Origin of the sequence: Parafrankia discariae, from assembly GCF_000373365.1 — a bacterium.
Taxonomy (GTDB): Bacteria; Actinomycetota; Actinomycetes; order Frankiales; family Frankiaceae; genus Parafrankia; species Parafrankia discariae.
This window is the reverse complement of sequence record NZ_KB891217.1, coordinates 1-53,197: the sequence shown is the minus strand read 5'-3', so window position 1 is coordinate 53,197 and position 53,197 is coordinate 1. Positions and strand designations below refer to the sequence as shown.

General features: G+C 69.9%; 76 protein-coding genes and 1 pseudogene (1 of these 77 cut by a window edge). 62 read left to right on the top strand and 15 right to left on the bottom strand.

The genetic code is table 11. The annotated features are described in order from the left end of the window. From B056_RS0116590 to B056_RS42800, 13 genes are all read left to right on the top strand, one after another. Positions 1-1,510 carry the 3' portion of an SGNH/GDSL hydrolase family protein gene (locus tag B056_RS0116590; protein WP_230203031.1) on the top strand. Its footprint begins 20 nt before the window's first position, so only the last 1,510 of its 1,530 coding nucleotides appear in the window; the start codon falls outside the window, past its left edge; it ends in the stop codon at positions 1,508-1,510. 137 nt (positions 1,511-1,647) lie between these two features. Then, positions 1,648-1,965, top strand: a complete 318-nt coding sequence (locus tag B056_RS0116585) for a phage virion morphogenesis protein (protein ID WP_018502987.1) — start codon at positions 1,648-1,650, stop codon at positions 1,963-1,965. Beyond that, positions 1,962-2,414, top strand: coding sequence for a hypothetical protein (locus B056_RS42810; protein WP_018502986.1), 453 nt, complete (start codon positions 1,962-1,964; stop codon positions 2,412-2,414). The genes B056_RS0116585 and B056_RS42810 overlap by 4 nt, the downstream gene beginning before the upstream one ends. Then, entirely contained in the window at positions 2,411-2,632 is a 222-nt protein-coding gene (locus tag B056_RS42805) for a hypothetical protein (RefSeq protein ID WP_018502985.1), read from the top strand. The genes B056_RS42810 and B056_RS42805 overlap by 4 nt, the downstream gene beginning before the upstream one ends. Then, entirely contained in the window at positions 2,629-2,922 is a 294-nt protein-coding gene (locus B056_RS0116570; RefSeq protein ID WP_026239780.1) for a hypothetical protein, read from the top strand. The genes B056_RS42805 and B056_RS0116570 overlap by 4 nt, the downstream gene beginning before the upstream one ends. Before the next feature lie 3 nt (positions 2,923-2,925). Further along, positions 2,926-3,486 (top strand): phage tail tube protein, encoded by a 561-nt coding sequence (locus B056_RS0116565; RefSeq protein WP_018502983.1) that lies wholly within the window; start codon positions 2,926-2,928, stop codon positions 3,484-3,486. Next, positions 3,483-3,866, top strand: a complete 384-nt coding sequence (locus B056_RS0116560; RefSeq protein WP_018502982.1) for a hypothetical protein — start codon at positions 3,483-3,485, stop codon at positions 3,864-3,866. The genes B056_RS0116565 and B056_RS0116560 overlap by 4 nt, the downstream gene beginning before the upstream one ends. Before the next feature lie 313 nt (positions 3,867-4,179). Then, complete coding sequence (locus B056_RS39510; RefSeq protein ID WP_018502980.1) at positions 4,180-9,222, top strand: transglycosylase SLT domain-containing protein; 5,043 nt, start codon at positions 4,180-4,182, stop codon at positions 9,220-9,222. Between the two features lie 26 nt (positions 9,223-9,248). Beyond that, positions 9,249-10,502 carry a glycosyl hydrolase family 28-related protein gene (locus tag B056_RS0116545; RefSeq protein WP_018502979.1) on the top strand — a complete coding sequence of 418 codons (1,254 nt, stop codon included), beginning with the start codon at positions 9,249-9,251 and terminating at the stop codon, positions 10,500-10,502. 10 nt (positions 10,503-10,512) lie between these two features. Beyond that, positions 10,513-11,616 (top strand): phage distal tail protein, encoded by a 1,104-nt coding sequence (locus B056_RS0116540; protein ID WP_018502978.1) that lies wholly within the window; start codon positions 10,513-10,515, stop codon positions 11,614-11,616. Positions 11,617-11,628: 12 nt separating this feature from the next. After that, positions 11,629-12,714: a hypothetical protein gene (locus B056_RS39505; protein ID WP_154677074.1), complete on the top strand. Its 1,086-nt coding sequence runs from the start codon at positions 11,629-11,631 to the stop codon at positions 12,712-12,714. 5 nt (positions 12,715-12,719) lie between these two features. Beyond that, on the top strand, positions 12,720-13,862 hold the full coding sequence (locus B056_RS0116530) for a hypothetical protein (protein ID WP_018502976.1): 1,143 nt from the start codon (positions 12,720-12,722) through the stop codon (positions 13,860-13,862). Then, on the top strand, positions 13,859-15,322 hold the full coding sequence (locus B056_RS42800) for a glycosyl hydrolase (protein WP_154677073.1): 1,464 nt from the start codon (positions 13,859-13,861) through the stop codon (positions 15,320-15,322). The genes B056_RS0116530 and B056_RS42800 overlap by 4 nt, the downstream gene beginning before the upstream one ends. A 41-nt stretch (positions 15,323-15,363) precedes the next feature. On the opposite strand, the gene B056_RS0116520 is transcribed toward B056_RS42800, so the two are convergent. The 12 genes from B056_RS0116520 to B056_RS36840 all read right to left on the bottom strand — a co-directional run bounded on the left by B056_RS0116520 (position 15,364) and on the right by B056_RS36840 (position 23,294). Next, positions 15,364-15,705, bottom strand: a complete 342-nt coding sequence (locus B056_RS0116520; RefSeq protein WP_154677072.1) for a hypothetical protein — start codon at positions 15,703-15,705, stop codon at positions 15,364-15,366. A gap of 156 nt (positions 15,706-15,861) precedes the next feature. After that, a complete protein-coding gene (locus B056_RS0116515) occupies positions 15,862-16,107 on the bottom strand; it encodes a hypothetical protein (protein ID WP_018502973.1) in 246 nt (81 codons plus the stop codon). Between the two features lie 10 nt (positions 16,108-16,117). After that, positions 16,118-16,684, bottom strand: a complete 567-nt coding sequence (locus B056_RS0116510; RefSeq protein WP_018502972.1) for a glycosyltransferase family 2 protein — start codon at positions 16,682-16,684, stop codon at positions 16,118-16,120. Continuing rightward, the gene (locus B056_RS0116505) at positions 16,681-17,256 is read right to left on the bottom strand and encodes a glycosyltransferase family 2 protein (protein ID WP_018502971.1); all 576 of its coding nucleotides are present in this window, start codon (positions 17,254-17,256) and stop codon (positions 16,681-16,683) included. The genes B056_RS0116510 and B056_RS0116505 overlap by 4 nt, the downstream gene beginning before the upstream one ends. A gap of 85 nt (positions 17,257-17,341) precedes the next feature. After that, positions 17,342-17,998, bottom strand: a complete 657-nt coding sequence (locus B056_RS0116500) for a glycosyltransferase family 2 protein (RefSeq protein WP_018502970.1) — start codon at positions 17,996-17,998, stop codon at positions 17,342-17,344. Continuing rightward, positions 17,995-18,948 carry an NAD-dependent epimerase/dehydratase family protein gene (locus B056_RS36845; protein ID WP_018502969.1) on the bottom strand — a complete coding sequence of 318 codons (954 nt, stop codon included), beginning with the start codon at positions 18,946-18,948 and terminating at the stop codon, positions 17,995-17,997. Before B056_RS36845 ends, B056_RS0116500 begins: the two co-directional genes overlap by 4 nt. After that, positions 18,945-19,190, bottom strand: coding sequence for a hypothetical protein (locus tag B056_RS0116490; RefSeq protein WP_026239776.1), 246 nt, complete (start codon positions 19,188-19,190; stop codon positions 18,945-18,947). The genes B056_RS36845 and B056_RS0116490 overlap by 4 nt, the downstream gene beginning before the upstream one ends. Further along, positions 19,187-20,185 carry a glycosyltransferase gene (locus B056_RS0116485; protein ID WP_018502967.1) on the bottom strand — a complete coding sequence of 333 codons (999 nt, stop codon included), beginning with the start codon at positions 20,183-20,185 and terminating at the stop codon, positions 19,187-19,189. Before B056_RS0116485 ends, B056_RS0116490 begins: the two co-directional genes overlap by 4 nt. After that, positions 20,182-20,757, bottom strand: coding sequence for a hypothetical protein (locus B056_RS0116480; protein WP_018502966.1), 576 nt, complete (start codon positions 20,755-20,757; stop codon positions 20,182-20,184). The genes B056_RS0116485 and B056_RS0116480 overlap by 4 nt, the downstream gene beginning before the upstream one ends. Positions 20,758-20,759: 2 nt before the next feature. Continuing rightward, the gene (locus B056_RS0116475; RefSeq protein ID WP_018502965.1) at positions 20,760-21,545 is read right to left on the bottom strand and encodes a peptidoglycan recognition protein family protein; all 786 of its coding nucleotides are present in this window, start codon (positions 21,543-21,545) and stop codon (positions 20,760-20,762) included. Next, the gene (locus B056_RS0116470) at positions 21,542-21,835 is read right to left on the bottom strand and encodes a hypothetical protein (protein ID WP_018502964.1); all 294 of its coding nucleotides are present in this window, start codon (positions 21,833-21,835) and stop codon (positions 21,542-21,544) included. Before B056_RS0116470 ends, B056_RS0116475 begins: the two co-directional genes overlap by 4 nt. A gap of 418 nt (positions 21,836-22,253) precedes the next feature. Then, on the bottom strand, positions 22,254-23,294 hold the full coding sequence (locus tag B056_RS36840) for a glycoside hydrolase family 26 protein (RefSeq protein WP_018502963.1): 1,041 nt from the start codon (positions 23,292-23,294) through the stop codon (positions 22,254-22,256). Positions 23,295-23,533: 239 nt separating this feature from the next. Between B056_RS36840 and B056_RS36835 the strand changes: the two genes are divergently transcribed. The 6 genes from B056_RS36835 to B056_RS0116435 all read left to right on the top strand — a co-directional run bounded on the left by B056_RS36835 (position 23,534) and on the right by B056_RS0116435 (position 26,793). Next, positions 23,534-23,893 (top strand): hypothetical protein, encoded by a 360-nt coding sequence (locus B056_RS36835; RefSeq protein ID WP_018502962.1) that lies wholly within the window; start codon positions 23,534-23,536, stop codon positions 23,891-23,893. Then, on the top strand, positions 23,890-24,300 hold the full coding sequence (locus tag B056_RS0116455) for a hypothetical protein (RefSeq protein ID WP_018502961.1): 411 nt from the start codon (positions 23,890-23,892) through the stop codon (positions 24,298-24,300). Before B056_RS36835 ends, B056_RS0116455 begins: the two co-directional genes overlap by 4 nt. Next, positions 24,297-24,731, top strand: coding sequence for a hypothetical protein (locus B056_RS39500; protein WP_018502960.1), 435 nt, complete (start codon positions 24,297-24,299; stop codon positions 24,729-24,731). The genes B056_RS0116455 and B056_RS39500 overlap by 4 nt, the downstream gene beginning before the upstream one ends. Before the next feature lie 87 nt (positions 24,732-24,818). Further along, complete coding sequence (locus B056_RS0116445) at positions 24,819-25,178, top strand: WhiB family transcriptional regulator (protein WP_018502959.1); 360 nt, start codon at positions 24,819-24,821, stop codon at positions 25,176-25,178. Further along, positions 25,178-26,320 carry a hypothetical protein gene (locus tag B056_RS0116440; protein WP_154677070.1) on the top strand — a complete coding sequence of 381 codons (1,143 nt, stop codon included), beginning with the start codon at positions 25,178-25,180 and terminating at the stop codon, positions 26,318-26,320. The genes B056_RS0116445 and B056_RS0116440 overlap by 1 nt, the downstream gene beginning before the upstream one ends. Positions 26,321-26,526: 206 nt before the next feature. Then, positions 26,527-26,793, top strand: a complete 267-nt coding sequence (locus B056_RS0116435; protein WP_035751712.1) for a hypothetical protein — start codon at positions 26,527-26,529, stop codon at positions 26,791-26,793. A gap of 239 nt (positions 26,794-27,032) precedes the next feature. Here the strand turns inward: B056_RS0116435 and B056_RS0116430 are convergent, their stop codons facing one another. Continuing rightward, positions 27,033-27,605 (bottom strand): hypothetical protein, encoded by a 573-nt coding sequence (locus B056_RS0116430; RefSeq protein ID WP_018502956.1) that lies wholly within the window; start codon positions 27,603-27,605, stop codon positions 27,033-27,035. Positions 27,606-27,930: 325 nt separating this feature from the next. On the opposite strand from B056_RS0116430, the gene B056_RS36825 reads away from it, so the two are divergent. The 9 genes from B056_RS36825 (at position 27,931) to B056_RS0116385 (ending at position 32,985) form a co-directional block, all read left to right on the top strand. After that, on the top strand, positions 27,931-28,332 hold the full coding sequence (locus B056_RS36825) for a helix-turn-helix domain-containing protein (RefSeq protein ID WP_154677069.1): 402 nt from the start codon (positions 27,931-27,933) through the stop codon (positions 28,330-28,332). Between the two features lie 83 nt (positions 28,333-28,415). Beyond that, on the top strand, positions 28,416-29,543 hold the full coding sequence (locus B056_RS42795; RefSeq protein WP_154677068.1) for a hypothetical protein: 1,128 nt from the start codon (positions 28,416-28,418) through the stop codon (positions 29,541-29,543). Beyond that, positions 29,540-30,427 carry a serine/threonine-protein kinase gene (locus tag B056_RS0116415; RefSeq protein ID WP_018502953.1) on the top strand — a complete coding sequence of 296 codons (888 nt, stop codon included), beginning with the start codon at positions 29,540-29,542 and terminating at the stop codon, positions 30,425-30,427. Before B056_RS42795 ends, B056_RS0116415 begins: the two co-directional genes overlap by 4 nt. Positions 30,428-30,664: 237 nt before the next feature. Then, positions 30,665-30,982, top strand: coding sequence for a hypothetical protein (locus B056_RS0116410; protein ID WP_018502952.1), 318 nt, complete (start codon positions 30,665-30,667; stop codon positions 30,980-30,982). A gap of 35 nt (positions 30,983-31,017) precedes the next feature. Continuing rightward, positions 31,018-31,287, top strand: a complete 270-nt coding sequence (locus B056_RS0116405) for a hypothetical protein (RefSeq protein ID WP_018502951.1) — start codon at positions 31,018-31,020, stop codon at positions 31,285-31,287. A 78-nt stretch (positions 31,288-31,365) separates the two neighbouring features. Beyond that, the gene (locus B056_RS0116400; RefSeq protein ID WP_018502950.1) at positions 31,366-31,578 is read left to right on the top strand and encodes a hypothetical protein; all 213 of its coding nucleotides are present in this window, start codon (positions 31,366-31,368) and stop codon (positions 31,576-31,578) included. 36 nt (positions 31,579-31,614) lie between these two features. Then, on the top strand, positions 31,615-32,298 hold the full coding sequence (locus tag B056_RS39490; protein ID WP_018502949.1) for a hypothetical protein: 684 nt from the start codon (positions 31,615-31,617) through the stop codon (positions 32,296-32,298). Next, positions 32,295-32,702 carry a zinc-binding metallopeptidase family protein gene (locus tag B056_RS0116390; protein WP_035751709.1) on the top strand — a complete coding sequence of 136 codons (408 nt, stop codon included), beginning with the start codon at positions 32,295-32,297 and terminating at the stop codon, positions 32,700-32,702. The genes B056_RS39490 and B056_RS0116390 overlap by 4 nt, the downstream gene beginning before the upstream one ends. A gap of 37 nt (positions 32,703-32,739) precedes the next feature. Next, positions 32,740-32,985, top strand: a complete 246-nt coding sequence (locus B056_RS0116385; RefSeq protein ID WP_020572534.1) for a hypothetical protein — start codon at positions 32,740-32,742, stop codon at positions 32,983-32,985. Positions 32,986-33,043: 58 nt separating this feature from the next. Here B056_RS0116385 and B056_RS39485 read toward each other — a convergent pair whose 3' ends face one another. After that, on the bottom strand, positions 33,044-33,490 hold the full coding sequence (locus B056_RS39485; RefSeq protein WP_018502946.1) for a winged helix-turn-helix domain-containing protein: 447 nt from the start codon (positions 33,488-33,490) through the stop codon (positions 33,044-33,046). A 162-nt stretch (positions 33,491-33,652) separates the two neighbouring features. On the opposite strand from B056_RS39485, the gene B056_RS0116375 reads away from it, so the two are divergent. From B056_RS0116375 to B056_RS36800, 7 genes are all read left to right on the top strand, one after another. Beyond that, a complete protein-coding gene (locus B056_RS0116375; protein WP_018502945.1) occupies positions 33,653-34,021 on the top strand; it encodes a hypothetical protein in 369 nt (122 codons plus the stop codon). Continuing rightward, complete coding sequence (locus B056_RS0116370; RefSeq protein ID WP_018502944.1) at positions 34,018-34,470, top strand: hypothetical protein; 453 nt, start codon at positions 34,018-34,020, stop codon at positions 34,468-34,470. The genes B056_RS0116375 and B056_RS0116370 overlap by 4 nt, the downstream gene beginning before the upstream one ends. A 249-nt stretch (positions 34,471-34,719) precedes the next feature. Beyond that, positions 34,720-35,373 (top strand): RusA family crossover junction endodeoxyribonuclease, encoded by a 654-nt coding sequence (locus tag B056_RS36805; RefSeq protein ID WP_018502943.1) that lies wholly within the window; start codon positions 34,720-34,722, stop codon positions 35,371-35,373. A gap of 294 nt (positions 35,374-35,667) precedes the next feature. After that, complete coding sequence (locus tag B056_RS0116355) at positions 35,668-36,228, top strand: hypothetical protein (protein ID WP_018502941.1); 561 nt, start codon at positions 35,668-35,670, stop codon at positions 36,226-36,228. A 56-nt stretch (positions 36,229-36,284) separates the two neighbouring features. After that, positions 36,285-36,482 (top strand): hypothetical protein, encoded by a 198-nt coding sequence (locus tag B056_RS0116350; RefSeq protein WP_018502940.1) that lies wholly within the window; start codon positions 36,285-36,287, stop codon positions 36,480-36,482. A gap of 39 nt (positions 36,483-36,521) precedes the next feature. Then, positions 36,522-36,848 (top strand): hypothetical protein, encoded by a 327-nt coding sequence (locus B056_RS0116345; RefSeq protein WP_018502939.1) that lies wholly within the window; start codon positions 36,522-36,524, stop codon positions 36,846-36,848. 120 nt (positions 36,849-36,968) lie between these two features. Next, the gene (locus B056_RS36800) at positions 36,969-37,619 is read left to right on the top strand and encodes a polysaccharide lyase family 7 protein (protein ID WP_018502938.1); all 651 of its coding nucleotides are present in this window, start codon (positions 36,969-36,971) and stop codon (positions 37,617-37,619) included. A 197-nt stretch (positions 37,620-37,816) separates the two neighbouring features. Here the strand turns inward: B056_RS36800 and B056_RS0116335 are convergent, their stop codons facing one another. Then, on the bottom strand, positions 37,817-38,527 hold the full coding sequence (locus B056_RS0116335; RefSeq protein ID WP_018502937.1) for a GntR family transcriptional regulator: 711 nt from the start codon (positions 38,525-38,527) through the stop codon (positions 37,817-37,819). 215 nt (positions 38,528-38,742) lie between these two features. On the opposite strand from B056_RS0116335, the gene B056_RS0116330 reads away from it, so the two are divergent. The 27 genes and pseudogenes from B056_RS0116330 to B056_RS36770 form a co-directional block, all read left to right on the top strand. Next, the gene (locus B056_RS0116330; RefSeq protein WP_018502936.1) at positions 38,743-38,931 is read left to right on the top strand and encodes a helix-turn-helix domain-containing protein; all 189 of its coding nucleotides are present in this window, start codon (positions 38,743-38,745) and stop codon (positions 38,929-38,931) included. A gap of 34 nt (positions 38,932-38,965) precedes the next feature. Continuing rightward, positions 38,966-39,763 (top strand): hypothetical protein, encoded by a 798-nt coding sequence (locus B056_RS36795; protein ID WP_018502935.1) that lies wholly within the window; start codon positions 38,966-38,968, stop codon positions 39,761-39,763. Next, a complete protein-coding gene (locus B056_RS0116320; RefSeq protein ID WP_018502934.1) occupies positions 39,763-40,086 on the top strand; it encodes a hypothetical protein in 324 nt (107 codons plus the stop codon). Before B056_RS36795 ends, B056_RS0116320 begins: the two co-directional genes overlap by 1 nt. A gap of 17 nt (positions 40,087-40,103) precedes the next feature. Then, complete coding sequence (locus B056_RS0116315; protein ID WP_035751705.1) at positions 40,104-40,457, top strand: hypothetical protein; 354 nt, start codon at positions 40,104-40,106, stop codon at positions 40,455-40,457. A gap of 45 nt (positions 40,458-40,502) precedes the next feature. Continuing rightward, entirely contained in the window at positions 40,503-42,587 is a 2,085-nt protein-coding gene (locus B056_RS0116310) for a hypothetical protein (protein ID WP_018502932.1), read from the top strand. Positions 42,588-42,757: 170 nt separating this feature from the next. Then, positions 42,758-43,069, top strand: a complete 312-nt coding sequence (locus tag B056_RS0116305) for a hypothetical protein (RefSeq protein ID WP_018502931.1) — start codon at positions 42,758-42,760, stop codon at positions 43,067-43,069. Between the two features lie 319 nt (positions 43,070-43,388). After that, entirely contained in the window at positions 43,389-43,712 is a 324-nt protein-coding gene (locus B056_RS0116300; protein ID WP_018502930.1) for a hypothetical protein, read from the top strand. Positions 43,713-43,788: 76 nt separating this feature from the next. Then, on the top strand, positions 43,789-44,406 hold the full coding sequence (locus B056_RS45400) for a hypothetical protein (RefSeq protein ID WP_018502929.1): 618 nt from the start codon (positions 43,789-43,791) through the stop codon (positions 44,404-44,406). After that, complete coding sequence (locus tag B056_RS36790; protein ID WP_018502928.1) at positions 44,403-44,882, top strand: DUF3307 domain-containing protein; 480 nt, start codon at positions 44,403-44,405, stop codon at positions 44,880-44,882. Before B056_RS45400 ends, B056_RS36790 begins: the two co-directional genes overlap by 4 nt. Continuing rightward, positions 44,879-45,331, top strand: a complete 453-nt coding sequence (locus tag B056_RS0116285; protein ID WP_018502927.1) for a hypothetical protein — start codon at positions 44,879-44,881, stop codon at positions 45,329-45,331. Before B056_RS36790 ends, B056_RS0116285 begins: the two co-directional genes overlap by 4 nt. Next, on the top strand, positions 45,322-45,693 hold the full coding sequence (locus tag B056_RS0116280) for a hypothetical protein (RefSeq protein ID WP_018502926.1): 372 nt from the start codon (positions 45,322-45,324) through the stop codon (positions 45,691-45,693). The genes B056_RS0116285 and B056_RS0116280 overlap by 10 nt, the downstream gene beginning before the upstream one ends. Continuing rightward, entirely contained in the window at positions 45,690-47,594 is a 1,905-nt protein-coding gene (locus B056_RS0116275) for a hypothetical protein (protein ID WP_035751702.1), read from the top strand. The genes B056_RS0116280 and B056_RS0116275 overlap by 4 nt, the downstream gene beginning before the upstream one ends. Beyond that, entirely contained in the window at positions 47,587-48,162 is a 576-nt protein-coding gene (locus B056_RS36785; RefSeq protein WP_018502924.1) for a DUF222 domain-containing protein, read from the top strand. Before B056_RS0116275 ends, B056_RS36785 begins: the two co-directional genes overlap by 8 nt. Then, complete coding sequence (locus B056_RS0116265) at positions 48,155-48,445, top strand: hypothetical protein (RefSeq protein WP_018502923.1); 291 nt, start codon at positions 48,155-48,157, stop codon at positions 48,443-48,445. Before B056_RS36785 ends, B056_RS0116265 begins: the two co-directional genes overlap by 8 nt. Continuing rightward, positions 48,438-49,172, top strand: a complete 735-nt coding sequence (locus B056_RS36780) for a hypothetical protein (protein ID WP_018502922.1) — start codon at positions 48,438-48,440, stop codon at positions 49,170-49,172. The genes B056_RS0116265 and B056_RS36780 overlap by 8 nt, the downstream gene beginning before the upstream one ends. Next, a complete protein-coding gene (locus B056_RS0116255; protein WP_018502921.1) occupies positions 49,165-49,536 on the top strand; it encodes a DUF6283 family protein in 372 nt (123 codons plus the stop codon). Before B056_RS36780 ends, B056_RS0116255 begins: the two co-directional genes overlap by 8 nt. Beyond that, positions 49,533-49,964 carry a hypothetical protein gene (locus B056_RS0116250; RefSeq protein WP_018502920.1) on the top strand — a complete coding sequence of 144 codons (432 nt, stop codon included), beginning with the start codon at positions 49,533-49,535 and terminating at the stop codon, positions 49,962-49,964. The genes B056_RS0116255 and B056_RS0116250 overlap by 4 nt, the downstream gene beginning before the upstream one ends. Next, positions 49,961-50,353, top strand: coding sequence for a YkgJ family cysteine cluster protein (locus B056_RS36775; RefSeq protein WP_076784707.1), 393 nt, complete (start codon positions 49,961-49,963; stop codon positions 50,351-50,353). Before B056_RS0116250 ends, B056_RS36775 begins: the two co-directional genes overlap by 4 nt. Further along, positions 50,350-50,664: a hypothetical protein gene (locus tag B056_RS0116240; protein WP_018502918.1), complete on the top strand. Its 315-nt coding sequence runs from the start codon at positions 50,350-50,352 to the stop codon at positions 50,662-50,664. Before B056_RS36775 ends, B056_RS0116240 begins: the two co-directional genes overlap by 4 nt. Then, positions 50,657-51,073 carry a hypothetical protein gene (locus B056_RS0116235; RefSeq protein ID WP_018502917.1) on the top strand — a complete coding sequence of 139 codons (417 nt, stop codon included), beginning with the start codon at positions 50,657-50,659 and terminating at the stop codon, positions 51,071-51,073. Before B056_RS0116240 ends, B056_RS0116235 begins: the two co-directional genes overlap by 8 nt. Further along, a complete protein-coding gene (locus B056_RS0116230) occupies positions 51,066-51,632 on the top strand; it encodes an HNH endonuclease (RefSeq protein WP_154677066.1) in 567 nt (188 codons plus the stop codon). Before B056_RS0116235 ends, B056_RS0116230 begins: the two co-directional genes overlap by 8 nt. Further along, positions 51,629-51,841: a hypothetical protein gene (locus tag B056_RS0116225; RefSeq protein ID WP_154677065.1), complete on the top strand. Its 213-nt coding sequence runs from the start codon at positions 51,629-51,631 to the stop codon at positions 51,839-51,841. Before B056_RS0116230 ends, B056_RS0116225 begins: the two co-directional genes overlap by 4 nt. Then, positions 51,834-52,103: a hypothetical protein gene (locus B056_RS0116220; protein ID WP_018502915.1), complete on the top strand. Its 270-nt coding sequence runs from the start codon at positions 51,834-51,836 to the stop codon at positions 52,101-52,103. Before B056_RS0116225 ends, B056_RS0116220 begins: the two co-directional genes overlap by 8 nt. Continuing rightward, the gene (locus B056_RS0116215) at positions 52,100-52,432 is read left to right on the top strand and encodes a hypothetical protein (RefSeq protein ID WP_018502914.1); all 333 of its coding nucleotides are present in this window, start codon (positions 52,100-52,102) and stop codon (positions 52,430-52,432) included. Before B056_RS0116220 ends, B056_RS0116215 begins: the two co-directional genes overlap by 4 nt. Before the next feature lie 2 nt (positions 52,433-52,434). Beyond that, a complete protein-coding gene (locus B056_RS0116210) occupies positions 52,435-52,629 on the top strand; it encodes a hypothetical protein (RefSeq protein WP_230203030.1) in 195 nt (64 codons plus the stop codon). Then, complete coding sequence (locus B056_RS0116205; RefSeq protein WP_018502912.1) at positions 52,626-52,889, top strand: hypothetical protein; 264 nt, start codon at positions 52,626-52,628, stop codon at positions 52,887-52,889. Before B056_RS0116210 ends, B056_RS0116205 begins: the two co-directional genes overlap by 4 nt. Positions 52,890-52,939: 50 nt before the next feature. Next, positions 52,940-53,197: pseudogene (locus B056_RS36770) on the top strand (IS701 family transposase); the annotation flags it as partial.

The following is a 53,197-nucleotide window of genomic DNA, read 5'->3' as shown; positions in this document are numbered from 1 at the left end:
CTTCGTCGACGAGGCTGAGTACCGCGACCTGCTACGTCAGGGCCTCGTCGCGGAAGTTCAGGGGGGCGGCGGCCCGGGGCCTGGGCCGGGCTCTGGGTCGGTCCCGGCCGGTACAGGCCGTGGCGGGATCTACGGCACGGGGATGGTCCCGGTCGGGTCAGGCACCTACACCTACCCGGGTGGGTCGTCGCAGTGGCTGGCGTACGGGGCCGGGGCGTCGCGCACGAAGGCGCTCGCGCTGACGGACATCGCGACCCTTCGGGTGGTCTTCGGGAACTTCCACGATCAGGGGACGGTTGCTCCGTCCGAACTCGCTGGCCCGAACCCGATCGTGGTCCGGGCCAGCGTGGAGTACCCAGCCGGCGTGCCGAAGCTCAACGCCAACAGCAACGTCACGTGGGCGTCGTCGGGTTCCTACGTGGCAGGTGACCAGGTCACCAGCGGGGGCTTCTCGTGGGTCGCGATCGCGTCGAGTACGAACCAGACGCCCGCGCTCGACTCGGCGTACTGGGCGCAGGTCCAGTTCTACCCGGCCTTTTTCCGGGGGGCCTCGAGCGCTGATGTGACGATCGCGCCTGGGCACGTCGTCGTTTCCGAACCGATCGGGATCAGCCCGTCGATCCCGAAGGGCTCCGCGTTCTACATCAACAACATCGTGCAGCCCATGTCCGGGTCCACGATGAACCAGGGCTCGTTCCCGCGCGGCGGTCACACCCACAAGGTCGCGGCCGGCGAGTACGAGGCCCACGTCGCGCTAGGCAGTGCGAGCGTGACCGACGTGACGACGACAACACCGAACACGATCAGCGGTGACGGGTCGCCCGGGTACGCGCCGATGGCCATCGTCGGCCAGCCATCAGCGGCAACAGCGGTCGTGTATCTCTGCGGCGACAGCATCATGAACGGGACCGGGGACGATTTCGTCCTCGGGAGCGAGCTCGGCGGGTGGGGGGTGCGACTCCTCGCTGACGACCCGGCCACGCCGACGAAGTATCTGTACCCGCACCTGCGTTCGGCGCGGGGCAGCTCGCGCGGTCACTACCAGTACGGGCCCGGCTGGCAGCGGCGTCTGGCGCTCGCCGCCGGCTGCACCCACGTCATCGACGAGTGGGCCACCAACGACATCGCGGCACCGCGGACGTTCGCGCAGGTGCAGGCCGCCGCGCTCGACCGGTGGCGGGCGTTCGCGCGGATGGGTCTGATCGTCTACGCCTCGACGTGCGTCCCACGCACCACCTCGACCGACTCGTGGGCGACGGAAGCGAACCAGACCCCGGCCGCGAACTTCGGGTCCGGGTCCGCGTGGGCGCAGTACAACACCTGGGTTCGTACGGTCCCTTCCCCGCTGGCCGGGGTGATCGACGCCGCCGCAGCCACGGTCGACACGGCCACCGGGCTCGTCTGGCGCAACGGGTTCACCATCGACGGCATCCACCCCACCGCAGCAGCGCACATCGCGATCGCCCAGTCGGTGCAGGCGATCCAGCTCTTCGGCACTCCGGTCGGGTAGCCGCAGCGCGCCGGCTTGCTGTCGCAAAGGCCCGCCCTCACCGAACTAACAGGTGAGGGCGGGCCTTTTTCTGTCGGGTCAACCGGCCGGGCCTTCCCCGATCCGCACCCGTCAAGGGGAGGGAGGGCCGGCGCGGCATGCCCCGAGTCACCCTCAGCCCCTCGGCCGGTGCCTGGCTGACTGACCAGCTCGACGACTGGATGGGCCGCGAGCTGGGCCCGGCGATCCTCGACGACGCCCGCCGGATGGTGCCCGTCCTCACCGGCGCGCTGCGGACGTCGCTGCGGATCGAGACGTACCGGGCCGTCCTGCGGATCGGCTCGGACCTGCCGTACGCCGCGGTGGTCGAGCTGGGGATCTCGCGGATGGTCGGTCACTCCGGCCGGGTGTGGTTCATGCACCGCGCTCCGCAGCCGTTCCTGCGTCCGGCGCTGTACCGGCCGAGGTCGGGATGACGAGCCCGCCGCCGGTCGTCACCCCGACCACAGATCTCGTCGCCGTCGCCTGGCTGCGTGGCGTCCCGGGTCTGCCCGCAGATCGGATCGCGACGAAGGTCCCCGCCGACGTGTCGGTGTGGGCGGGGACCGGGTTCGTGCAGGTCACCGCGGTAGGCGGCGAGCCGGACATCGACGTCCCGATGCGCCGGCCGGTGGTCTCCGTAGACCTGTGGGCGGTGAACCCGACGTCGGGCCGGCCGCCGTGGGGGAAGGCGGCGTCGCTCGCCGAGCACGCGCGGATGGGCTGCTACGGGAACGTCGGCCGGGTCGTCGCGCTGCCGGCGGTGGGCCTGGCCGCCCGGGTCCTGTCCGTGTACCCGATGGCGGAACCGCGGCGGGTGCCGGACGACGAGGGGTCGTACGCCCGGTACCAGTTCGATCTCGCTCTGCACTGGACGCACCTGTGACCGGCCTTTACGCGCTGGCCGGCGCCCGGTCCGGAGAGCTGCTGTCGCTGGGCGGCCGTGTGCTCGTGCACTCCGACCGGGCCGAGCTGGAGTTCCTGTTCCCCGGCGCGCGGGTCGTGGCCTGCCCGGTAGCCGACGCGGTGGGCGGCATGCCGATCGCCGATCACCCGGACATGGCGCATGTCCGCTTCCCGCTACGGAGGTCCGATTTCCGATGACACGACGTGTCCGCACCACGCTCCGGCCCGATGACGTGGTCGAGGTCGAGGCCGCCGAGTACCTCGACCTGCACCGGCAGGGCCTGGTCCTCGAAGAGGTCCAGGACGAAGGCCCGCCGCCCGCCGGGCCGGCTGGCGCCTGGCCGTTCACGCCCGAACCGGCATCGCCTTCCCCGGCCACGGACCGGGTCGAGGACACCCAGACCCCCGCGCGGGACGAGCCGGCGCCGACGGCGGGCGGCAGCAACCACGCGGAACCGAAGACCAGCAGCGGCAGAAGGAGGAGCTGAGCTATGGGGGTCAGCGCGAGCAACCTGACCATGGGTCCGGGAACGCTCTATCACGCGCCGTTCGGCACAGCAGAGCCGGCGGACGCGGACATCAACACCACCCCGGCATCGTCGGGGTGGACCGACGTCGGTGGCACGACGGACGGTATCCAGCTCAAGGTCGACCAGACCTACAAAGAGCTGGAAGTCGATCAGATCGTGGACATTCCCGGTCGGCGTCTCACGAAGCGTGAGGCGACGATCGAGACGAAGCTGGCCGAGCCGACGCTCGCCAACCTCTCGCTCGTACTCAACGCCGGCACGCCGATGTCCGGGGCGAACTATTCGACGTACACCCCGGGCAATGACACGTCCGCGTCGCAGCCCCGGTACGCCGCGCTGTGTTTCGACGGAATCGCACCGGGCGGGTTCCGGCGCCGCGTGATTCTCCGGAAGACACTTTCCGTAGAGGGGATCTCCCTGGCGTACAGCAAGGACAACCAATCTGTGTTCACGGCGAGTTTCTCCGCGCACTATGTGTCGCCGAGCATCCCGCCGTTCCGAGTGATCGACCAGACCGCATGAGCGAGTTGATCGATCTCGACGCCGTACTCGACAACACCACCTCCATCGGCGACGACACCGAGCCGGCCCGGGTCGAGATCTTCCGCCTCGGTGGGGTCGTCTACTCCGTGCCTGCGCTGGTCAGGGTCAACGTGCTGCTCCGCGCTGCCTACCTCGCCCAGGCCCAGGGCGACGGGCCGGCGGAGGCGTGGATGATGCGCGAGCTCCTCGGCGAGGAGGCCCACGAGGCGCTGCTCGGATACGCGAGCCTGACCGCCGATCAGTACACCGATATCTGCGTTCGGGTGCAGAACATCGCGGCTGGCAGGGCGGAACCCGACGAGGGAAAAGCGAAGCCGGGTTCTACCCCGGGTGCGAAAAGGAAGGCCCTGGCCGCCTGACTCGGATCGGCTGGGTCCTGAACCACCTAGCCGATATCGAATCTGACCTTTCAGTTTTTCACCGGATCGACGACATGCGGACCTTGAGCGGGCCCAGGTTCATGCGACTCGTCAACCGGCTGCCGGCCTACAAGGGGGTGATGAGGTTGCGCTTCGAAGCCGAACAAGCGGAGAAGGAAAGGGCGGAGAGCGGACCTTCATCGCCGCCGCAGTATGACCGTGCTGGTAGCTCCGGGGCGCCCCGCCGGGTGGAGGCGGTCGAACTTCGGCACTCTTCGGAGTTCGCTGGGCTCGCGGACTGGAGCAGCGGCTGATGTCCGCCGGCGGCTTCACGATCGCGAAGGCATGGGTTGAGGTCGAACCGGATACGTCCGGGTTCGATCGGGAGTTGCGCACGTCGCTGTCCCGGCTACGGCCCTACTCGGTGCAGGTCGACGGGGACCTGTCCCCGCTGCGCCGGTCTCTCGCGTCGCTCCCATCCGTTCGGGTCAAGGTCGACGGGGATCTGTCTCCGCTGCGGCGCTCGATGTCGACGATGCCGCCTGTACGGGTCCGGGTCGACGGTGACACCACTGCGTTGCGCCGGTCCCTGGCCCAGGTCGGTCCGGTCCGTCTCGACGTGCAGGTCAACACCACGGCTGCCCGCCGGGAGCTGGGCCGGCTGTCCCCCTACCGGGTGGAGATCCAGCCGTTCATTGACCCGAGCCGGCAGGGCTTGGGCCTGGGCAGCCGGCCCATCAAGGTCCGGGTGGTTGCCGACCCGAACCCGCTGCGGGTCCGGGTCATCGCGGCAAACCCGGTGCGGGTGTACGCCGAGCCTGACCCGCTGCGCGTCCGGGTGGAAGGCGACATGTCGCCGCTGCGCGCGTCGATGTCGAGGCTGGGCGGCGACGGGAGCGGACACGGCCTCCAGTGGAGCCGCGCATTCCTCTATGCCGCGGCTGGGGTGCTGGGGTCTGGCGGTGCCATGGTCGGCGCCCAGTTCGCGGCCGGGCTCGTCGCGTCGATCGCAACCGCGTCCGGGGCGCTCGGCACCCTGCCCGCGATGCTGTCGGCTGCCGGCCAGGGGCTTGGGGCGATCAAGCTCGGCTTCTCTGGTGTCAGCGACGCCATCAAGGCGTACGGCACGGCCCAGGACCAGGCCGGGGCGAAGTCCGCCGCGTCCGCCGCATCGCAGCGGGTGTCGGCCGCGTCGATCCGCTCAGCGAACGACGCGGTGGCAGATGCCCGGCGCCGGGTGGCGGACGCCTACGAGGACGCCGACCGCCAGGTCACCCAGGCAAACCAGCGCCTCCAGAGCGCGGAGCGGACCCTACTCCGCTCACATGAGGACCTGACCCGCGCGCAGGAGGACCTGACAGAGGCCCGCCGCGACGCCCGCCGCGACCTCGAGGAACTCGGCCGAGAGACCGAACGCCACGGCCTGACCATGCGCAAGGCGCAGCTCGACGTCGCGGAGGCGAAGCAGCGCCTCGACGAGGTCATGGCGGACACCTCGGCGACGGAGCTGCAACGCGAGGCCGCGCGGATCAGCTACGAGGAGTCGAAGAACAACCTCCAAGACACCACGATCCGCATTCAGGAGCAGAAAGACGAATACGCGGAGCTGGCTGCGAAGGGGGTTGACGGTAGCTCGCAGGTCGTTGCCGCACAGCGTGGGGTGCGGGATGCAACGGTCGGTGTGGGCGACGCGCAGCGTGGTGTTGCCGAGGCGCAGGCCGGTGTTACCCAAGCTCAGCGTGACGGCGCGCAGAGGATCGAGGACGCCCAGCGGTCGCTGACTCGGGCGGTTGAGGCCCAGGCTGACGCGCAGGCCGCAGCCGCGGCGCAGGGCGTTGCCGGCGCCGATGCCTACGCGCAGGCGCTTGCGAAGTTGCCGCCGCTGACGCGCGAGTTCGTCGGCTACCTGACGTCGATCATGCCGGAGTTTGATCGGCTGAAGGTCGCCAGCTCGAACATGTTCCCGGGGATCGAGACCGGTCTCCGCGCTCTGATGACCAACCTGGGCATTGTCGAGGGCGGCCTGGAGCGGACCGCGCTCGGTTTCGGGCGGGTCGCAGAGACAGCCGGTAGGGCGTTCTCCGGGCCAGCGTTCCGGGCCGATCTCGGGAACGTCATGCAGTCGAATGCTGTGACGATGGAGAACGCCGGCATGGCCGGGGTTTCTTTCGCTCGCGCCCTGTGGGATGTGGTCGCTGTAGGGGCGCCCATTGTGGAGGTGCTTTCTTATTCGGCGCGCGCCGCAGCGGAGAACACGGCAGCATGGGTTTCCGCGAAGCGTGAATCGGGTGAGCTTCGCCGGTGGATGATCGAAGGGATTTCCGAACTACGTTCCTGGTGGAACTCTATCCGGGATATTACGCTCGGTGTCGCGTCCCTATTCAGTGCGGTGAACGACGGGGCTACGCCTTTCGTCGACGTGTTGGAGCGCGGGTCCGCCTCGTTCCGGAGGTGGGCGGAGTCTGAGCCTGTTATCAATGGCGTGTCGTCGGCGTTCCGCACGATGCGAATGGCGGCCGGCGAGGCTGGGGGCGCTGTCGTCTCTGCGGCCGGGGACATCGCTGCCGGCTATCAGACGGGAACAATCTCGGGAAACGGGCTGTCCGCGATCTTTGAGGGTCTCGGCATTAAGGCCCGAGGGTTCGCAAACCTCGCCAGAACAGAGGTCGCTCCCACCCTTGTTTCGCTGTACGACCTGTTCGATCACATGGGTAGGCCAGTTGCCGAACTTGGCACCGAGGTCACTCTGCTGACCCAGTCGGCGCTGTCGACGCTGCTCCGTCTCATTCGGAATGATCTCGTCCCGATCGCACGGGACGGGCTGGTGCCGATCCTTCGGGACGATGTCGTTCCAGTATTCCGGTCACTCTCCGGCTGGATTCAGGATCATGTTCTCCCAGCGGTCGAGCGGGTCGGGGACAGCTTCCGCGACAAGATGATCCCGCAGTTGCGGGAGATCTGGCAGAAGGTCGAGGATAACAAGCCTGGCCTTCAGTCTCTCGCAGCAGCTCTCGACAAGATCGGCCAGGTGGCGATTCGGGTCGCCGAGTTCGGTCTGAATCAGTATTTCCGTGGGGCGATCCAGCTAGCCGGCGAGTCGGTCGAGGTGCTGATCAGCATTCTCGCGGGCCTGGGTACCGGATTTCGGCTTCTTTCCGATGGCGCCCGGGACGTCGGCAGCAAGGTGTCTACTGCGTTTTCTGGCATCAGTAGCGCAGCGGCCTCCGTCCGAGATGGCGTTTCCACCGCGTGGGATTCGACCTGGCAGAAGACGCAGACCGTCTGGTCGGGTATCACGTCGACCGTTTCCGCGAGTGCGCGGTCGATCTCCAGCGGCGTCCAGACGAGCGCCTCGGCCGCCGGCAGCGCCCTGGCGTCTGCCTGGGATAGCGCGTTCCTGAAGACGCAGTCGGTCTGGTCCGGCGTCGAGTCCTTTGTCTCGACTCGGGCGCAGGGCGTCGCGACCGCGGTGCAGCGCGGGACGTCGGCTGCCGGAACCGCTTTGTCTTCCGCCTGGGATTCGGCGCTCGCGAAGAGCCAGAGCGCCTGGTCGACGGTCGAGTCATTCGTGTCGGCGCGGGCGCAGGGCGTCGCGACTGCCGTGCAAATGAAGGCGTCGGCGGCCGGTAGTGCGCTCTCCGGGGCGTGGGATTCGATCTTCCTGAAGAGCCAGACTATCTGGTCTGGCGTCGAGTCCTTTGTGTCGGCGCGGGCGCAGGGAGTTGCCACCGCCGTACAGACGAAGGCGTCAGCCGCCGGCAGCGCCCTGGCCAGCGCGTGGGACGCGGTCTCCGCGAAGAGCCAGGCCACCTGGTCAGGTGTCGAGTCCTTCGTGTCGGCGCGGGCGCAGGGCGTGGCGAGCGCGGTGCAGCGTGGGACGTCGGCGGCGGGTAGCGCCCTGGCCGGCGCGTGGGACGCGGCCTACCAGAAGAGCCAGAGCACCTGGTCCAGTGTCGAGTCTTTTATTTCGGCGCGCGTACAGGCTGTCACGAATTCCGTGCGGTCGGGGACGTCCGCGGCGGGCAGCGCGCTGGCTGGCGCTTGGGATGGAGTGCTTCAGAAGAGCCAGTCGACCTATTCGAGTGTCGAGTCTGTCGTGTCCAACGCGATGAACGCGGTGCGGAACAAGGTCAACGAAATCATGTCCGCGGTTCAGGGCGCCTTCCAGCGTGGCGTGGATTCGATCGGGCAGATCTGGGGCGGGATTCAAGAAAAGACCAAGGCGCCCGTCAACTTTGTCATTAATACCGTTTACAACAACGGCATCCGCAGGGTCTGGAATGCCACCGCCGGGAATGTGGGTCTTCCTGATCTACAGGTTGTACCAGGACTCAAGTCCGGCGGGCCGATCAGAGGCGGGATTCCCGGTAAGGATTCAGTGCTGCGCTGGCTCATGCCGGGCGAGCACGTCCTCACCACGGAAGAGGTCAACCGAGCCGGCGGCCACGGGAACATCTTCGCTTGGCGCCGGGCGCTCGGCGGTGGGGGTCAGGCGAGCGGTGTGGGCATGGCCGACGGTGGCATCCCCGGGGCGATCGCTTCCGGCCTCGGCTCGGTCTGGGACGCCACCGGAGGCCGGGCCCTGTCAGGTCTCAAGGATGTTGCGCTCGGCATGCTCGCGATGACGGCCGAGGCAGCGTTCGTCCCGCTGCGCGCGGCGATCCACGCCACGCTTGGAAACGGGGGCGACTGGCGCGGGGCCGTCGGGAAGATGGCGGAATACCCGCTCGATCGGATCGTCGCGACGATCCGCGGGCGAGAAGACAGCGAGATGGCGAGGGTCGCCGCGGAGGTCGCCGCCTCGGGTGGTGGTGGGAACGTCGAGCAGTGGCGCGGCGTCGCTTTGCAGGCCCTCGAAGCGGCCGGTGAATCCTCGTCGTGGATCAACCTTCTGTTGCGGCGGATGAACCAGGAGTCGGGCGGTAACCCGAGCGCGGTCAACAACTGGGATATCAACGCCAGGAACGGAACCCCGTCTCAGGGGTTGATGCAGGTTATCCCGCCGACGTTCAACGCCTACGCCGGCCCGTATCGAGGCCGGGGAATTCTTGATCCGTTGGCGAACATCTATGCGGCGACCAAATACACGAAGTCCCGTTACGGGACTTTGGAAGCATGGTCGCGGCCAGGTGGCTACGTGGACGGCGGTATCCCACCGCTCGGGAAGCCTTACCTGGTCGGGGAGAACGGACCCGAGGTTCGTGTGGATGGGACGCCGGGGCGGATCTATCCGAACGAGGCCCTCACCCCTCCTGTCCACAACATCACGAACAACTTCCACATGGATCGGTCGATGAGCACACCGGAGGTTATCGCGGAGATGCAACGCAAGCTCGCGCTGGCCATGGCCGGCTGACCGTCCAGAGGATGTGAGGGAGTCACATGCCCATCAGCTTTAACCCACCGACGATCTCCCCAAACGATATCTGGGGGGCGGTGCTCAATAACATTCTGATCGCGCTTCGGGACTTCGGGAACTCGATTGAGCGGGCGGTGCCGACGTGGCGGCTGACCCCATCGGGTGGCGATGACACGAACGCGATCCAGACTGCGATCAACGCTGCGGCTGCGGCCACGGGTGGGACAGTGCACCTGGGCAAGGGGACGTTTCTGATCTCTGCCCAGCTCACAATCCCGGCGACTGTGCATGTCACCGGCGACTCGCGATCGACGACGACGGTTTTGCAGACCGGACCGAACGTTGCAATTTTCCGGCTGAACGATGGATACAACAGTCTGCGGAACATGTCGCTGCGCTACCAGACCGCGCAGACGAGCGGACAGGAGAACGGCTGCGCGGTCCTTTTGCATGACGCCTTCGCTACGATCCTCGACCAGCTTCACATCATCAATTCTCAGACTGGGGTGAGTCTCGCCAGGACTGAGGCTGCGACGTTCATGGCTTCGTGCTCAGTCACGAACATCGAGGTGAACGGATTCTCCGGCTATGGGATGGACCTGACCTCGGCCGCTTCAATTTCGACGGGCTCCATCTTCTACAACATTTACATTCACAACAATCCAGCCGGCACGCCGTTGATGGCGTTCAGTGGTCTGCGGATGACCGCGCATTCTGATGCCTTCATGGCTGTGATCAACGTAGAGCACAGTCAGATGAGTGGGCCGCCGGTCGTCTTCTCGACCGTTGAGAATCTGACCGTGAGCGGCCTACACCTGGAGCAGATCACTCCGGTTCAGAACTACAACGCATTCGTGGCCGTGTACGGCGTCGGCTCTACCGTGGCGATCCACGGCCTCACCATAGTGTTCTGCCATCTGCTGACGGCGAACATCCCCGACCTGTTCGCCCTCATCAAGATTGACAACGGTGTTCAGCTTGAGGTCCATGGACTGTCGCAACGCGACTTCACCGTGCAGAGCGGATTCACCATTCCGCTGATCTTCGGTTCGGCTGACCTGACAACTGCCCGCGTCTGGCTTCAGAATCTCCGGACCACCAGCACCACCAGCGACTTCGAACCGCTCACCGCAGATCCCCGAATCTTCCACAATGATCGCTTCCCCCAGATCTTCCTTGGAAACCCGGGGAGCACCCCGGGCCGGCTCTACATGGAGTCCGGAGCACTGAAATACAAGTCGCCGGCCGGGACCATTACTACCGTCGCCCCGAACTGAGCAGCAGCCCATGTCCGAGTACGGCAGAGGCGAGTACGGCGAAGGCCACTACGGCATCGGGGTGGACAACCTCCTCGAGGCTTTCGGTCTTGGTCTGTACGGCCTTGGCTCGTATGGGATCGGTGACATCACCGGCCCCCCGCCGAGCACGTACGGCATCGGTGTCTACGGCGCCGGTGTCTACGGCATCGGTGGGGCGACCGCTGAGCCGGACCCGCCGCCACCGGAGAAGGACGCGGAGGTCCAGCCGGTCGCGCCGGCCGGTGGGGGGTTCTGGACGGGCGCGTTGTCGTACGGAGGCATGGTCCGCAATTTCGGGGTGATCGATGCGATCACAGAGTGTGCCTGGATCTGGCGTGGGATCGATGGGTGGGACAGCCCGCCAGTGTCCGGGAGCGTGCAGCAGCGAGCTGGTGACCACGGCGGGTGGGCCGGGCCGCAGTTCTGGGCTCCGCGGCCGTTGACGCTGCGGGTGAGTGTTGATGCGCCGACGCAGCTCGCTCGGGACCGGGCCCGCGAGCAGCTCCAGCGGATTCTGCCTGTCTCTGACCTGGCCGTGTTGCGGTATGACGAACCGACCGCATCGAAACGGGTATTGGTCCGCAGGTCCGGGACTCTCACGGAATCGTGCGTGAACCTTGTCTCCTGCGATTTCACGATCGGTCTTGTTGCACCCGACCCGCGTAAGTATTCCGAGGCGCTGCACACCGTGACCGTCGCCGCGGCGGCGGCCGTCACTGGCGGATTGACTCCCCCATTGATTCCCCCCCTGACTTTGGCAGCGCAGCAGGCGACGAGCTCCACGGATCTGGTGAACGCAGGGAACATGGAGACCCGTCCGACGGTGCGGATCATTGGTCCGATCGCGAGCCCGTCTATTGCGAATCTGCGGACGGGCCGGCAGGTGACCTATGAGTCACTTCGGCTTTCATCGACGGATGAGCTTGTCGTGAACATGGATACCCGTCAGGGGTTTCTCAATGGGGCTTTCCGGTCTGCCGATCCGTTGTCTGCGTGGTGGTCGTTGGAACCGGGTGAGAACACCGTTCAGCTTGGCGGCTCCTCGAATGGAACTGCTCGGATGATCATCGAGTGGCGGGATGCGTGGATATGAGGGAGGGAACCTGTGGCGACTGAACTGACAGGCGAACCGCCGCTGTGGGCGAATGGTGCCACATACGACGCGAAGCTGCTGCGGCATCTCGCCGTGTCAGCGGATCAGCCGCTGATTGGTGGCGCTGGGCCGATCGTCGTCCGGTCGGGCGTGCACCCTGGGTACGGGGAGCCGTTGGCGGTGACCACGTCGACCGGCATGAACGTCTACGTTCACGCGGGGTTCGCGACCGTCCAAGGGACAACCACCGCGGACCAGGGGGCGTACCGGACAGGGCTGGCGACTAACGGCACCCTCGCGATCCCGACGAGCAATGCCACGAACCCGCGGCGTGACCTGGTGGTGCTCCAGGTCGAGGACACCGGAGACGAGAACAGCCGCTCCCGCATCCGTCTGATCGCCGGTACACCGGCCCCGGTGCCGGCCGACCCAGCGATCCCAGCCAGTTCCCTGATCCTCGCCCGGGTCACGGTCGGGGCCGGTGTCACCTCGATCCCCGCAACAGCGATCACAGACCTGCGCGTTTTCACTGTGGCGACGGGCGGAATCCTGCCGACCCTGTTCGGTGCGACCGTGAGCAACCCGTACGACGGGATGGCTCGCTACGACACGGACACGGACACGTTGCGAGTCTTCGACGGGGCTAACTGGCAGTACGTCGGAGCGCCCAGCGCACCCCGAGGGATCATCGCCAAGGCATACAACACCATCGGTACGGTCGGCTGGCGGAACGGCCCGGAGGTCTCTCAGCAGTTCCTATCGTTCGTTCCGTTCGTAGCGGGCCGCCGTTATCGGATGGTGAGTAATCTGCGGATCGGCAGTGCCGGCGGCGCGAATACCCCTGGCGATTTCGTGGTGCTCTCCCACAAGATCGGCGGTGTTCGGAAGTCTCAGTATGAGTTCGTCACGTCGCCGGCACTCCAGGGCCTGACCCCGGATTGCATGACGTACGAGACGCTGGTCGACGATGTGACGACTGGATCACAGAACTGCACTCTAGATGCGGTTAATCTTTCCGGCACTGGCTATCACCAGATCATCGCCGGGGGCGGTATCCGCTGCGTGTTCTACGTCGAAGACCTCGGGTCTCTGGTGTAGCGCGGATGGCCGAATACAGGTACTGGGCGACGCACGTCCGAACCGGCGCGGTGCTGGCGGACTGGCTGCCGCTCGACTGCAATTCATTCTCACGCCGGTTGTGCGCGTCCGGGGACCTGACGGCCACGCTCGATCTGCGGGCCAGTGCGACGCAGAACCGGGCCTACCTCGATGCCTTGGAACCGCGCCGGACCATGCTGTGGGTCGGGCAGGACGGCGCACCGATCTGGGCAGGGATCGTCTGGGATTGGCCTCACAGCTCGATCCTGGATTATTCGCTGCCGATTCGGGCCAGCTCGATCGAAAGCCTATTCGGGAAGCGGGAGATCCGCGCGGATCTCCAGTTCACCAGCATAGATCTCTTCGACATCGCCCGAGGACTCGTCACCCGGGGAACGACCGGAACCGGTAAGAACATTGCCGGCCTGGTCTTGCCTCAGACGATGAGCGGTGCCACGCGGAGCACGACCTACGTGGGCGCCGAGAACCGGAAAATTCTTGACGTCCTCCAGGGTCTGGCCAGCAGCGAGAACTTTGAGTTCACCTTCGAGCCAGGATTCAGCGACGAGCACATGTCCGCATTGTTTCTCCGGCTCGGTCGGCCTCAGCTTGGTCTGTCCGCCGAGACAACGCCGATCGTGTTGCAGTTTCCCGGGAACGTCGTCGACTACTCGTTCCCGCGGGTCGGCTCGGACAGCGTGAATTCTTTCCGCGCAACGGCCACATCGTCATCGACGGACGGCATGCAGATGAGCTGGGTGTCGGACTCCGCGCGAGGCCGTGACTTCGTCGACATCGCGGCCGGGTTCCCGGTCCTTGAGGATTCCGGGCAGTTCCCCGGCGGCATTGTCCAATACCAGTCGCAAGTCGATACTTTCGCTGACACCATGCAGCGGCGTCGGGCTCGGACCGTCACCGTGCCGACGGTGACGGTTCCCGGGCCGGTGTATCCGCGGGTGCAGGACATCCCGTTGGGATCATGGGCGTGGCTGGTCGCGAGCTCGCCCCTGCATCCGGAGGACCCGGAGACCGGGCAGCCGGGTCTGGCGACACGGGTTCGGATTATCGGCTGGACGGTGACGCCTCCGGGCGAGGGCCGCGAGGAGACAACGAAGTTGCACCTCGGCGAAGTCGAGGACGATTCGTGAGCCAGTACCGGCCGCCGTTGGAGGAGCAGGCAGCAGCGCAGATCCGAGACGCGCTGGCCCGGTTGCGGGTTCTGGAGCACCGCACGATCCGTGCTCATCCTGATAACACCCTGTATCCGCGTGTGGCGACGATTGATCTGGAGTACAACCCGGCTGAACTCGGCCTGCCGCGGATCACTCTGGATGGGTCGTCTGTGCTGCACCCGCGCCAGATGCCATATCTCAGCGGGTACACCCCCGCGCCGGGTGATCGGGTGTATGTCACCCCGCTGGGCGAGGATTATTTGATCATCGGTCCGGCGGTGGGCCTGAACTCGCCTCCTCCTCCGCTGCCTTCCGAGCCGGAGCCCGATCCGGACCCGCCGCCGACCCCAGATCCAGACCCGGGGAACCCCAATCCCGATCCTGATCCGGGGAACCCGGACCCGCCGGACCCGCCGAACCCGGACCCTGAGGAACCAGATCCGGGCCCGGGAAACCCCGACCCCGATCCCGACCCTGATCCGCCGCCTCCTCCTCCGCCTCCGCCGCCCAGTTTCTGGCTGTCGGGTGTGGCACGTCCGGGTGGGCAGGCGCAGTACACCCAGCAGTCGGTGGACGAGTGGGGTACCTGGCGTGGGCGGCAGACCACATCCGGTCTGACATACAGCCAGAGAACAGGTGGGTGGGACCAGCTAGTCGGCCCGACGTACGTGGTCAACAACTGGACCCGTACAAATTTCGTTCCGTTGATCGGGCAGCCGTTGGGTCCGAACCTGATCGGGTCGGCGGCGAACGGCGCGCAGGCAAATGCGATCAACAGTGGGGCGTACGACTCGCAATGGCGGCGCTGGGGCGATACGTTGAATGCCTTTGTTGCCCGGGGGATGCCGGAGCCGGTCACGAACCTGGCGTTTGAGTTTAACGGGAACTGGTTCCCCTGGTCGTCCGTAAACCCGACTGCGTTCATCCAGGCGTATCGCCGTATTGTCAGCCTCACAAGGGAGACGCGTCCGACTGCGGAGTTCGCATGGACGGTAAACGCTGGGGCGTCTCAAACCTCTGGCGGGGACGCACGGAACTCCTGGCCCGGTCCCGCCTACGTCAACTATATTGGCATCGACCTTTACGACCACTATCCGCAGGCGATCGGGTACGCCGCGGTCAACACCCGCGAATCCACCAATGTTGGCCGGGCAAAGTTCTGGGAAACATTCGCGCTTGCGCAGGGCAAGAAGATTGTTCTGTGCGAGTGGGGATTGAACAACGCGGTAAATAAGCAGGCGTTTGGCGGCCACGATAATCCGGGGTTTATTCAGTGGGTTTACGAATGGCTGCAACACCTGAAGAGCATCAATCTGGTCCACGCCGAGTCATACTTCAACGACGTCGACCCGAACAACGTCTGGTCCGACTTGCTCGGTTCACGTAACCCGCAGTCAAGTTTGAAGTACCGGGAGCTGTGGCGGGTCCCGACGTGACCCGGCCCGCCGGGCGAAGCTGCCCGGCGGCCTCCGGTCCGCTACTGCCCGACGGAGGCGGAGCTTGATCCTGAGAACGAAGCCGGTGGCATGGGAGATGGCGCCCAGTCGCCGCTGCCTGCTGGCGACGGGTTGAAAGCCCGGTCGGGGCCGATAGCCTCGGTGATCACGAAGAGGGCGGCGTCCTCCGTGGGGTGGAGACCGGTCAGGGTGTACCTCGTTCCGTCCTTGCCGTAGCCGATGATCTGAAAGAACACGGTCTCGCCGAGGGTCCGCGGGACGAAGCTGTACGACTCCAGCACGGCAGCGAAGACGACGCCCGGCCCCGCTGTGCCGTCCGGCCGGTTGATGATCTCGCATTGCAGGAGCTTGCCGTCAGCCACCGGGGGCGTCCTCTCGACGGGGCGGCGCCGCCAGCCTTCCGCGGCGGCGGGGAGGGTGGAGCCGACCCGCGCGGCCCCGGGCACGGCGGGTCGGTCCAGGTGCCCCCACCAGGTCACAAGCTAACACCGAACGATTACTCTTGGCACACATGAGCATCAGGGTAGGCCCGGGTACATGCGGTCCATCCACCCGTCGAGCGTGACCAGGTCCGGGTGTCGGGACAGCATCCGCGCGCACCGACCTGCCCACTTCCACTCAGCACGCGCGAGGCGCTGGCGCCAGGTGGACACGTACCGGTACACGGCGCGGACGGTCGTGATGATCGCGTCCCAGGTCTTTGCCAGTTCCTGGCGCAGGGTTTCCAACACGCGGAGGAGTCCGCCGAATTCGTCGCCGTTCATGGCCGCCTTCCTACCAGCGGTCCGGCCGGCCGGACGTGTTGCCGCCGTGGTGGTGCCAGGTCCAGGTGTGCTCCGGCAGGTGCACGATCTTCGCTCCGGCGGCGACGCAGCCGAGGACGAACATCCAGTCTTCCTGCATGAACACCTCGTCGGGCGTGCACTTCAGGTAGCCCACCTGCTGCGCGAGCTCGGTCCGGACCAGGGTGACGATCGTGGTCAGGATCGGGTTGGCCGGGTCGAACGGTTTCCCGAAGTGCGGCAGCGGGTCCCGGCCGGGCGGTTCGAGCTGGTACCAGCTGTAGACGAAGTCGGCGCCGGTCTCCTCGGCGCAGTCCAGGAGCCGTTCGAGGTGCTGCGGCATCCACTCGTCGTCATCGTCGAGGGTGGCCACCCAGGTCGTGCGGGCGGCACGGAGCGCCCGGTCCCGGGTGGCCGGGGCGCCTTCCCGCTGGGTGTCGATGGCGATCGATAGGGCGGCCGGTGGTGCCGTCTGCGCGGTGACGGACGCGACGGCGCGGACGAGCATCCCGGCTCGCGGGGGGATGCTCGGGATGATCGCGGTGACGTCGCGTTTCACCAGCGGTCCGGGAGGCCGCTGGTGTTCCGCCCGTGGTGGTGCCACGTCCAGGTGCGTTCCGGCACGTGGTAGATCTTCGCTCCGGCTTTGATGCACCCGAGGGTGAACAGCCAGTCCTCACCGGCGCGCTGTCCTTCGACGGTGCCGTCTCCGGGCTCGCGGAACCCGACGGCCTTCGCGAGCTCGGTGCGGACCAGGGTCACGATCGTTGTCTGGTGGGGGGCGTCGTCGTCCCACGGCTGGCCGAAGTACTGCGCGAGCGGGTCGGTGCCGCCGGCCACGACGAACCAGGGGTACAGGTAGTCGGCGCCGCTGCTCTCCGCGTGCTCGCGCAGGATCGCGATGTGGTGCGGGCCGAGCTCGTCATCGTCGTCGAGGAACGCCGTCCACTCGGTGGTGACGGCGTCGAGCGCGCGTTGCCGGGTCGCCCACGCGCCTTGGCGGTCGGTGTCGACGGCGACCGACAGGGCGTCGGGGGGCAGGGTCTGCGCGGAGGCGGAGGCAACGGCGCGGGCGAGCAGGCCGGCGCGTGGCGGGATGGTGGGGATGACGACGGTGACGCCGCTGGTCATCGGTGCCTTTCCGGTCGGGTGTGGGTGTGGGTGTGGTGATGGTGGCAACGGCCGGGGGCTGGGAGCGGAAGGCACGCCGCTGGGTTCACCAGGATGTGGCTCCCCACTTCTTCAGGAATTTCTTCCGGTCCTCGTCGGCCCAGCGGGTGAGCGTCGGGGAGAGCGGGTTGCCGTTCGGGGGGTGGGCGACGCGGGTCCCGCCGACGATCCCGGTGCCGCGGCGGCTGCGGGCCTGCCACTCGAGGTCGTCGTCGAGCCACCAGTGGCGGAACTGCGGGTCGCAGCGTAGATCGTGCTCCCCGGCGATGACGAAGGCATAGCCGGGGAGCCGCCGGTACAGGTCGATTGGGGCGGGCTGCCGGTTGATGAACACCTCCCCGTTGGGGAACTGGCCGTGCTGGTCGGGGCCGGCCGCGGTGAGGTCGTGTTCGCGGAGGGCGGTGGCGAGCCGGGTCACGGTGTCGAGGTCGGCGGTGGTGTCGGCGTTGAACACGAAGATCTCGCGCGGGCCGGGGTCGAGTTCGGCGATGGTGTCGAAGCCGGTATTCCACCAGCGGCTCATGTTGTAGCCGGGGCTGCGGTAGTGCACGACCCGTGCGCTGGGGAAGTCCGCGGCGGCGGGTGGGTGGGGGCCGTTCGCGACGATGACGACCCGGTCGGCGGGCATGCCCATGTGCGCGAGGGTGGCCGCCATCTGGGGGATGTCGGGGCGGTGGCAGCAGGCCATGGCCCAGAGGTTCATCGGCCGGCGGTCTCTGTGGGGGCCGGGTGGTCGGCCAGCCAGCTGGGGAGCCAGTGCTGGGCGTACCAGGCGACGGTGTTGGCGGCCCCCGTTTCGAGGGTGGTGAAGAGAGCCGGGTTGGCGATGCCGAGGAGGGTGGAGGTGTCGGCGAGGACTTCGGCGCCGGGCGTCTCCCCGGGGCGCATGGGTAGGTGGTGGATGACGCTGGTGGAGCCAGCGGCGGCCACAATGGTTTCGGCGATCTCGCGGACGGTGGTCCGCCGGCCGGTGCCAGCTTCGATCGGCTGGCTCAGGGCGCCGTGCTCCTCGGTGTAGGTGAGCGTGGCGGCGAGGGCCCACGCGACGTCGGAGACGTGGATCATGTCCATGATCTGCTGGCCGTCGCCGTAGATCTCGATGGGGTTCCCGGTGAGCGCGCGGCAGATGAACGACGGCATGATCTTCCGGACCTTGGACGGGCCGTAGGGTGCGGCGATCGACTGGCCGGGGCCGTAGGCGTTGAGCGCGCGGACGACGCTCACCGCGATGTGGCGCTCGTCGCGGTACATCGCGGCGAACTTCTCGACCGTGGTCTTGGTGATGGCGTAAGTGTTGAGCATCCACCAATTCCCCACGGCGATGTTCACGCCGGGCAGCCGGTACTGCGCGGCGGCTTCCAGGACGTTGAGGCCGCCGAGGACGTTCGTCTCCGCAGCCGGCCGCGGGTTGGTCACGGTCTCCTGGGTGCCGAGTACGCCGGCGAGGTGGACCCACGAGTCGGCGTGGGACATGGCTTCGGTGACGGCGGTGGGGTCGCGGATGTCGCCGAGGATGACGCTGACCGCCGGGTCGTCGAAGGTGGCCTGGCCGGTGCGGTCGAGCACGAGGACTTGGCGGCCGGCGGCGGTGAGGTGTGCGGTGAGGTGCTGCCCGATGAACCCGGCGCCGCCGGTGATTAGGGTGGTGGTCACGGTGTGCTGTCCTCCTCGAGGTTGGGACCGTCGATCGCATCGAGTAGTTGGTCGAGGGCCTGTGCCGCGGCGTGACGATTGGGGTGGTGGCCGGCGAGGCGGGTGTCGAATGCCATGACTCCGGGGGCCTTGGCCCAGAGCGCCCAGCCGTCGCCGTGCTCCCGAATGCCGATGTAGCGGACGGCGTCCGCGCAGAGCACGCCATCGTCGGCGGTTCGTAGCCAGGTGCGGGGCGTGGTCATGCTGGTACAGGGGTCAGGGCGGGCAGGCCGTAGGCGGCGGCCCACTGGCCGGCGGCGCCTTCGATGGTGTGATCGGCGGCGAGTTCGCGGGCGGCCGTGCCCATGCGTTCGCGGAGGTCGGGGTCCTCGGTGAGCTGCCGTAGGCGGCGGGTCCACTCGTGGGGCCGGTCGACGAGGAACCCGGTCTCGCCGTCGCGGACGAATCCGGGGTAGGGGCCGGTGTTCGACGCGATGACCGGGATACCGAGCGCGGCGTACTCCAGGCATTTGATGTAGGACTTCGACCTGTTGAACAGGTGGGGGCGCAGCGGCGCCAGGCCGATATCGAAATCGATCGCCCGGTAGTAGCTGGCCATCTCGTGTTGCCAGATGGTGTGCTGGGTCTGCTCGGGCAGGCCGACCGCGGTGCCGTAGTCGGCGCCGATGGTGTGGAGGCGGCTGGCCTGGTTGCGGCGTAGGTACTGGCGGACCGGGTTGCGGATCTCCGCCCAGTCCATGGCGTGGGTGGCGGACCCGGCCCAGCCGACGGTGAGCGCGGCACGACGTGGCCGGGTCAGGGTGAGCAGCGACGCGGGGATCGTGTTCGGGACGACACGCACGTCCGGGTTCCAGCGGCGGAGTTTCTCGGCGAGGGCCTCGGTGGAGCAGACGACCCAGGAGGCGACGGCGATGTTCGTCCGGATGCGGGCCTGGGTCTCCGGGTCGCTGAACACCCCGTGTGCCAGTGGGGATGAGCTATCGACCTCGGTGAGGTCGTCGTCGATCTCGTAGATCAGGGTGGTGCGGCCTTCGGCTGCGAGGTCCTGCCAGGTGACGGACGGGCCGGGGTTGGTGACTCGCTGGCCGATGATGATGTCGGCATCTCGGCGCCAGTCTGGTGTGAGGACGGCGGATGTGTGGGTGTCGTGGCCGTGTTCGGCGAGCGTTCCGAGGGGCAGGCCGAGGCGGTAGAAGTAGCAGCCGCCGTTATCCGCAGCCCATCCGAAGATCTTCAATCGTGGTCCTGTTCTGCGCGGGCGAGGATGATGCGGGCGTCGGCGAGGAGCTGGCCGACGCGGGTGCGACCGACGCCGATCCGGAGAGCGGCATCGGCTTGGGTGTGGCCGGCGGCCAGGCCGACGACGACCCCGGGCAGCCGGGGGTCGATCGCGCGGAGGCGCGCGAGGAGGGTCCGGACGGCGTCGGCCTGGGCGACGTCGTCCGCGATGTCAGGTGCGGCCGGGGCCGCGGCGTCGGCCGCGCTGGTGATGTCGTCGGTGATGTCGACGTGGGGCTGTGCCAGGCGGCGTCCAGGGATCGCCGCGATGGTGGTGTGGCGCAGGTAGTCGACCACCACCCAGTCGATGCGCCGGTTGACCCAGCGGCGGAGTGCCGCCGGGTCGTCGGCGCGGCTGGTGGCGTGCGGGTCGCTGGCCAGCGCCCGCCAGAGAGCGAGCTGGGCATCCGAGTACAGGTCGTCGTACCGGGTGTCGCTCGGGCTGATCCTCCATCGGGTCCGGAGCCGGTGCGTGATCGCGGTGAGGTGCTGGCGGATCGCGGTGTCGGCGTGGTCCCGGGGGATCGTCATGGTCAGGTGTGCCGGCCCAGGGCGGTGAGGCGGGCGCCGAGCGCCGCCCAGGTGCGGGGTCCGCAGATCCCGTCGGCGCTGAGCGCGGCGCTGAGCTGGAAGACCTTCACCGCGCCGGTGGTGCGTGGCCCGTAGTCGCCGTCGGCGGTGAGCGGGGGTTTCGTGGCGGCGAGGTTGAGGGCCCGTTGCAGCTCGGCGACGTGCGGGCCGGTGGAACCGGCGCGCAGGGTGGGCCGGTCGGCGTACCGGCCGGCGGTGAGGTTGACGACGCCGGGCGGGCTGGTGATCCGCTGGGCGGCGGCGAGAATCTCACCGCGGGCGGCGGCGCGGAGGTCTCCGGGGCAGGTGCGGGGGCCGCCGTAGGGGACGCCGCCCATGCGGTGGGTGCCGATGCCGCCGCCGGCAGGCTGGTCGGTGACGGCCGCAGCCCAGCCGAAGTGCTGCATTCCCCAGGCGAACAGCTCGGCGAGGCGGCGAATTTGGATGGCCGTGTAGCCCTCGGTTTCGTAGCCCTCGGTTTCAACGCTGATCCAGTAGGGGTTGCCAGCGGCCTGCGCCCACGCCTGAAGGTTCAGCGGTACGTACTGCTCGAACCCGCCGGCTTTGGAGAGCCACAGGTGGGTGCTGACGCCGCTGTCCGGGTTGTCGAACCAGCGGAACAGGCTGCCGTTGCCGACCTGAAGGTGCGGGATCAGGCCGCGGGTGGGGGTGACCATCGCCCGGTCCTGGTTGACGTTGCGGACCGGGCGGTATTCGGCGGGCGGGTAGAGGGTTGGAAGGGTGCTCATCGGCGGGCCCCCGGGCAGTTGAGGATCGTGGCGGCGTCGGCGCCTGAGAGCGCGAGGGTGCGACCGAAGAGGGTCTTCGCGTCTGCCGGGTCGAGTTCGGAGAGCGCCACCCAGAACCGGCAGCCGGCGCGGGCGAGGGTAGCCAGGTCTGCCTGCGCGCGGTGCAGCTCGGTCTGCTGCCGGTTGATGTCGGTCTGCTGCTGCTCGATGCGCCGCTGGGCTGCGCGGACGTCACGGAGCTGGGTGGAGACGAACCCGACGATGATCGCGGCGATTGCGAGGACTGACACGGCGGCGGCGAAGCGCAGCGGCCGATCGACGGGTGCGCGGTGGCGGCACCGTCGGGGGCCCTGGCCGGGCGCAGGCTGGGCTGGGCCGTGTTTGTCGGGCGGCGGGGTCGGGGTCACCGGCTGACCGCCAGCAGCGCGAGGACGGCGAGGACGGCGATCGTCAGGTAGGTGAAGGTCCACCGGTACCGGGAGGCGACCCCCCGGCCGGCGGCGGGGGGTCGGGTGTGGTGGGCGGGTCGGTTCGGCGCCGGTCTAGGGCCAGCGGTCCGGGGAGGCCCATCAGCGCCACCAGGCCGGCGAGTAGCCAGGGCCGGTCCAGTCCTGAAATCCAGATCTCGTGGATGAAGCCGCTGGTCCCTACCAGGAATGCCAGCCAGCTCTGTATCGCGGCGTTGGACCACGTTCTCATCTCCGCCGATCACCAAAGCTCCCGGTACGCGGCGCCGGAGCGCGGGTTCTGAGGGACACGCCAAATATCTGATTTGACATTGCGTTCGTCGGTGTCGGAGAAATACACCTCGTAGGCGAGGATGTCAGCGTTGTCGGCGAATAGCTTGCGCATCTTCTCGATGTAGAGCGGGTTATCTCCACCGCCGTCGGGTCCCCGGCCGGACACGACACCCCACTCCCCTACGGCGAACAGCTTGCTGTGGCCGCGGGCGAACGCGGCGAGCCAGCAGGCACCACCCTGGGCGTTGCACTGGGTGTCGAAGGCGACACCGGATGGTGACGGCGGGTAGTGGTCGTAGGCGTCGATGCTGACGATGTCGACCGTTGTGTCACCGGGGTAGAGGTCGAGCGGGTTGTGGCTCGGGGGGTTCTGCGAGTAGTGGGCGTTGATCGCCCAGTCCATCTGCGCGGCGGAGTCCGTTGATTTGATCGCCGCTGCAATGTGCTGCCAGCAGGTTTTGTACAGGGCTGGGTTGGTCGCTGACCACTGGAACCAGTTCCCGTTCGCTTCCCACGCGATCCGGATTATGGACCCGGCCCGGTTCTGGGTTTTCAGGGTGGTCCCGAAGGTGCGCCATTGGGTGTCGTAGTCGCCGCGCGCGCAGGCTGTGTAGGTTCCGCCGGTGTTCTCGGGCCAGGGTGGTACGGAGATGATGAGTTTTCCGGGCCAGCCGCGGAAGTTTCCCCAGATGAATGATTCGCTGCCGACGATGTGTTGCCAGCCCTGGTTGCGGGTGACGAACGTGAGCGCGATGTCGGTGGGGTCTCCGCGCCAGGTCCCGAACGCGGTGACGTTGGCAGCGTTCTGGACTGGTTCGGGGTAGACGCCGGATAGCCAGGTCGCGGGTGGTCGCGCGCTGGTCGGGCTGGTTGTCGGCGTCGGCGCGGGGGCGTCGGGCCCGGGGCCCTCGGCGATGTTCTGGCCGAGGTACGTGGTGAGCGCGACGAGGGCCGTGATCGCAACGGTGATCAGCGTGAAGATAGCGCGGCGCATCTGGACGTCGGTCACGGGTGCGCTGGCGCTGTCGGGCTGGTCTGCCGGGCCCGTGGCCGCGTCGGCTGGCTGAGCTGGTTTGTCCTGCGAGTCGGGCAACGGTTCCCCCCTGGTCGGGTTGCCGCGCCCGTCCCCATCGTGACGCGCGGTTACCGCGACACGCAACGATGAGATGCAACACGACGCAACGCCGCCGTACTGTTTCCCTACGCAGCGGCGAGGGAGAGCGCCGCGAACCGCAAGGGAGACAGGACATGTTGCACAACGAGGACTACACCGAGCACCTGCACGGACTCGGTCTCGCATCGCTCGAAGACACCTCGTACGCACACGAGTACGTGGCGCTCCGCGAGGGGCCCCGGGCAGTTCTGGACGTGATCCACGAGGAGGCGGACGAGCAGCCCGTAGGCGCCGCCGCGGTCGATGCCTGGTTCGACCTGGTCCCCGTGCACGCCTGGGGCGATGCCCTCCCCGACGACGATCTGAGGTGGGTCACGGACATCGCAGCCGCGCTGCGTCCCGAGGTGCAGGCGCTCCTGGCCGCGGCGGCGCCGATCCGCATCGAGCTGCCTGTGACCACCGGGGCGCCGCGGGTTCTGGCGGGCGCGCGGTGAGCGAGGACCTGCGGTTGCGGGTGCAGGTGGAGAACCGGCCCGGACCGATCGGCGGTGGGAACGTCGTCGTCTCGGTGCAGGGCGTGGACGGGGCGCCGGTGCCGGTGATGTTGTTCGGGGTCGGCCCGGTCGACCCGTTCGGCTTGGACGCGGCCGGGGTCCTGGCTCTGCTCGACCGGCCCCAGACGTCGCGGTGGGCCGGCGTGCCTGCTCAGGTGGCCAGCCGGAACCGGATGTACCAGTGGATCACCGTGCACGCCCTGGCGGTTGACCGGGCGTTCGCGGCCGACGAGCTCGACGAGGTCGCGTGGCGGATCAGCGAGTTGGAAGAGCGGCGGGCGGGGCTGCGAGCGTTGCTCGCTGAGCGGCCGGCCGTGCTGGACGCATATCCGGCGGGTGTCGTGTGACGACCGAGATCGTGCCCGCCACCGAGAAGCTCCTCTTCTACTGCCCGCTGTGCACCTGCCCGACGTGCACGCAGCGGCGCGCGCATGACGGGGCCGCTCATCCGCTGACCGAACTGCGCATGTGGTTGGGCTGGTCCCTGGAGCGGCTGTCCCGGGAGGTCGCTGCCGGTGCGCGATTGATCGGCGCTGGGCGTCCCGCGCACAACCGGCAGAAGACCTGGCGGTGGGAGCACCGCGGTGTGGTGCCGGGTCTGGTCGAGCAGGGCGGCCTTGGCTACCTGTTCGGCGTGTCGTCGGCGGATAGGAGGGCCAACCCGTGGCCGGGCTGGTTGCCGACTGTGGCCGAACTGGCCGAGCGGGGAGGCGTGAGAAGGACCGAGATTCGCGTGGGCGGCCGGGTCACCGCGTCGCGGAAGTACACCGCCCTGTGATCTGAACAGAAGGACCGAGGCCGATGCCGGCACATCCCGCGCGTGGGGTGTGCCGGCATCGGTGTGTCAGGAGCAGGAAGGGGTGGCGTGGTGGGCGCTGATAGCGCGGAGGACGGGCCGTACTGGCAGGCGCGGGGGGCATGTCTGGAGTACCCGACGGAGTGGTGGGAAGACGCCGACGTTGCGGTGTCGGAGGTGCTGCCGGGCCGGAAGGGCCAGCGGGCCCTCGGTGAGCGGGCGGAGAACAGGCGACGGCAGACGCTGGCGTTGGCTGTGTGTGCTGGCTGCGCGGTGGAGTTGGAGTGCCTGGTCGAGCGGGCGGCGGCCGAGCCGCCGAGCGCCCGGTCGGGGACGTTCGGTGGGATGACGCACACGCAGCGGAGCCGGAGGGGGGCGGTGGCGGCGCGGGTTGCCGAGTTGCGGGCGGCGCGTGAAGACCGAGGCTAGTGGTCTTTGCGTGGGTGCGGGGGCCGGGTGTTCAGCCGCTTTCTCCCGGCAAGGGCGTGCCGGGTTCTAGCCTTCCTTTCACCTTTCCGCTTGTTCACTTTGCGCATGTGCAGGGGGACCATCGTGCTATGGGCATCGCAAACAGCGCGGGGACGTCACGGCGGGCCATGCTCGCCGTGCCCATCCTGGGAGCGTTCGGGGTGACAGCCGGCGCCATCGAGGTGTTGCCGATCGACACCCTCGACGAACGCATCAAGACTGCCGGGCTGGCGTACGACCATCGGCCACCCGCTGACACGCTGGCCGTGGTGCTCCCGCTCGCTCGCGGCGCCGTGCTGGGGGCCCGGCAAACACGGTCCGCCGGGCGACGGTCCGCGTATACGCGGCTGGCGGCGCGCGGGCATCTTCTCGCCGGGCAGGCGTTCACCCACACCGGTCGGACCGAGCGAGCACGGCAGGCCCTGTTCGCCGCCGGGCAGGAAGCCCAGGCCATCGGCGATATCCACACCAGGGCTCATGTCCTCGCGTTGTCGGCGCGGATCGCGGACAAGGCCGGGCACCGGAAAGCTGCCGTCGAGCTGGCACGGCAGGGTCGGCGGGTCGCGCCGAGGAACAGCCCGATGGAAGCAATGCTTGCGATCAAGTACGAGGCGGGGGCCCTGTCGAGCACCTACCGGACGTCGGAGATCGCAGTAGCGATCCGTGCGGGAGACCGGGCGTTCGCCCGGTCCGGTGAGCAGCGCGACCCGCCGCGCGGCTGGTCGTTCCTCGACGACGGGATACACCCCGGTGACCTCGCGCTGTCGGCTGCGGGTGCGCTCGCTGCCGCCCGAGAGCCGGTCGGTGAGTGGCTGGAGGTCGCGCAGGCTGACGCTGATTCGTCGGGGGCGCACGCGATGCGCGCGGCTGTGCGGATCGTGTCCGCGCGGGACGCGGTGAACCGGCGGGATTTCGACGCGGCGTCACAGGCCCTGAACGAGGCTGTGACGATCTGCCCGGATGCGCGGACGTGGCTGGCTCGTGAGGTGCTCGAAGTCGCCGGGTTGATTCGTGCTGGTGGGGGTGGTGCGGTTGATGCGGCGGTTACCGCGCAGGGGTGGTTGGGGTTGCCTCGGCGGCCGGGGGATTCGACGCAGATCTGAATTCTGGAAGGTAGACCACTGGTAGATCACACTGATATCTGTGCGTGGATTGACGTGGCCCCCTCCCCGCATCTGACACTGTCCGTATCCCGGTCATAATCGGGCAGCTTTGGAAAGGGGTGGCCGCCGTGAGCGCGGTCCTGGCTCGGTCTCGGTCCCGTCCTCGTTTCGCCTGTAGCCGGTGCGGCCGTGAGGTGGAGCGGGCGATGTCGCTGGTTTCCGGCGAGTACTGGCAGGAGCCGGCCGATGACCTGTTCTCTCGGACGGTTCACGAGTGCACCCGTAACGCGCCGGTCGCAGTGCTCACCGTGGCCGGTGACCAGGTCGAAGTTCGCCCACAGGGCACTGCTCGGCCGCTGGTCCTGCGGGCGCTCGCGGGCCGGCTGACCGGCCCGGTGTGGGCGCTGCCTCGTGTGCTGGTCGGGCTCGCGCGTGCGGGTGTGGTGGTGGTGCTGCCGGTCGGGGGCCGGTGACGCTCTGCCCGCGTGTCACGCCCGACGCGCCGCGTAGGAAGAACGTACGCTGGACATAGATCACTTTCTTCGTAGCCCGGGGATTTTGATCAAGGGCCGTTCCGGTGTCTCACCACCGGGGCGGCCCGCTTTTTTGTGTCAGGTGGCTTCGCCAGGCCGGTAGGTACGCTGACGGCCGGCCGCCGGGCCGATGGCCGTCCGGGCCGCGATGATCCCTCGCGCCCGGACGGCCAGACCCCCTACACCACGAGTGGTGTTCGGGCCGCGGTCTCGGGCGCTGACGCTGGCAGCTCCGGGAAGAGTTCGCCGCCGAGGTGCGCGGCGATCAGGTCGGCGTCGGCGCAGTTCGTGGGCGCGTCCACGATCCGGACGGCCCACAGGTCGACGCCGGCCGCGATCGCCCAGCAGCCCGACCCGGCTGGTGTCTGCCCGGCCGTCCAGCGGTAGGCGTCCCGCTCCCCCACCGTCGGGAAGATCAGGATCTCGGTGGGGCTGTGGAGCGCGGAGCCGTCGGCCGGGGTGAGGGTTCGTGCCCAGCCGGCGTGCGGTGGCGGGGCGAGCGGGCTGGTGGTCGCGTCGTCTCCGGCGAGGGTCCGCAGGCGGGTCGTGTACTCGTCGAGCAGGGCCTGGCCCTGCTCATCTGCGAGAGGGGCCGGGGGTGTGGCCGCGGTGGCGGTGGGTGCGGGCGGGCCGCCGGGCGGGTTGGGGACGGGCGCGCAGCCGGCGGCGGCTGTGATGAGCAGTCCGGCGGCTACGGCGAGTAGCAGTCCGGCGGCGGCGAGGACGGCCCGGTTGGGGCATGTGCAGGTCATGGGGCGGGATCGTGAGGGCTGCTGGTGGTGGGGGCGGGTGAGGCTCGCCGTGTGTGCCACTGGCCGGTCACGCAAACTGTGATCATCTGGTGTGTCGCTGCGGGCCGGCACGCCCGACTGGTGGTGCGGTCCGCGACACGCCAGTCACGGCGCGTGCGCGGCTGGCGTCGTCCAGGGCATGATTCGAGATGCGTCACACAGCGACTTGATGTTGCAGGGTGACACCGCACGCCACAATTAGATCGGCCCAGCCTGGCGTACTTGGGAGAGCCGCCGAGGCCGGGCCTAGATCGAAATCCCGAACCAGACACAGGGAGATCGACTTATGGCAATCATGCCTTCGGCTACGCAGACGCGCCACGCGCCGCGCGGGGTGAGCTACACCACCCACACCGTCCGCCGGGCGGGCGGCGCCGCCCGGCCGGGCACTACCCCCACGCGCTGGGCGCTGCGCCACCCGGCGCAGCTCGACCCGTCCGCGCGCTGCGTCCTCGCCCTGCTCGCCGACCACGCCGACGCCAACGGCCGCGGCGCCGTCATCACCGGCGGCGCGATCGCCGAGACGTTGGGGCTGAAGATCCGCGCGGTGCGGACCATCCTCGCGGACCTCCGCGCCGCCGGCCTGATCTCGGCCGGCGATCAGAAGCTGGTCGAGGATCTGCCGGCGAACCGGCGTCCGTCCGTGTGGGACCTGGGCATGGGCATCAGCACAGCCGGTGCGCAGTGAGTGTCGACGCGATGGTGTGGGCGCTCCGGAGCGCGCCGGTTGGCCGGTCGGCTCCGGGCCGGACGGCGCACTCCGCGCGGCTCGTGCTGCTCGAACTCGCCGAGCGCGCCGACAGCCGTGGCTGCGGGGCGTGGCAGGCCGCGGCGACGATGGCCGCGACGTTGGGCATGCACGTGTCGAAGATCCGCGCGTACCTCGCCCTACTGGAATCGGACGGGCTGATCGTGCGCGGTGATCAGAGCCTGGTCGAGCACATCCCCGGGGGTCACCGGCCGGTGGTGTGGAACCTGTGCATGGACCAGGTGCGTTCGGCCGCCGACACGGCTGACCTACCGTCGAAGGTAGCTCGTGGTGGCCGACCGTCGAAGGTAGGCCGCGACGTCGCAGGCGGGCGCGCCCTTGGCACGGAGAACCCTTCGACAGACAGCGATCCTGCCGAGGAGCGGCCTACCGTCGAAGGTCCCCCGGCGCCGGTGCAGCCGGCGCTGGTCGACCTCGACGGCCTACCTTCGACGGTTGGTCAGGACGAGCAGCGGCCTACCTTCGACGGTTCCCGTGACCTACCCTCGACGGTAGCCAAACCAAAAACAGAACCAAGAACTACTTGCTTCCCTACGGGAAGCAAGACGGGCGCGAGCGCAGGCGCACGTACGCGAGTACCCCGCAAGGGCAGGCCGGGCCAGCCTGACACGCCGGTCAGCCCCAAGGCCCGGGAGAACGCCGCCGTCTCACAGGCCCTCCTCGATGAGCACCTCGCCCAGATGCTGCCCGCCCGCCCCACCAAGCGGGTGATCGCGGAGACACTGGCCGTCATCGGTGAACTCGTCGATGGAGGAACGTCCGCCGAGCACATCCGGGCCGGGCTCGCGGAGTACCGGGCGAAGCCCCGCTTCGGCCCGAAGAAGATCGCCGACTATGCGCTCCAGGCCGCGACCGCCCCGGCTCCCGGCTCGGCGCGTTCCGGTGGCTACGTCGACCGGCAGCAGGCGAACCGCGACGCGCTCGCGCAGACCGCGGCGATGCACAACGCTCGGGTGGCGGCTGGCCAGGCCACCGAAGGCGCTGGCCGCCCCAATTCGTTTGGGCTATGGCCATCGGCTGTGGCCGCCCAGCCAGCCGGGCAGGACTGGTCGGGGCAGCCTGGCCCGTTCGACGATCCGCACGCGGTCCGCCGACCGTTCACAGTGATCACCGGCGAGGTGGCGTCGTGAACCTCCCCGAGACCGTCGCCCTCCTCGCGATCATCACCGAACTCGACGCGAGGATCACGGTCACGCCCGACCCCGGGGACGGCCGGCCGCACACCGCCGCGCTGTGGGCGCGGCTCCTCGCCGACATCCCCCTGCACCTCGCGGACGAGGCCGTGATGGCGCACTACCGGAGCACCGGGCCGCGCATCACCCCGGGCCACATCGTCGAGTACGTCGCGACGGTGGGGGACGCGCTGCCCCCGACGAGCGACGCCGCTTACCGGCAGATCCGCCGCTGGCTGGCCTGGCGGGGCCCGACGGGCAGCCCGCGGCCGCACGACACCGACCGCGAGGACGGCGAGGGGCGCGAGCCGAAGGTGCACCCCCTCACCCGCCGGGTCGCTGACACCCTGGGCCTGTCGTGGATGGAGACCGCCCCCGAGGGCGTGGTCCGCGCGGCCTGGCGCGCGGAGTACACCCAGGCGGCCGACCGGTCCCGGCAACAGGTGCTGAGCCGGCCGGGCGGGATCGACTCGGCGCGCCGGCAGCTCGCCGAGACGGGTCCGGCGTGGGAGGCACGGGCGTTGCCGCGAGCCGCCGACGAGAAGCCCCGCCCGGCCGATGGCCGGAAGGCGCTGCCGGCCGGGCCGCCGGTGCGGCTTGACACCGAGGAGAAGCGCGCCGCGGTCGCCGAACTCCGTGCGCTGCTGGGCCGGGCCCGGCCGGCGGCGCGCGGCGAGGTGCGCCCGGTGGGTGGGTGGCGGGGGCTGGCCGGCCCGATTCCTGAGCCGGTGGCGGACGGCGGGGTGCCGGACCTCGAGCGTGCGCGTCAGATCAACGCTCTCCGCGAGTGGGCGGCTGCGCAGGGCGAGCCCCTTCCGGGTCCGAACGCGGCGACAGCGTGAGAGCGCCCGTGCGGCCCGCCGTCGGGTGGGGGGTGCCCGTCCCCTTCGGGGGGCGGGGTTCGGCCGTGTGCGTGGACGTGAGGGCCGCCGGTTGCGCCGCGCGGCCCGTTGGTTGCATCGCGATGCCGCGTGCCGCGACTGCGTAGCGCAACACGCCGGTCTCGCCTCCCCAACTTAAAGTGCCTGGCACGTTAAGTTGATGTCACACCGCAGGGAGTAACCGAAGGAGCCGACACCATGAACGCCACCACCACCGCGATCACCTACGCCGCCGCCATGAAGGTCGCGAACAGCGTGCCCACGGACGCCGGCCGCTTCACCTACGCGATCGGCAGCGACGCCGCAGCCGCCACAAACCGCGCCGCCGCGGTCCTGGACCGGCTCGCCGCACACATCGCCGACGCCGCGAACAAGGTCCGCGCAGGCGAGTCGCTCGAAGGTAGCTGGGTGACCCCGCAGGCCCTGAACGGAGCCGCGCTCGACCTCGCCACCTACGAGGCGCACCGCCAGGCGTGGAACACCCTGCTGGCGGCCTTCCCCGCCGCCAACGCCTGACCAACCCCCACCCCACGAACGCGACGGGAGCCCCGATGCCGACCGCCCAGCAGATCACCGACGCCCGCCGCACCGTCGCGCAGGTAGAAGCACTGATCGATGAGGTGCTCCACGAGATCGCCCGCCGCCTCCTGGCCGACATCGCTGTCACGGACCCGGACGCCGAGCAGCTGACCCGCACCGCCGCCACCCTCAACCGAACCAGGGTCCGCGCCGAGTTCATCAACACGCTTCCCAAGCCTGCCCTCACACACAAGATCCGCACCGCGTACGAGGTCGTAGCCGCCGAGCCCGCCACCCCGTAGCCCCCAGGTCCTGCGGGCCGAGCACCCGGCCCGCAGGACCCCGCCGATCCCCAGAGTCCAGCCCCGGAAGGACCCGCCGTGCTCAGCCTCACCGCCCCGCCCCTCGACCAGCCGACCCCGACCCCCACCGTCGGGATCACCGCGGCCGACCTCATCCGCTCCATCGAGGAGGACATCGCCTACGAGCTGGCGAAGCCCAAGGGCCTGCGTGACCGGCCGTGGCTGGACCAGCTGTACGAGGACCTGCGCGACGCCCGGGAGAACCCCCGCGCCTGGCTCTGCGTCCGCTGACCACCAGCCCACCCGAACCGCGAGGAAACCCACGCCATGAACCCCAACCCGCACGCCACCGAACCCGCGGTACCACCCGCCCCCCACGGAACTACCGCCCGCGCCATCGAGGAACTCGGCGATCCGGGCGCCGGCTACTACCTCAGCATCGGCCCGCTCGGCACCAACACTGGCCCGGTGCGCTGGTGGCGCGTCCAAGGCACGCAGACCACCGGGGATCAGGCCGGCGCCTCCTGCACGTTCCCTGCCGCCGACTCAGCCGAGGATGCCCGCGTGCAGCTCGCCGTGTTCCGCACGGACCCGGAGAACGCCCGTTACGACACCTGGGAGATCGTCAAGATGGAGGCGGTGGTGAGGCACTCCCTCGAACCGCTGAAGCCCGAGACCACCAGCACGGCCAGCGGCATCGACTACTACGCGATGGGGCAGCAGATCGGCCGCGAGCTCGCCGCCGCCCACGCCGGAGAGGACCCCGACACCGAAGACCCGTGGGCGGACCGAGACGCCGAGGTGGACGAGCGCCGGGCCGTGCTCGCCGGCAACCTGGACACTGCGTACGGCGCGATTGCCGACGGGATCAGGAACCTCGACGCGCTGACCGGCAGCCTGTACGACGTCGAGTTCGTCGAGGGGTACGGCAGAGACGTCGCCAGCTTCCTGGCCGATGCTCGACGGTTCATCGGTGGTGCCACCGCGCTGGTCGAGAAGGCCACCCGATGACCGCCCCGCCCGTGATCCACCCGTCCCGGCTGCCGTGGCTCACCGCCCTCGACTACACAGGGCGAGCCGGTCACGACGAGGAGATGCGCAGGTCCACCGCCTACCGGCGGGCGATGCGCCGCGACCCGCAGGTCATGGGTGCCATAGCGGAGCGCTTGGGCGCTGACCCGTGCCTGACCGTGGCCGACGTCCGCTCGGCGTTCACCGCAGCCGGCGTCGAGCTGGAGCCCGGTGAGGATCACCTCGTGGTCGACACGTTCGACGAGATCCGCATCCCGCTCGTGGCCCGCTTCACTGCGGATCTGGCCATCCAGCGGGCAGAGCGGACGCGGGACCGGTGGACAGGCACACGGCGGCAGCACGCAGCGTGGCGCAAGGCCCGATGGATAGGCGGCGCCCTGTGATCACCACTCCCGAAGACCTTAACCCGGAGCAGGCGTGATGAGCGTCGAGTATGGGGTCTGGTTCGACCCGGACGGCGCGTTCGTCTCCGCTCAGTGCTGGAGCCGCACCTCGGCCGAGCTACAAATCAGCGCCATCGTCGACCAGCTCCCGGCCGCCGACCGAGCCCAGGCCCGAGCCGAGCACCGGGTGCGCGCGCTGTGTCCCGACCACCGCGACGACGAGCAGCCCGCCGACGAGTGCGAGCTGTGCGACGACGAAAACGACGAGTCTGAACGTCCCTGAATATGCGTGTGGGCCCGGACGCTGATTCGTCCGGGCCCACACGCATGAGCAGGGCCAGTCAGGCAGCCCAGTCCGGATCGAACCCGATGGCGTTCGGGAACGCGCCGGCCAGCGCCCCGAGCAGCTCCGCCGGGTCGGCCTTCCGACCGCCCTCGTCCGCGGCAGTCAGCAGGTCCACAACCGTCTGGAGCGCCCGAGCAGGGGCGGGGGCAATGTTGTGCAGTTCCGCGATGCGGTGCCGGAGGAACGCCGCCGGGCCGGCGGGGTCGATCGGGCCGCCACGGACGAACCAGCCTGATCCCTGCCGGCTGGTCGCGAGCCGCAGTTTCTCGACGAGGTGCCGCCGGGCATTGCGCACGGGCTGATGTGAGCATCCGTAGTCCCTCATCAGGTCGGCCTCGGACGGTAGCCGGTCTCCGGGTCCGAGTTCCCCGGATTTGATGCGGCTCGTTATGTCGTGAACGATCTTCTCGAAGATCTTCGTGGGCTCGTCGTCGTCCATCATTGCTCTCCTTAGGTGCTCGGCACTGACAGTACGGGCCCCCGGCCGTGGTCCGACGCGACACGCCGCCACTTCACGTACCCAGCACTGTAAGTGCCGGGTAGAGTGTTGCAACAAGATGCAACATCAAGATGCTCATCACACAACCCCATCCGGGAGGCCCCCATGGCAGACATCAGAGTCGAAAGCAAGCTCCCGGACTGGTCGGAAAACGGGATCGAAATCATCCGCCGCCGCCTGGTCGAAGAGGAAGAAGCCAACTTCTACGCAGTGATCAGATTCGACTGCTCGAAGGTCACCACGACCAGGGACACCGGAGAGGTCACCCCCACCATCCGTATCCGAGCATTCGAGCCCATCGGCACCACCATGGACGGCGCCGCCGACGAAGACGCCGCCCGCCGCCTCCTCGAAACCGCCTGCGAACAGCGCACCATCGCACGCGACGCCGACCCCGACGACGACCCGAACAGCATGTTCAGCGGCGTCGACCCCATCACCGGCGAGATCCGCAAGCCCCCCACAGACGGATGACCGCTCAGGCCGCGCCATGCCCCGGATGCGGCCAGCCGATCATCCCCACCTGGTCCGCCGCGACCGGATGGGGACTGATCCTCAACCAGCACCCCACCCCCACCATCACCACCGCACACACCGCCGGGCGCCGGACCGTCTACACCACCCACCCCGAACAGATCGGCTACATCCTCGACCGGTCCGGCGCCGCGCACGTCGCCTGCGCCCCCGGCCCCCACGGCAACGCCGGAGCCGGCGAGGCCCGCGACCAGCACACCAGCTGCGGACGCTCCGGCCAACCCGAAGCCGTCACCCGACTGGACTCCGACCGGCTCGTCGTCCACCCGTGCGGACAGGTCGCCGCCGACCGGCTCGGCCTGGTCCTGCCCGACCCCGACACGTTCACCGCCGCCGAGGCCCTGCGCCGCCTGACCGTCGCCGGTTTCTACCTCCACACCCGGGACTGATCATGCGCCGCATCACCCTCCGCCGCCGGCCCCGCCGCGACCCCGTGGCGCGGCTCCGCGCCGCACGCCTCGCCGGCCGCCTCCACGCCCGGCAAGGCGACCTCTCTCCCACTGCGATCGCAGAGCAGGCCGGAGTCACCCCCCGCGACGCGGCCCGCGCCCTACGCGGCGACGAGATCGACGCCGACGCCGCGGCGCTCCTCACCTGCTGGACCCACACCCCAACCCGCCAGAAGGAAGGCGCCCCCAATGACGATCACCGCCGCCGGCCGCCCGCATCCGACCTGGGCAGGCGAGGGGACCCAGGCTGGTGGCCTCACCCCCGCTGAGAGCGCTCGTCTCCTCGCGAACATGTTCCAGACCTTCGCCGTCTCAACCCTCGCCCTTGAGATCACTGCCTACGGCATCCCGGCCGCGCAGGGCAGCAAACGACACATCGGCCACGGCCGACTCATCGAGCAATCGAAGGCCGTCCGCCCGTGGCGCGCTGCCGTCAAGGCCGCCGCCGAGGAAGCGATGGGTAGCCCCTGGACACCACTCGACGGCCCCATCAGGTTGGACGTCCTGTTCACTCGGCGCCGCCCCGCCTCCGCGCCGAAACGGCGCCGGGCCTGGGCTGCGACGTCACCCGACCTGGACAAATATCTGCGCTCGACCGGCGACGCGCTGACCGACGCCAGGGTCTGGGTTGATGACGGGCGCGTCGTCGCGATCAACACGGCCAAAGTGCTGGTCGGCGAGCCGGGGGCACTCGACCAGCCGGGCGCGCTCATCAGGGTCTGGCGCCTCCACGAGAACATCGAGCACACCCACGGTCGGCTCATCGCCCTGGACGCTCTTGCCTCGTCTGTGGCGGCGCTCCCGGGCAACGGTGGGTGCCCGCGCTGCGGGGAGATGCCTTGACCGGCGAGGCGATGGTCCTGCTGTCGTTCGCGCGGTGCGGGTCGTGCGAGTACGGCAGCCTGGACGACCCGGCCGCCTGCCCCCGCGAGCCGCACTCGTGGATGGACCCGGCCGACGAGGCGCACTGGCACCGGCTGAATGGGGAGGGTCCGATCCCGTTTGGGCTGTGTGGCTGTCCGTGTGCGAGCGGACCGGGCGACACGCCGCGGCTCGGCGACCCCACCTCCCCAACTTAACGTGCCAGGCACGTTAAGTTGGTGTCACACCGAACGGGCCACACACCAAGGAGTCACAGTGATCGCGAACATCCGCACCGGCGCCACGCACCGCCTCACCGGCACCGCCCCCGGCCGCGGCGGCTGCGACCACTGCGACGCCCGTCTCACCCACCGGATCGTCATCACCGACGCCGCCGGCGCCGAGATGATCGTCGGCCGGAAGTGCGCCAGCCGCTTTACCGGCTGGACCCCCACCCTTGCCGAGGCCGAGGCCGCCCAGTTCGTCACCAACCGCGAGATCACCCAGCACAATTGGATCTTCTTCTCCGTGGCCGCACGCACCCTCGCCGCCCGCGCCGCCCACGAGGCCGCTTGCCGTGCTGCTCTCCAGAAGGCCGCGCAGGCCCGCAGCACCTACGAGATCGCCCCGATTCGCATCCCCGCGTTCGCCGAAGCCGCGCTCCTCGACGCCGTGACCCACCTCACCCTCAACACCTGGATCTACGCCGACGCCGACCCGCACGCCCGCCAGGCCCTCGCGCAGGTCGCCGCCGCAGCCGGAGACGGTTCCTGCCCCGCCGACAACGAGACCCCCGACGAGTACGCCGCCCGCGTCCTAGCCACTGCCAGCCGCTGACCACCTGACCGGGCCGCCCCACACCGGGGCGGCCCGGCACCTCGAGAGGAACGATCATGACCGGCCGTCCCGCCCGCTTCACCATCACCCGCCGCGCCCTGCCCGACCGCGCCCGCGAGGCCGCCGAGCAGACCGGCCGGACGTTCGACACCCGCATGCACCCGACCGAGAGCCGGCTCCAGTACGTCATCGACGGCCAGCCGATGACCCCCGGCGAGGCCGCCGACCTGCTCGGCATCCCGCTCTTCGAGTAGCCCCCACCCACCAGCCCCGCCACCCCGGAGGACCGCGCCATGGCCAGCCACGACCTGATCAAGAAGTACGAGGACGGCACCGCCCTCGTCTACTGCCCGGCCGCCCAGGATGACGCGGCCACCCGCGTCTACAACGGCATCCACCACTGCGAGTGCTGCGGAGACGTCGTCAACCCGGCCGTCGAGCCGATCGAGGTCGTTGGCCTGGACGTCCTGCGTGCCGCCCTCGACGAGGCCCCCGCTGGTCCGTGCGAGTGGTTCGCGTTGTGCGACCACCCGGCCGACCGGTACCGCCCGCACCCCATCCTCGGCCAGGTCCCCATCTGCGCCCGGTGCGCTGAGAAGCTCAGCGCGATGGGCGCGTAGCAGGGCAGCCGCCTCCGCGCGCTCGCCCAACCTGACCCAGCAGTCTGACCAAAGCGGGGCCTGTACCGGCCCCGCTTTTCATTTCTCTGCGCACGGTTGTTCCGCTGCTACAGTCTCGTCATGCCAGAGCCTGCCAAGGTGCTAGACCTCAGCAAATGGAAACTCAATGTTCCCGTCGAGGAGATAGACCAAATCCAGCAACCCGCGCTGGCAACGTATCAATCGCGGGACTTCTCGACCTACTCTCAGGTTGTTTTCACTTCCACTGTGACATTCAACGTGCGCGCCGACGGCTGGGTGCAGCCCGGCGCTAGCTACCCACGCTCTGAGCTGCGAGAGATGAACCCGGGTGGCACGACCAACGCGGCGTGGAACTCTGCCTCCGGCACGCACGTCATGGAGGTAACCCAGCGGATCAATCACCTGCCGACGGTCAGGCCGAGGCTAGTGTGTGGGCAAATCCACAACACGCCTGACTATCTGTATCTGACCGTCCTCGACGGGACCCGCCTCTACGCAAAATTCATCGACACCGAGATCGGTAATCTCGACACCAATTATCAACCAGGAACCTGGTTCGACCACAAGGTCGAGGTGATAAACGGAAGCCTGAAGATCTACCACAACGGAGTTCTCAAAGCAACAACCACAATGAATCAGACCGGCTGTTATTTCAAAGCCGGCTGCTATCTCCAGTCGAACTTGACCTACGATCTCCCGGCCGCGTACGGCGAGGTGGAGATCTCCGCACTGACCATCACCCACAGCTGAGGCCGCCGGCAGGCATCCGCGCCACGGCAGGACACAAGATCCAAGGCCGGACCGTTACGCGGTCGCCTGGCTACACTGGGTGGGGCGCCGGGACATCCCCCCGTTGGACCGGCGCCCCCCCCAGCAAACGAAGAGGCGGACCCGGGCGGGTCCGCCTCTTCGCGTTGCACGAGCGTCCCGGGCTGGCCCGGCCCTGCTCAGCCGTACTGGTACACCAGCGGCACCCGGTCCGTCCGCACCAGCCGGCGGACCACCAGCACCACCCGGCCCGCCCCGTCATAGCCACGCCGCCACACCAGCACCGGCGGCACCGGAGCCCGGTCCAGGTCGAGGCGGGCACGCTCCTCCGGAGACGGCGCCCACCCGCTGATCGTGTCTTCCCACCGCAGCGACAACCCGGCCGCGACCAGCGCGGCGGCGAGCGCCCGCGGCCCGCCGTCGAGCGCTACCCGGCCGGCCAGGTCTGGCACCGTCGCGATGGTCAGCAGCTCGCCGGGCTCCTCGACGACGTCCAAGAGCTGGCCGCGGGAGCCCTGCCACGCGGGCACGACCGTGCCGACCGCGACCCCGAGCCGTGCCGCGAGGTCGACGCCGGCCGCCAGGGCGACCGTGTCACCGCGGGTGTACGGCTCACCGGGCAGGCCAGGCACCTCGACCGCCGACCCGTCCCAGTTACCCGCCGGGTCGACCGCACCGCGGACCCGCGCGCCGCGCCCCTCGACCAGGTCGAGGAGCCCAGCGACGGCGAGCAGGCGTAGCGCCCTGGTGACCGTGCTCTGTGCCACCTGGTGCTGCTCGGCGAGGGCCGCCAGCGACGGCAGCCACGTCCCGGGCGGGGGCTGGCCGGCGGCGATCTGCCCGCGGAGCGTCGCGGCGAGCTGCTCGGCAACTGCCGGCTGGCGGGGCACGGTGGTCGGTCCTCCCGGGGTGAGCGCGGCTTGCGTAGGGAAATCGTGCGTGGCGATCGTGACACCGATTGTCACGCTCCGCCGCGCCGGCACGCCGTAAGGAATTGACACTCCCCAACGTCACGCCTACGTTACGCCCAGTGAAACCGGACAGACACGGCTGAGCCCCCGCCTTCATCACCTCCACCAAACCCGCCACCAGGAAGGACCCCCGAATGATCGGCAACCCCGCGCTCCTCAAGCCCCACGAAGCCCGCGCACGCCTGCGCGTCAGCGACACCACCCTCGTTCGCTACGCCAGGCAGGGCCTGATCAGCGCCAAGCGCCTCCCCGGCGGCCAGCGGCGCTACATCGCCGAGACCGTCGATGCCCTCCTCGACCAGTCCACCCCCACCGCCCCCTGACCACCCCACCCACCAGACAGAAAGGAGATCCACCGTGGCCCTGAACCTGCACCGCGCCGAGCACGCCGCCGCCGCGGCACTCCTCACCCTTCTCTGCACAGGAATGTTCGCGGTCGCGGCCGTCCACACCATCGAGCTCGCGGTCTGGGCCGGCCAGGCACGCTGGGCCGCCTACGTCGTCGCCGGCACCGGTGAAGCGATGGCGACGAGAGCGTTCCTGGAGATCCGCCACCGTCGCCGCACTGGCGTCAGCACCCGCGGTGCCGTCGCAGTCCTCGCCGCTTCCATCGGTTTCTCCGGGGTGATGAACGTGGCCGCCGCGGTGATCGGCCGGGACAGCGCCGGCCAGCTCACCGGGGACGCCGGAGCCTGGCGGCCGATCATCGCCGTCTGGGTTGTGATCGCCTTCGCGTTGGCGGGGTCGCTGCACTGGTTCCGCCCGGCCGTCCCCGTCCCTGCCGCCACGCCGGCAGCAACCCCAGACAGCGCCCCCGTCCCCGAGGACACCCCGACCGCTGTCCCTGTCCCCGCGGTCGAGGACAGCACCCCCGAGGACACCCCGGCCGACCATGCCCCCGCCCCCCTCGCCCTCGTCCCCCGCCCAGCCGGGGACACCCCCACCAGCGAGGACACCCACACACCTCCAGCCAGCGAGGACACCGACCGCACCGACGGCGACCTGTACACCCTCCTCGCCGACGTCCCCCGCGACCAGGACGGCTACATCTCCGTACGTCGCGCCGCCACCGCCATGGGCTGCGGCAAGGACCGGGCCCAGCGCATCCTCACCGCACACGGCCTCGCCCGTCCCCGCACCGCGGCGGCCGGCTGATGAACCTGTCCCTGCTCCTCCTCGGCATCGTCCTCGGGCTCGTTCACGGTGTCCTCCCCGATGCCGACGACCGGCTCATCACCGGGCCCTGCTGCCTGCGCCCCGCAGCGTTCGGCAGCCACCCCCGTACCTGGTACCGGCGCGTCCGTAGGTACGCCCACCGCGTCGGCCCCCTCCGGACCGCCTGCGCGCCGGGTGTCCTCCTCGTTCTCGTCCTCGCCGGGTCCGCGCGCCTGGGCGCTGTCCTCGCCCGGCTCGCCGACCTCGGTGCCGAGCGCGGCGCGACTGTCCTCGCCGCGTGGACCGACCCCGACCACCACTGACCAACCAAGGAGTGATCATGGGCAGCCGTATCGACGAACTCGCCAACATCGACCTGTGGGAAGCGGACGGAATCCGGGAGTACTGCTCCACGCTCGCGGGCCTCTCCCGGGACCTCACCCGAGAGACCGCGATCGGCTCAGAGGCGATCCGCGCCGCGCTGGCAACCGCTGACACGATCTTCGGCTGGCCGAAGCCGCACGCCCGGATGCTCGCCAGGCGGACCACCGCCCCGCTGCGGCGCATGGTCGGCGGACTCGAAACGATCACCGTGGATGCGGTCAAGTCCGGAATCCTGTTCCAGGTGAACTTCGGCGACCCGTTCGAGGCCCGCGGCGGCGCCAAGACCCCCGCCAAGACCGTCAAGTTCTAACCCCACCTGGCCGCCCCCACCTACGCCCGAAGGAGAACCACCGTCATGGCAGGGAAAGCACTCGCAGTCGCAGGTGCCGGAAAGGACGCCATCCGCGGCGCGCACCACGGTGCCCACGCTGCCACCTCAGACATCGCGGGCCGGTGGATCCGCCACCTCCCCCCGTGGATCGCGGCAGCCGCCCTGCCCGGCCTCGCCGCCCTCTGCCACCTGCTGTGGTCCGCGCCGACCACCCTGCCCTGGGCGGTCTGCGCGATGACCCTGACCACCACCGGTCTGACCGCCCTGACCTGGAAGCTCTCCCACACCCGGGCGGCGTTCGCGCGGGCCCTGACCACGGCGATGATGTTTGCCCCGCTGGCCTGGGTCACCGCGGCGACCATCACCGGCATCACCCGGCCCGCCATATACGTGTGGGTACTCGGAGCTTTCGCCGGCTGCTTTGCGCAGAACATCCGCCTCGGCGTCCACGCGACCGGGGACACCGGCGGCCCGGTCGACCACCTGCGCGGCTGGTGGGCGACCAAGGCCGGGAAGGCCGGGCTGGAGGGATCAACGATGCGCACCCTGGAGGTCGGCGAGGACCGGGGTATCGCCGCGGTGGAGCTCGCCGAGGGGCAGACCGTCGGCGACCTGGTCCGGGCGCGGGACACGATCGCCGCGCTGGCGGGGGTTCCGCCGACCGGGGTACGGATCGCCCCGGACAGTGAGGACGCGAGCAAGGCGCTGGTCACCCTGGTGCGCCGGGACCTTCTGAACGTCGTCACCCGGTGGGAGGGGCCCACCCACATCGGAGGTCTGCCCACTGACCCGCACCTCCTCGGGATCTACGAGGACGGGGAGCCACTGGAGCTGACCCTTACCGCCGTCGCGCAGACAGCCGACCGGCCGGGGCAGAACGCGCAGCACGTCGGCATTGGCGGGAAGAACGGTGCGGGGAAGTCGGGCCCGGCTCTGATCGTGGCGGCGGACTGGCTATGCCGCCGCGAAGGTCTGGTGATCGTCATTGACACGGTCAAGCAGAAGCAGACGTTCGGCCCGGTCGCGGACTTGCTGACCCTGTTCGTCACCGACGAGGCGCGTGCGCTCGACCTGCTGACCGCTATCCGTGACCGCCTGGGCCCGGCGATGGGCAACTACCTCGGCGACCGCGGGTACAAGGACTGGGCGCCAGGCCGGGGAATCCCCGCGGTCCTCCTCATCGTCGAGGAGGCAACCGCCCTCCCCGCCGAGCACAAGCGGATCATCGTGGACCTGTTGCGGCAGGGCCGATCCTGGGGGCTCAACGTGAAGGTCTCCGGGCAGCGGTGGACCTACGACGGGATGCCTACCAGCGCCCGCGCGGAGATCGGCCCCGCGCTCCAGTTCGGTTGCGCGGATGGCGACGCCGGCTACCTGTTGGAGGACCTGGTCGAGCAGGGCGCCGACCCGGCCGCGTGGGGTAACCGCCACCCTGGCCGGCTGTACGCCCGGCTACCGAACATCGACGACGCGCGTGCGCTCACGCCTGCCCGGACACTCTGCGTCGAGCCGATCGACCTGCACCGGCGGGCCCGCCCCCACTACATCCACGTCGAGATGCCCGACTTCTACAAGGAGGCACTGGGTGACGTGTGGACGAACCGGCCGATCTGGCCGAAGGGCGGCGTCACCGCAGAAGCCGCAACCGCCAGCACACCCACCGACACCACAGAGGAGACGAAACCCGCTATGCCGACGACCGTGGTCACCGTGACCACCAGCGACGACGACCCCGCCGAGCCGGCCGCCGGCACGGTCGAGGCCGACGAGCAGTTCGACCGGGCCGCCTACTACAAGGGGGAGCCCGACGAGGACCCCGACATCCAGCCTGGCGTGGACGACCAGGTGCCGGGCGGGGCGTCGTTCTCGCTCGCCCCGCCGCCCCCGCGGCCCCGCGCGTCGGCCGAGCAGGTCGAGGCCGAGGTGCGGGAGCTGTTCGCCGCCTGGCCGGCGGGGACTCGGTTCGGTCCGACGGACCTGGCGGAGGCGTTGCCGGACCACGCGGCCCGGCACCGGTCGACGATGAGCCGGCTGTTGGACCGTCTGGCCCGGGAAGGCGTGGTGACCGACAACGGGGACGGAACGTACCGCACCGCCCCGGCTAGTTGATCAGCGTGCGCGGCGTGCGTTGATCAACGTGCAGTGCGTGCGTTGATCAGCGTGCACGCCGTGCACTACCCAAAGCCCCAGCAACGGCTAGGCGAAAAGAGCCGGCCGCACGCCACGCACGCCACGCACGCTCCGAACCCCACCAGCCACACAGAAACGGACAACACGACATGACGGTCAGGATCTCCGGCGCACAGCAACTCGGCCCCGTCACCATCCGCCGCAACCAGGCCGGCACCTGGTCGGCCGGCACCTGGGCCGGGCCGCTGCACCTCCACTGGACCCGACACCAGAAGGGGCCACGGGAACGAGGGCCGCGGCTGCGCACCCTGCTGTTCGGCCTCCCACTTCTGTTCCTGCTGGCCAGGTGGGACGCCGCCCCCGCCCTGGCCGTCGGACTGGTCGCCGCCGTCGTGGCGGTCAGCATGGTCCGGCATGCCGTCCTGCTGTGGCAGGCGTACGGCCCGGGGCGGCGCTGGTGAACCGCCGCGCGCTACTCGTCCTCCACGTCGTACGAGACGTCGCGATGACAGCCGGCGGACTGGGCATGGCTGGGCTCGCGCTCGACGAGGCGGTTGCGCGCCGCCGGTCAGCGCAGCGCCGTCGGGCGGAGGTGGGGCAGGCCGCGCCGCCGGGTGGGTGGTGAGCGGTACGGAACGAAGGCCCGGTGTCCCTGGTGGGGCGCCGGGCCTTCGTCGTTGGTGGTGGCGACACACCCCACCCATCCCTTGAATTTAACGTGCCTAGCACTGTAAGTTGCGGGTAGTCGAACGAGCACACACCGCAAGGGAGCCCCACACCATGACCACCACCCAGCCCGAACCGCAGGCCACCCGGCTCCTCGCCGACCTGCTCGGACTCCTCGCGCTCCCCTCGTTCGACGAGCTCAGCGCCACCGACCAGCTCACCCTCGCCACCTACGCCCTCGCCGTCGGCGACGCCACCTGCGACGGCGGCACCGCCGACCACATCGAAGATCCCGAATTCGAGCACCCCAACATCAACCCCGACGACGCCCCCTACCTCCTCCGCGCCATGGCCGTCCCGCTCGGCGACTGGTTCAACCACCCCGGCAACACCCGCCTCGCCGAACAGGAATGGCGTCGCTGGCGCCACGCCGCCTAACGCATGCCCGCTCGGTTGCATCACAAAGCAACATCACGACGCAAGATGTGCAGTATCCCCGGAGAGGACCCCCACCATGAACCCCACCCACCTCCACCTCCACCTCCCGCTCCCCGACGGCCGCACCGCCATCCACCTCCCCACCACCGCCACCGAACTCGGCACCTGGCTCGGTAACCCATCCATCACCAGCAGCGAACACCTCCGTTGGATCGGCGGCCTGCGCCCCCTCCTCCTCGCCGGCTGGCACATCACCCCCACCCACAGCCCCGCCCCCACCGCGCTCATCGCCGTCTACGGCGGCACCCGCCGCACCGTCGGCTACTACGACCCGATCAGCGGCCCGGCGCTCCCCCTGACCCTCACCGAGTACGCCGACACCACCACCCCAGGCCACCCCCGATTCACCCCCGAGGCCGCTACCCGCCTCATCCCGATAGCCACCACCACCCCGACCATCACCGTCCCCGTCGCCCTCCACCCCCACAACCAGATCACCCTCGGCGCCACCACCCCAACCGCAGCCGGCTGCGCCTGGCACGGCCCCACCCTCGCCGCCGCATTCGACTGGGACCCCACCCTCGCCGCCGTCCCCGAGGCCGACCTCCTCACCGCCACCGCCGCGACCACCCGGTGCGGCGCCTGCGACACCCTCACCTGCACCGCCGCCGCGCCGACCCTCGCCGTCGTATGACCGCCCCAGCCAGCCGCCCGGCGCTGCTCGCCGCGTTGTACGCAGCGTTCCGCGCCGGGCACAGCGCCGGTGACCACCTGTTCCAGACCGACTGGCAGGCCCGCGGCAAGGCGTACGGCGCCCCCGGCTGGCCAAAGGCGCTCGCCGTGCACGTCGCCGCCGTCCACGCCCCGATCATCGCCACCGTCGCCGCCACCATCCGCACCACCGGCACCCGGCCCCGAACCGGCCGGCTCGCCGCCGCGCTGGCGTTCAACGCGATCACCCACGCCGTGCTCGACACCCGCACCCCGCTCGTCGGGTTCATGCGCCGCACCGGCAGCGCGGAGTTCGCCGACCTCCGACTCACCGACACCAGCAGCCGGCCCGCGTGGGCAGCCGGCGTCTACGCCGCCGACCAGGCCGCCCACGAGCTGTGCCTGTTCATCGCCGCACTGATCGCCGCCAGCGGACAGAAGGAGCCCCGCACCCGATGAGCGCCGACAACACCAGCGCCGAGACGGTCACCACCCTGACCGTGCACATCTCCGAGCCGACGAGCAGGGAGGCGGCGTCATCCCTCGCCGAGTACCTGGAACACGCTGCGATCGAGTGCGACGGCTCCGACGTGTCGGTCTACCCAGACCGCGCCCCCCGCCAGTACCTCGCCTGGGGCGGCGGCCGGTATCAGCTCGTCGACCTCGACCGGATCGCGGAAGTGACGCTCCTCGACCGGCTCACCGGTCAGCGCGCCCACACCGGATACGCCCTCCTCGACCCGACCACCCCCGGCGGCCGGCCCCGGTTCCGTCCCGTCAAGACCCGCCCGGGGACCGAGACCCGCGACGGCGACGAGGTCACCATCGCGTACGAGGTCCTCACCGTGGACACCGAGGAACTCATCCAGCGGTTCACGATCACGCTCCCCGCTGAGCTGTGGATCTGACCGTCAGCCCCGAGGACAGCGCCCCACCCGCCGACGGTGGGGCGCTGTTCGCCCTCGACGACTGCGGGCCCGTCCTGGCCACACCCCCCGAGCAGGACATGACCCTGTCGCCCGGAGCCAGGCTCACCGCCCGCCGCCGCGCCCAGATCGCCGCCGGCACCCACCCCGTCACCGGCCTACCCCTCCTCTCGGCCGACCGGAGTCTGACCTGCCGCACCTGCAACCACATCGGCCGGCAAGGGGACACCGCCGGCCACTACTGGAAATGCGGCCGGAACCTCAGCCGCGGCGCGGCCACCGACATCCGACTGTCGTGGCCGGCCTGCACCGACTACCAGCCCGCACCGAAGGAGACCCGTTGAGAGGCATCTTCGATCCCGACGTCGAGCGCGCCCTACTCGACCACCGTCACCCTTTGCCCCCGCTCGGCGATCTCGACCGCAACATCCGCGACAAGCTCATCGACGTCATCGACGGGTCCGCGAACTGGAAGGCCCGCGGATACACCGGCCCACCCGGCGGCGACGACATCGGCATCTGGGCCCGCGACTTCATCGAGATGGTGACCGGCGCGCTGGCCCGCCTCGACCACGAGCATGTCACCGCCGCCGCGCAGGCAGCTGCCGCCCGTGCGATCAGCTCGGTCCTGACCCACACCGTCCGGAACGCCATCACCACCAGCACGCCCCGGGCCACCGCCGACCTGCCGGCCCCGCCAGCCGAGATCGAGGTGGCCGCCCGGAGGCTGCTGTGGGTCGAGAACAACCTGTCGGCCCCCGTCAAGGCCGACATCGAACTGATTGCCGGCTGGGTGCTGGCCGGCGCACGCGGCGCCCCCGCCCCCGACGGCGGCAGCAGACAGGCCCCCGCCCCCGTAGCCGCCGAGTACCGGCCACGCCCGTGGACCGAAGACACCACCACCCCGACCGGCGCCCAGCGCATCACCGTCAAGCGCGCGTGCAACGGCTGCGGCCTGACCCTCGGCGACATCAGCCCCGCCGAACTCGACGCCGCCGTCACTGGCCGGCCCCTGCCCGACGTGCGCGACGAGTGCCCCACCTGCCTACGTCAGCGCGCAGCCGACGCCGAGCGCCGGGCCGCCGACGCTGCGCGGGAACTCGCCCAGCTCCAGAGCCTGGCCACCCGGGCGGTCCGGACCTGGCGCGCGTTCGACGGGGTGTCCCGCGAGGAACGCGACACCGCGGAGACGGCACTCGGCCGCGTGCGTGACCTTGCCGCGCAACTCGACGCCGAAGCCGTCGCGCGTCACCACGGGATGACCGGCGCCGAGGCCATCACGGTCCGCCAGGTCGTACACCGCCTCTACAAGGCCATCGGCGACACCGCCCCGCAGGAACAGCCGCCCGCTGTCCTGCTGGTCGTCGAGGAGCCCCTCACCCCCGGGGACGACGCCATCTTCCGCGCCATCGCGGAGGACGCACGAACCAGCAAGCTCGCGATCCGCGACCTGCTGGAAGAGACCTCCACCTTGACGGACTCCGAAAGCGCGGACGCCCCCCACAACCCCGACGTCTGGACGCTACGGAGCTACGTCGACCAGCTCCGCACCGCGGTCCGCAGCTTGCTCGACCCCAGCGCCCCCGCCCGCGAGTGGTCCAGCGAGGAGCAGGTCCGCGCTGAAGTCGCCGAGGAAGGCATCAGCCGAATCCGCCGCAGCCTCAGCGCGCTCGCTGACAAGCTCGACGCCGAGGCCCGCGCCTACCCGAACGCACTGGGAGTCACCGAGGCGGCAGCAGCGCTCACCAGCTCGGCGCAGCGCATCCGCAAGGCGATCAACGACGCTGACGGCTCGCCGGGGCACCTGGCCCGCCAGGCCCCCGATCCGGGCACCAGCGAGCACGCCACCTGGAAACCCGAGATCCACCCGGTCGTCAAGGTGCTCCGCGAAGACGTCGAGTGGACCGACTTCGACCCGTCCGACCTGGACGACCTGGCCAACCTCGCCGCCCTGCTCATCGAGGCCCTCCCCGGCCCGACAGCCGCCGCGCAGGACGAGCCCGTCACCCGCACCCGGCTGTACGCCGAGACCGGCGACCACCCCGCCATCGTCTGGGCCCGCCAGCCCGAAGGCGCCTGGTGGCACGTAGGCCCCAGGGGCTGGGACCGCCATAACGCCGCCGGGTCCCCGGACACCCCCGTCAAGGAGCTGACCCCGCTCGGCTGGGTCGAGATCCAACATGCCGCCGCCTGGCGCCTCACACACGGACCGGCCGGCGCTGAGGAAGGACCCAGCAATGTCTGACCGCACACGCTGCGCCGGCACCGGGACCTACCGAGTCCAGACCGCAGAGGAAGAACCAGCCGACCTGCCCGACGTTAACGACCTGGTCGCCGAGCTCGCCAAAGACGACCCCCTCACCGTCACGAACGACGAACTCGCGCAGCTCGTCGTCGACGCCCACCAGATCGCCAACGCCGCCGCGGCCCGCTGGCTCGCGCTCGTCGACGAGTTCGACCAACGGGAACGGTGGGCCATCGACGGGCCTGCGCCGACGCTCGCCCGCTGGCTCCAGCAGGAATGCCGCCTCACTGCCCGCGAGGCCGGGGACGTGCACCGCCTCGTCCGGGCGCTGCGTGTTCTCCCCGTCACCGCGAAGACGTTCCGGGCCGGTCAGATCAGCATGGCTCATGTCCGCGCGATCGCCCCCGCCGCGGAAGGCGACGAGAAGGACGCCCGGCAGGCCGATCCGATCCTCGCCCGGTCTTCGCGGTGGATGCACCCGGGCCAGGTCAGCAACGTTGTGAAGACCTGGCGCCGGGTGCGGGCCGAGGGCCCGGCCCTTCCCGCCGAGGGGAGCGAGCGTGGCTGACCTACCCAAGGTCTACGTCGCCCCGTTCGGCGCCTGGCCCCACGGCGACATCATCGGAGGTCTGATCACCGAAGACGGAACCGTGCTCTGGGGACACGTCTCGTCCTCCGCGGAGTGGCTCCGCGCCGACCTGACGACCAGCTTCGAGAACCGGCGCGACACGCTTGACCAGCGTTACCCCGACGGCTACGAGGTGGTGACCGTCGACCACTGGCGGCAGCTCCCCGCGCACCTTGTCACCGCGCTGGACCCGCCAGCGGCCAAGGAGACAGACGGTGCCTGAACTAGATCTCGACGCGATCGACCGGCGGATCGCCATGTTGGACATGACCCGCCGCCTGATCGCCGAAGTGCGCCGACTCCGCTCCCAGGTCACGAAAGCGGAACGCGCCGAGGAACTCGCCATCGAGGACCGCGACCGCTACCACGAGTGGGCCGACCGCATGGCCTACGCCATCGCCCCCCGAGAGGTCATCGGCGAACACACCACCGGCAACAACCCATGGCGCGGCGCCATCGAGGAAGCCGGCCGGCTCCGCGCCCAGGTCGCTGAGCTACAGGCGGAACTCGTGGCCGCGCGCAACGACGCCGCTACACATGAACGCTGGACCGGACTCAACGCACGGGCCGCGTTCTCCTACCAGCGCCGCGCGGACCGCGCCGAGGCGCGGGTACGAGCAGTGCAGGATGTGGCAGCCGAGCTGGAACGGATCGCCGCTGACAAATCAGGGATCAACGCGGCGATGACTAGTGAGCGCGCCGTCCTCGGCCACGCCGCGGCCCGCATCCGCGAGGCCATTAACGCCACCCCCGGGGAGGCCCCGCCGTCCGGCGGCGCACGCCTCGCCCCGCGCCGGCTCTGCGGCGGCAATACCCGTATCCGGGGCCACGTGTTCGTCTGCACCTACAACGCGGGCCACGACGGCCCCCACGAACACGAGGACTACCCACCCGCCGACAACTGGCCACCAGCGTCCGTCACCACGCCGGGGGCGGGCCACGATGGCTGAGCCGCTCACCCCGTGCGGGACCTGCCCGTGGCGCCGGTCGAGCACCGTCGGCGGCGCGGACATCCCCCGGTTCGACCTGGAGCTGATGCGCGGCCTGGTCAGCACCGTCGGGCCCGGCGACGACTTCCGGCCGATCATGGCCTGCCATCACTCCACCGAGGGCGCCGAGACTGCGTGCCGCGGCTACATCGCCGTCGAGGGCTTCTCCAACATCCGGGTCAGGTTCGCGAACTCGACCGGCCGCATCCCAGCCGCCGCGATCCGGGACGCCTGCGACGGCCTCGACCTGTGGCCCTCCTTCGCCGAGATGCTCGCCGCCTACGAGGCCGCCGCCGGCCAGCCCCAGATAGCAGGCCAGCGGTGAACGGCACCGCGCCCGAGACCCCCGGCCGGTACGGCAGCGCCATAGCCGCGGTCTCCGCGTACGACGCGCTACGGGCCGCGCAGCCCCCCATCGACCGGGCCATCGCCCACGTCATCGGCACCGCGCAGAACACCACCCCCGCCGACCGCTTGGACCAGGCCGGCAGGTGCATCGCGGAAGCCCGCGCGGCGCTCGACCGGGCTACGGCCGAACTGGCCCAGCTACGGGAAGCCGCCAGCCGGCCGGTACCGCCGGCCCGTAGAAGCCGGCCGGTCAGGCGCCCGGTGCCGGCCGCGGACCGCACCACCGTGACGGCCGGCGACCGGCAGGCCGTCCTCGATCGGGAACTGACGAACGCCGTCGACTCGGGGTGGCGCGTCTACGGGCACATCCGCCCCGCGCGGCCCACCCGGCCAGTGCGCCCATGAGTCGCCACCGTCAGCGCCGGCCACCATCCGTCGCTGAGCAGCTCGACGCCGTATACGCGCGGGTCCCGGACGCCGGCTGCAAGGGCCTGTGCCAGGACGGCTGCCACAGCATGGGCATGACCCGCGCCGAACAGCAGCGGATCTACCGGGAGACCGGCCGCCGGCTCCCACTCAAGTTCGCCGACCCCGAACGGCCGTGCTCGGCGTTGGACCAGGCCGGCCGGTGCTCGGTCTACCAGGCCCGGCCGGCTGTGTGCCGGCTGTTCGGCTCCTCGGAGGTCTTGCCCTGTGAGCACGGCTGCACCCCAGCCGGCGGACTGATGCCCGCCAGGAACGCCGCCGTCGTGATGCTCGACGTCGAACAGATCAACAAGGAGCAGCGCCGATGACGAACTCACGCAAGACCAGGATCAAGGGCGAGTGCCCCACGTGCCAGCGGCTCGTGGGGCTGATGTCCCGCTCACCGACGTTCGGCCGAGGCCGAGCGGACCACTCGCGCGGGAACAGGGTCAGCCGCCACAGCACCACCGCTGGCGACACGACGTGCCCCGGCAGCGGCCAGCCCACGACCCGCATCCAGGACACGGCCACCGGGCAGTCGCTCGACGACATCCCAACCGGGAACATCTCCGGCACCAACGGGATCATCGCCGGGTCGAAACTCGCCGCACGAGCCGCAGCCGGCGGCGACCGTGCCTAACACCCCCGCCATACAGCGAGACATCATTCTCGCCACCGCGAACCTCGTCGGACGCACCGGCGCCCGCGGCTTCGAGGTCGGCCACCTCGACGACGACCCGACCAACCCCCGCTGGTGGGCCAGCGCCGAATACAAAAGCGCCCGCATCATCGCGGACGACCACCCCACCCCCGAAGCCGCTGCGGAAGGACTCGCGCGCCGGCTCCTGACCGGAGCCCGGTGCCGCTGCGGCCGACTCACCGCGCTGTCCCCGGACGGCGCGGTCGCAGTCGACGCGACGATGGCAGACGGCACCCGCTGGACCGTCGAGCAGGCCCGGCAGGCTGGCCAGTGCCTGTGGGTGCGTGACGGCCCCCAGTGGAACCCGTCCTGCCCGCCGCCGGCCGGCCGAGGTGCTGGCCGTGGGTGACCTGCCCTTCGGCGCCGTGCTCGCCGTCTTCACCGCCGCCGGCTGGCTCGTCCACGGAGGGGCTGCGCTCGCCGAAGGGCGGGTCACCCTGGCTGGGGTGGTCCTCGTCGCCGTCGCCCTGGCCCCCACCGCCGGCCGGGTCGACAGGCGGATCGAGCGGCACCGGTTCGCCCGGACCCTGCGCGCGCACGGCTACCGCTCCCACCAGGAGTACATCCGCGGCCCGCAGTGGCGGGCCCGCCGAGCACGCTGGCTACGTGAGCTCGGCCGCCGGCCGTGCCGGGTCTGCGCCCGACCCTGGCAGGCCGGCGGCGGGCAGTTCCACGCCCACCACCTCGACTACGCGCAGGCCGGCGGCGGCACCGAACCGGACCGGGACCTGATGCCGATCTGCTACCGCTGCCACACCACGGTGCACCGGTGGGACCGGTGGCTCCGCGGAGCAGGAGTGACACTGCGCGCCGCGACGTGGATCGTGGTCGGTTCGCGCTGGCCAGTGCGCGCGGTCCGGCGATACTGGCACCAGCAGGAAGATCGCCAACCGGAGGTGTGGCCGTGACACCCAGCGAGAACCTCTACCCCGGCGGGCAGGCCGTCCCGTCCACCGACGGCCTCGACTACTACGACCACGGCAGTCCGCTCGACCACGACGGTGGAACGGCCTGGCCGCAGATAGCCGACGAGTTCAAAAGGTTCATCAGCGACAACCCGCCCACCCTGCGGCCGGGGATGTACCGCCCGCTCGACGAGGGGGCCGGCGATGTGTAAGCCCAGCACCGCCGCGGCCCGTCGCGTCACCCGGATGGCCGCCTCCAACGAGCGCGCCCAAGCCGTCGACTCCGACATCGCCGACCGGCGCGAACGCGCCGAGGCCGCCGCGGAGCTGGCCCGGTTGGAAGCCACCCCACGCGACCAGCTCACCGCGCATGAGGCGCTCTATCTCTTTTCCCGCATGGTCGCAGCATTCGGGGATGACGCTCTCTGGGCCGGCTACGGGTTCGGGCTTCGCGTCCGGAGCGCAGGCCGGTGAGCGGCACCATGAGGCCCGGCGCGCAGATCAGCGCCGAGGTCACCACCCACACCGGGAAGCCGCTCACCCTCGCTGACCTCCGGGACTTCCTCGGCCGCTGCGACCAGGCTGGCCTACCCGACAGCGCCGAGCCGCTCGTCCGCGTGTTCTTCTCCGGGCGCGCGAAGCGGCTGACCGCGAAAGGCACCCCGGCATCTGGCAGGCGCGGCACCGGCACCGGCGAGGGCCTGACCAAGCTGGCACCGGCGGCGGGCATCCAGCTCCACATGCGGTGCACGCACGGCGAGACGCTCGGTGTCCACTGCGCGATCCCCTGGTACAACCCGTGACCGTGAACCCGGCCGACGGGCCGGGCGCGCGCCTGGTCGATGGTCCTCTCAACGGCATCCGCGTGACCGTGCCCAGCCTCGACAGTCGCCTCGTGTTCCACCTCGCCGACGGCCCGGTCAGCTACCGACAGGAGACCACCGAGGCCGGGCACCCGGCGGTGGACGGGGATGACCTGGTCTACCGGCACGAGCCGTGAGCCGCCCGCCGCAGGCCGTGGAGAGGTACGTCGTCCGCCTGGTCGACGGCCCCCTCGGCGGCCGGGTGGTCGCCACCGCGCACGCCGGCTTCCGCCTCGCGTTCTACCTGGCGCCGCTCACGCCGCACGGCCAGGGGGGTTCTGGTCTGGTCCCGGACGCGGTCGCTCCGGGCAGCACGGTGACCTACCGCCGGCAGGACAGCGAGGGCGGGCAGCCGGTCCAGGACCACGGCCATCTGATCTACCACCACGAGCCGTGACCGTTCAGCCGCCGCGTTAGTACTGCAACGGCACTTGGTGGTCGTGGTGGATGATCTGCGTTGTGGTGGTGGAGGCGTGGGCTGGCGAGCTGGACGGGCTGTGTGGGCGGATCGGGGGCCGGTTCGGTCGGGCGGAGCCACGCCGGCGGGCCAGTGAGTATGTGTCCGGGCTGGTCGCCGGTTTGGACCGCAAGAACGGGTGGACGCTGGCGGAACGGGCCGGTGAACGGTCCCCGGACGGGATGCAGCGGTTGCTGCGCCGTGCGGACTGGGACGTGGACGGGGTCCGTGACGACGTCCGGGACTAC

Coding starts and splice junctions, on each gene's coding strand:
- B056_RS0116570 (WP_026239780.1), top strand. CDS start 2,629: ATGACACGACGTGTCCGCACCACGCTCCGGCCCGATGACGTGGTCGAG.
- B056_RS0116475 (WP_018502965.1), bottom strand. CDS start 21,545: ATGAGCACCCTTCCAACCCTCTACCCGCCCGCCGAATACCGCCCGGTC.
- B056_RS39510 (WP_018502980.1), top strand. CDS start 4,180: ATGTCCGCCGGCGGCTTCACGATCGCGAAGGCATGGGTTGAGGTCGAA.
- B056_RS36800 (WP_018502938.1), top strand. CDS start 36,969: ATGCCAGAGCCTGCCAAGGTGCTAGACCTCAGCAAATGGAAACTCAAT.
- B056_RS0116320 (WP_018502934.1), top strand. CDS start 39,763: ATGAACCTGTCCCTGCTCCTCCTCGGCATCGTCCTCGGGCTCGTTCAC.
- B056_RS0116540 (WP_018502978.1), top strand. CDS start 10,513: ATGTCCGAGTACGGCAGAGGCGAGTACGGCGAAGGCCACTACGGCATC.
- B056_RS0116330 (WP_018502936.1), top strand. CDS start 38,743: ATGATCGGCAACCCCGCGCTCCTCAAGCCCCACGAAGCCCGCGCACGC.
- B056_RS0116310 (WP_018502932.1), top strand. CDS start 40,503: ATGGCAGGGAAAGCACTCGCAGTCGCAGGTGCCGGAAAGGACGCCATC.
- B056_RS0116370 (WP_018502944.1), top strand. CDS start 34,018: ATGACCGCTCAGGCCGCGCCATGCCCCGGATGCGGCCAGCCGATCATC.
- B056_RS0116315 (WP_035751705.1), top strand. CDS start 40,104: ATGGGCAGCCGTATCGACGAACTCGCCAACATCGACCTGTGGGAAGCG.
- B056_RS0116305 (WP_018502931.1), top strand. CDS start 42,758: ATGACGGTCAGGATCTCCGGCGCACAGCAACTCGGCCCCGTCACCATC.
- B056_RS0116480 (WP_018502966.1), bottom strand. CDS start 20,757: ATGACGATCCCCCGGGACCACGCCGACACCGCGATCCGCCAGCACCTC.
- B056_RS0116435 (WP_035751712.1), top strand. CDS start 26,527: ATGTCGCTGGTTTCCGGCGAGTACTGGCAGGAGCCGGCCGATGACCTG.
- B056_RS36825 (WP_154677069.1), top strand. CDS start 27,931: ATGGCAATCATGCCTTCGGCTACGCAGACGCGCCACGCGCCGCGCGGG.
- B056_RS39485 (WP_018502946.1), bottom strand. CDS start 33,490: ATGATGGACGACGACGAGCCCACGAAGATCTTCGAGAAGATCGTTCAC.
- B056_RS0116385 (WP_020572534.1), top strand. CDS start 32,740: ATGAGCGTCGAGTATGGGGTCTGGTTCGACCCGGACGGCGCGTTCGTC.
- B056_RS42810 (WP_018502986.1), top strand. CDS start 1,962: ATGACGAGCCCGCCGCCGGTCGTCACCCCGACCACAGATCTCGTCGCC.
- B056_RS0116545 (WP_018502979.1), top strand. CDS start 9,249: ATGCCCATCAGCTTTAACCCACCGACGATCTCCCCAAACGATATCTGG.
- B056_RS0116530 (WP_018502976.1), top strand. CDS start 12,720: ATGGCCGAATACAGGTACTGGGCGACGCACGTCCGAACCGGCGCGGTG.
- B056_RS0116585 (WP_018502987.1), top strand. CDS start 1,648: ATGCCCCGAGTCACCCTCAGCCCCTCGGCCGGTGCCTGGCTGACTGAC.
- B056_RS45400 (WP_018502929.1), top strand. CDS start 43,789: ATGAACCCCACCCACCTCCACCTCCACCTCCCGCTCCCCGACGGCCGC.
- B056_RS0116500 (WP_018502970.1), bottom strand. CDS start 17,998: ATGAACCTCTGGGCCATGGCCTGCTGCCACCGCCCCGACATCCCCCAG.
- B056_RS36790 (WP_018502928.1), top strand. CDS start 44,403: ATGACCGCCCCAGCCAGCCGCCCGGCGCTGCTCGCCGCGTTGTACGCA.
- B056_RS0116300 (WP_018502930.1), top strand. CDS start 43,389: ATGACCACCACCCAGCCCGAACCGCAGGCCACCCGGCTCCTCGCCGAC.
- B056_RS0116560 (WP_018502982.1), top strand. CDS start 3,483: ATGAGCGAGTTGATCGATCTCGACGCCGTACTCGACAACACCACCTCC.
- B056_RS36805 (WP_018502943.1), top strand. CDS start 34,720: ATGACGATCACCGCCGCCGGCCGCCCGCATCCGACCTGGGCAGGCGAG.
- B056_RS0116285 (WP_018502927.1), top strand. CDS start 44,879: ATGAGCGCCGACAACACCAGCGCCGAGACGGTCACCACCCTGACCGTG.
- B056_RS36835 (WP_018502962.1), top strand. CDS start 23,534: ATGTTGCACAACGAGGACTACACCGAGCACCTGCACGGACTCGGTCTC.
- B056_RS0116505 (WP_018502971.1), bottom strand. CDS start 17,256: ATGACCAGCGGCGTCACCGTCGTCATCCCCACCATCCCGCCACGCGCC.
- B056_RS0116405 (WP_018502951.1), top strand. CDS start 31,018: ATGCCGACCGCCCAGCAGATCACCGACGCCCGCCGCACCGTCGCGCAG.
- B056_RS0116345 (WP_018502939.1), top strand. CDS start 36,522: ATGGCCAGCCACGACCTGATCAAGAAGTACGAGGACGGCACCGCCCTC.
- B056_RS0116240 (WP_018502918.1), top strand. CDS start 50,350: ATGACGAACTCACGCAAGACCAGGATCAAGGGCGAGTGCCCCACGTGC.
- B056_RS0116375 (WP_018502945.1), top strand. CDS start 33,653: ATGGCAGACATCAGAGTCGAAAGCAAGCTCCCGGACTGGTCGGAAAAC.
- B056_RS0116515 (WP_018502973.1), bottom strand. CDS start 16,107: ATGAACGGCGACGAATTCGGCGGACTCCTCCGCGTGTTGGAAACCCTG.
- B056_RS0116410 (WP_018502952.1), top strand. CDS start 30,665: ATGAACGCCACCACCACCGCGATCACCTACGCCGCCGCCATGAAGGTC.
- B056_RS0116220 (WP_018502915.1), top strand. CDS start 51,834: ATGTGTAAGCCCAGCACCGCCGCGGCCCGTCGCGTCACCCGGATGGCC.
- B056_RS0116390 (WP_035751709.1), top strand. CDS start 32,295: ATGACCGCCCCGCCCGTGATCCACCCGTCCCGGCTGCCGTGGCTCACC.
- B056_RS36775 (WP_076784707.1), top strand. CDS start 49,961: ATGAGTCGCCACCGTCAGCGCCGGCCACCATCCGTCGCTGAGCAGCTC.
- B056_RS0116255 (WP_018502921.1), top strand. CDS start 49,165: ATGGCTGAGCCGCTCACCCCGTGCGGGACCTGCCCGTGGCGCCGGTCG.
- B056_RS0116350 (WP_018502940.1), top strand. CDS start 36,285: ATGACCGGCCGTCCCGCCCGCTTCACCATCACCCGCCGCGCCCTGCCC.
- B056_RS0116565 (WP_018502983.1), top strand. CDS start 2,926: ATGGGGGTCAGCGCGAGCAACCTGACCATGGGTCCGGGAACGCTCTAT.
- B056_RS36785 (WP_018502924.1), top strand. CDS start 47,587: ATGTCTGACCGCACACGCTGCGCCGGCACCGGGACCTACCGAGTCCAG.
- B056_RS0116490 (WP_026239776.1), bottom strand. CDS start 19,190: ATGACCACGCCCCGCACCTGGCTACGAACCGCCGACGATGGCGTGCTC.
- B056_RS0116430 (WP_018502956.1), bottom strand. CDS start 27,605: ATGACCTGCACATGCCCCAACCGGGCCGTCCTCGCCGCCGCCGGACTG.
- B056_RS39490 (WP_018502949.1), top strand. CDS start 31,615: ATGAACCCCAACCCGCACGCCACCGAACCCGCGGTACCACCCGCCCCC.